46 protein-coding genes, 3 tRNA genes and 1 pseudogene (1 of these 50 only partly in view) are annotated in these 57,671 nt (G+C 40.4%); 27 read left to right on the forward strand and 23 right to left on the reverse strand.

All coding sequences use genetic code 11. The annotated features are described in order from the left end of the window. The 7 genes and pseudogenes from FN961_RS06855 to ttcA form a co-directional block, all read left to right on the forward strand. A protein-coding gene (locus tag FN961_RS06855; protein WP_143563813.1) for a FixH family protein crosses the window boundary here: on the forward strand, nt 1–269 show its 3' portion. Its footprint begins 211 nt before the window's first position; 269 of the gene's 480 nt are visible here — the last part of the coding sequence; its start codon lies beyond the left edge, outside the window; it ends in the stop codon at nt 267–269. 70 nt (nt 270–339) lie between these two features. Next, complete coding sequence (locus FN961_RS06860; RefSeq protein ID WP_143563814.1) at nt 340–2,718, forward strand: heavy metal translocating P-type ATPase; 2,379 nt, start codon at nt 340–342, stop codon at nt 2,716–2,718. Then, on the forward strand, nt 2,715–2,912 hold the full coding sequence (gene ccoS, locus FN961_RS06865; protein WP_143563815.1) for a cbb3-type cytochrome oxidase assembly protein CcoS: 198 nt from the start codon (nt 2,715–2,717) through the stop codon (nt 2,910–2,912). Before FN961_RS06860 ends, ccoS begins: the two co-directional genes overlap by 4 nt. Next, nucleotides 2,905–3,597 (forward strand): sulfite exporter TauE/SafE family protein, encoded by a 693-nt coding sequence (locus FN961_RS06870; protein ID WP_143563924.1) that lies wholly within the window; start codon nt 2,905–2,907, stop codon nt 3,595–3,597. Before ccoS ends, FN961_RS06870 begins: the two co-directional genes overlap by 8 nt. Nucleotides 3,598–3,651: 54 nt before the next feature. Next, nucleotides 3,652–4,401 (forward strand): electron transport transcriptional regulator EtrA, encoded by a 750-nt coding sequence (gene etrA, locus FN961_RS06875; protein WP_143563816.1) that lies wholly within the window; start codon nt 3,652–3,654, stop codon nt 4,399–4,401. Between the two features lie 237 nt (nt 4,402–4,638). Then, a pseudogene (gene uspE, locus FN961_RS06880) lies at nt 4,639–5,570 on the forward strand (universal stress protein UspE). A 70-nt stretch (nt 5,571–5,640) separates the two neighbouring features. Next, nucleotides 5,641–6,600 (forward strand): tRNA 2-thiocytidine(32) synthetase TtcA, encoded by a 960-nt coding sequence (gene ttcA / locus FN961_RS06885; protein ID WP_143563817.1) that lies wholly within the window; start codon nt 5,641–5,643, stop codon nt 6,598–6,600. A 71-nt stretch (nt 6,601–6,671) separates the two neighbouring features. Here ttcA and FN961_RS06890 read toward each other — a convergent pair whose 3' ends face one another. Next, on the reverse strand, nt 6,672–7,298 hold the full coding sequence (locus FN961_RS06890) for a DUF2987 domain-containing protein (protein ID WP_143563818.1): 627 nt from the start codon (nt 7,296–7,298) through the stop codon (nt 6,672–6,674). Further along, nucleotides 7,276–8,103 (reverse strand): glucosaminidase domain-containing protein, encoded by an 828-nt coding sequence (locus tag FN961_RS06895; protein WP_143563819.1) that lies wholly within the window; start codon nt 8,101–8,103, stop codon nt 7,276–7,278. Before FN961_RS06895 ends, FN961_RS06890 begins: the two co-directional genes overlap by 23 nt. 136 nt (nt 8,104–8,239) lie before the next feature. On the opposite strand from FN961_RS06895, the gene yvcK reads away from it, so the two are divergent. Then, nucleotides 8,240–9,139, forward strand: a complete 900-nt coding sequence (gene yvcK / locus FN961_RS06900; RefSeq protein WP_143563820.1) for a uridine diphosphate-N-acetylglucosamine-binding protein YvcK — start codon at nt 8,240–8,242, stop codon at nt 9,137–9,139. A gap of 68 nt (nt 9,140–9,207) precedes the next feature. Here yvcK and FN961_RS06905 read toward each other — a convergent pair whose 3' ends face one another. The 5 genes from FN961_RS06905 to FN961_RS06930 form a co-directional block, all read right to left on the reverse strand. After that, nucleotides 9,208–10,401 (reverse strand): amino acid aminotransferase, encoded by a 1,194-nt coding sequence (locus FN961_RS06905; protein WP_143563821.1) that lies wholly within the window; start codon nt 10,399–10,401, stop codon nt 9,208–9,210. A gap of 609 nt (nt 10,402–11,010) precedes the next feature. Continuing rightward, nucleotides 11,011–11,096 (reverse strand) — tRNA-Leu (locus tag FN961_RS06915). An 84-nt stretch (nt 11,097–11,180) separates the two neighbouring features. Further along, nucleotides 11,181–11,254, reverse strand: a tRNA-Cys gene (locus FN961_RS06920). A gap of 112 nt (nt 11,255–11,366) precedes the next feature. After that, a tRNA-Gly gene (locus FN961_RS06925) sits at nt 11,367–11,442 on the reverse strand. A gap of 276 nt (nt 11,443–11,718) precedes the next feature. After that, a complete protein-coding gene (locus FN961_RS06930) occupies nt 11,719–13,155 on the reverse strand; it encodes a glyceraldehyde-3-phosphate dehydrogenase (RefSeq protein WP_143563822.1) in 1,437 nt (478 codons plus the stop codon). A 221-nt stretch (nt 13,156–13,376) separates the two neighbouring features. On the opposite strand from FN961_RS06930, the gene FN961_RS06935 reads away from it, so the two are divergent. Together FN961_RS06935 and gap are read left to right on the forward strand one after the other, a co-directional pair. Beyond that, nucleotides 13,377–14,195, forward strand: a complete 819-nt coding sequence (locus tag FN961_RS06935; protein WP_185972741.1) for a DUF2989 domain-containing protein — start codon at nt 13,377–13,379, stop codon at nt 14,193–14,195. A gap of 238 nt (nt 14,196–14,433) precedes the next feature. After that, entirely contained in the window at nt 14,434–15,444 is a 1,011-nt protein-coding gene (gap, locus tag FN961_RS06940; RefSeq protein WP_143563824.1) for a type I glyceraldehyde-3-phosphate dehydrogenase, read from the forward strand. A gap of 154 nt (nt 15,445–15,598) precedes the next feature. On the opposite strand, the gene FN961_RS06945 is transcribed toward gap, so the two are convergent. Continuing rightward, nucleotides 15,599–15,874 carry a hypothetical protein gene (locus FN961_RS06945; protein ID WP_143563825.1) on the reverse strand — a complete coding sequence of 92 codons (276 nt, stop codon included), beginning with the start codon at nt 15,872–15,874 and terminating at the stop codon, nt 15,599–15,601. 170 nt (nt 15,875–16,044) lie between these two features. On the opposite strand from FN961_RS06945, the gene FN961_RS06950 reads away from it, so the two are divergent. Next, a complete protein-coding gene (locus tag FN961_RS06950; RefSeq protein WP_143563826.1) occupies nt 16,045–17,163 on the forward strand; it encodes an extracellular solute-binding protein in 1,119 nt (372 codons plus the stop codon). 11 nt (nt 17,164–17,174) lie between these two features. On the opposite strand, the gene FN961_RS06955 is transcribed toward FN961_RS06950, so the two are convergent. Beyond that, entirely contained in the window at nt 17,175–18,515 is a 1,341-nt protein-coding gene (locus FN961_RS06955; RefSeq protein WP_143563827.1) for an NAD(P)/FAD-dependent oxidoreductase, read from the reverse strand. A 57-nt stretch (nt 18,516–18,572) separates the two neighbouring features. Continuing rightward, nucleotides 18,573–19,127, reverse strand: a complete 555-nt coding sequence (locus FN961_RS06960; RefSeq protein ID WP_143563828.1) for a GNAT family N-acetyltransferase — start codon at nt 19,125–19,127, stop codon at nt 18,573–18,575. Between the two features lie 143 nt (nt 19,128–19,270). Between FN961_RS06960 and FN961_RS06965 the strand changes: the two genes are divergently transcribed. Both FN961_RS06965 and FN961_RS06970 read left to right on the forward strand, forming a co-directional pair. Next, nucleotides 19,271–19,729, forward strand: coding sequence for a hypothetical protein (locus tag FN961_RS06965; RefSeq protein WP_143563829.1), 459 nt, complete (start codon nt 19,271–19,273; stop codon nt 19,727–19,729). A 159-nt stretch (nt 19,730–19,888) separates the two neighbouring features. Further along, a complete protein-coding gene (locus FN961_RS06970) occupies nt 19,889–20,911 on the forward strand; it encodes a hypothetical protein (protein ID WP_143563830.1) in 1,023 nt (340 codons plus the stop codon). 31 nt (nt 20,912–20,942) lie between these two features. Here FN961_RS06970 and FN961_RS06975 read toward each other — a convergent pair whose 3' ends face one another. Next, complete coding sequence (locus tag FN961_RS06975; protein WP_143563831.1) at nt 20,943–21,629, reverse strand: SDR family oxidoreductase; 687 nt, start codon at nt 21,627–21,629, stop codon at nt 20,943–20,945. Nucleotides 21,630–21,693: 64 nt separating this feature from the next. Beyond that, nucleotides 21,694–22,035, reverse strand: a complete 342-nt coding sequence (locus FN961_RS06980; RefSeq protein ID WP_143563832.1) for a hypothetical protein — start codon at nt 22,033–22,035, stop codon at nt 21,694–21,696. A gap of 130 nt (nt 22,036–22,165) precedes the next feature. Here FN961_RS06980 and FN961_RS06985 point away from each other — a divergent pair, with 130 nt between their 5' ends. Next, nucleotides 22,166–23,179, forward strand: coding sequence for an oxidoreductase family protein (locus FN961_RS06985; RefSeq protein WP_143563833.1), 1,014 nt, complete (start codon nt 22,166–22,168; stop codon nt 23,177–23,179). A 262-nt stretch (nt 23,180–23,441) separates the two neighbouring features. Here FN961_RS06985 and FN961_RS06990 read toward each other — a convergent pair whose 3' ends face one another. Beyond that, complete coding sequence (locus FN961_RS06990; RefSeq protein ID WP_143563834.1) at nt 23,442–23,945, reverse strand: hypothetical protein; 504 nt, start codon at nt 23,943–23,945, stop codon at nt 23,442–23,444. A gap of 778 nt (nt 23,946–24,723) precedes the next feature. Here FN961_RS06990 and FN961_RS06995 point away from each other — a divergent pair. After that, nucleotides 24,724–25,809 (forward strand): tyrosine-type recombinase/integrase, encoded by a 1,086-nt coding sequence (locus FN961_RS06995; RefSeq protein WP_143563835.1) that lies wholly within the window; start codon nt 24,724–24,726, stop codon nt 25,807–25,809. A 199-nt stretch (nt 25,810–26,008) separates the two neighbouring features. On the opposite strand, the gene FN961_RS07000 is transcribed toward FN961_RS06995, so the two are convergent. Together FN961_RS07000 and FN961_RS07005 are read right to left on the reverse strand one after the other, a co-directional pair. Continuing rightward, complete coding sequence (locus FN961_RS07000) at nt 26,009–28,588, reverse strand: M1 family metallopeptidase (RefSeq protein ID WP_143563836.1); 2,580 nt, start codon at nt 28,586–28,588, stop codon at nt 26,009–26,011. A 282-nt stretch (nt 28,589–28,870) separates the two neighbouring features. Continuing rightward, on the reverse strand, nt 28,871–29,587 hold the full coding sequence (locus tag FN961_RS07005) for an RluA family pseudouridine synthase (RefSeq protein ID WP_143563837.1): 717 nt from the start codon (nt 29,585–29,587) through the stop codon (nt 28,871–28,873). A 263-nt stretch (nt 29,588–29,850) separates the two neighbouring features. Here FN961_RS07005 and FN961_RS07010 point away from each other — a divergent pair, with 263 nt between their 5' ends. From FN961_RS07010 to FN961_RS07030, 5 genes are all read left to right on the forward strand, one after another. Next, entirely contained in the window at nt 29,851–30,786 is a 936-nt protein-coding gene (locus FN961_RS07010; RefSeq protein ID WP_143563838.1) for a hypothetical protein, read from the forward strand. A 173-nt stretch (nt 30,787–30,959) separates the two neighbouring features. After that, nucleotides 30,960–32,000 (forward strand): cytochrome-c peroxidase, encoded by a 1,041-nt coding sequence (locus tag FN961_RS07015; protein ID WP_143563839.1) that lies wholly within the window; start codon nt 30,960–30,962, stop codon nt 31,998–32,000. 12 nt (nt 32,001–32,012) lie between these two features. Further along, on the forward strand, nt 32,013–32,342 hold the full coding sequence (locus FN961_RS07020; protein WP_143563840.1) for a cupredoxin domain-containing protein: 330 nt from the start codon (nt 32,013–32,015) through the stop codon (nt 32,340–32,342). Beyond that, on the forward strand, nt 32,233–33,006 hold the full coding sequence (locus tag FN961_RS25925) for a c-type cytochrome (RefSeq protein ID WP_143563841.1): 774 nt from the start codon (nt 32,233–32,235) through the stop codon (nt 33,004–33,006). Before FN961_RS07020 ends, FN961_RS25925 begins: the two co-directional genes overlap by 110 nt. Nucleotides 33,007–33,009: 3 nt before the next feature. After that, nucleotides 33,010–34,524 carry an ATP-binding protein gene (locus tag FN961_RS07030; RefSeq protein WP_143563842.1) on the forward strand — a complete coding sequence of 505 codons (1,515 nt, stop codon included), beginning with the start codon at nt 33,010–33,012 and terminating at the stop codon, nt 34,522–34,524. An 11-nt stretch (nt 34,525–34,535) separates the two neighbouring features. Here FN961_RS07030 and FN961_RS07035 read toward each other — a convergent pair whose 3' ends face one another. The 3 genes from FN961_RS07035 to FN961_RS07045 all read right to left on the reverse strand — a co-directional run bounded on the left by FN961_RS07035 (nt 34,536) and on the right by FN961_RS07045 (nt 38,395). Beyond that, a complete protein-coding gene (locus tag FN961_RS07035; RefSeq protein ID WP_143563843.1) occupies nt 34,536–35,084 on the reverse strand; it encodes a GNAT family N-acetyltransferase in 549 nt (182 codons plus the stop codon). Nucleotides 35,085–35,413: 329 nt separating this feature from the next. Next, the gene (locus FN961_RS07040; protein ID WP_143563844.1) at nt 35,414–37,303 is read right to left on the reverse strand and encodes a S8 family peptidase; all 1,890 of its coding nucleotides are present in this window, start codon (nt 37,301–37,303) and stop codon (nt 35,414–35,416) included. Between the two features lie 609 nt (nt 37,304–37,912). Next, nucleotides 37,913–38,395 carry a VF530 family protein gene (locus FN961_RS07045; protein WP_143563845.1) on the reverse strand — a complete coding sequence of 161 codons (483 nt, stop codon included), beginning with the start codon at nt 38,393–38,395 and terminating at the stop codon, nt 37,913–37,915. A 280-nt stretch (nt 38,396–38,675) separates the two neighbouring features. Between FN961_RS07045 and FN961_RS07050 the strand changes: the two genes are divergently transcribed. The 4 genes from FN961_RS07050 (at nt 38,676) to FN961_RS07065 (ending at nt 42,005) form a co-directional block, all read left to right on the forward strand. Beyond that, nucleotides 38,676–40,280 carry an ABC-F family ATPase gene (locus tag FN961_RS07050; protein WP_143563846.1) on the forward strand — a complete coding sequence of 535 codons (1,605 nt, stop codon included), beginning with the start codon at nt 38,676–38,678 and terminating at the stop codon, nt 40,278–40,280. A gap of 273 nt (nt 40,281–40,553) precedes the next feature. Continuing rightward, nucleotides 40,554–40,772, forward strand: a complete 219-nt coding sequence (locus FN961_RS07055) for an EF-hand domain-containing protein (RefSeq protein ID WP_143563847.1) — start codon at nt 40,554–40,556, stop codon at nt 40,770–40,772. Nucleotides 40,773–40,908: 136 nt separating this feature from the next. Continuing rightward, entirely contained in the window at nt 40,909–41,139 is a 231-nt protein-coding gene (locus FN961_RS25930; protein WP_221936108.1) for a hypothetical protein, read from the forward strand. Next, a complete protein-coding gene (locus FN961_RS07065) occupies nt 41,088–42,005 on the forward strand; it encodes a putative bifunctional diguanylate cyclase/phosphodiesterase (RefSeq protein WP_185972742.1) in 918 nt (305 codons plus the stop codon). The genes FN961_RS25930 and FN961_RS07065 overlap by 52 nt, the downstream gene beginning before the upstream one ends. Before the next feature lie 29 nt (nt 42,006–42,034). On the opposite strand, the gene FN961_RS07070 is transcribed toward FN961_RS07065, so the two are convergent. Both FN961_RS07070 and FN961_RS07075 read right to left on the reverse strand, forming a co-directional pair. Continuing rightward, nucleotides 42,035–43,276: an HD-GYP domain-containing protein gene (locus FN961_RS07070; protein ID WP_143563848.1), complete on the reverse strand. Its 1,242-nt coding sequence runs from the start codon at nt 43,274–43,276 to the stop codon at nt 42,035–42,037. 149 nt (nt 43,277–43,425) lie between these two features. Continuing rightward, nucleotides 43,426–46,419 carry a UvrD-helicase domain-containing protein gene (locus tag FN961_RS07075; protein ID WP_143563849.1) on the reverse strand — a complete coding sequence of 998 codons (2,994 nt, stop codon included), beginning with the start codon at nt 46,417–46,419 and terminating at the stop codon, nt 43,426–43,428. Between the two features lie 264 nt (nt 46,420–46,683). Between FN961_RS07075 and FN961_RS07080 the strand changes: the two genes are divergently transcribed. Then, the gene (locus tag FN961_RS07080; RefSeq protein WP_143563850.1) at nt 46,684–48,018 is read left to right on the forward strand and encodes a permease; all 1,335 of its coding nucleotides are present in this window, start codon (nt 46,684–46,686) and stop codon (nt 48,016–48,018) included. 511 nt (nt 48,019–48,529) lie between these two features. Here FN961_RS07080 and FN961_RS07085 read toward each other — a convergent pair. Further along, entirely contained in the window at nt 48,530–49,420 is an 891-nt protein-coding gene (locus FN961_RS07085) for a LysR family transcriptional regulator (protein WP_143563851.1), read from the reverse strand. Nucleotides 49,421–49,555: 135 nt separating this feature from the next. Between FN961_RS07085 and FN961_RS07090 the strand changes: the two genes are divergently transcribed. Continuing rightward, entirely contained in the window at nt 49,556–50,812 is a 1,257-nt protein-coding gene (locus FN961_RS07090) for an adenylosuccinate synthetase (protein WP_143563852.1), read from the forward strand. A gap of 58 nt (nt 50,813–50,870) precedes the next feature. Here FN961_RS07090 and FN961_RS07095 read toward each other — a convergent pair whose 3' ends face one another. Next, nucleotides 50,871–53,975 carry a DUF3857 domain-containing transglutaminase family protein gene (locus FN961_RS07095; RefSeq protein ID WP_143563853.1) on the reverse strand — a complete coding sequence of 1,035 codons (3,105 nt, stop codon included), beginning with the start codon at nt 53,973–53,975 and terminating at the stop codon, nt 50,871–50,873. Nucleotides 53,976–54,407: 432 nt separating this feature from the next. Next, complete coding sequence (locus FN961_RS07100; RefSeq protein WP_143563854.1) at nt 54,408–55,475, reverse strand: PepSY-associated TM helix domain-containing protein; 1,068 nt, start codon at nt 55,473–55,475, stop codon at nt 54,408–54,410. A gap of 256 nt (nt 55,476–55,731) precedes the next feature. Here FN961_RS07100 and FN961_RS07105 point away from each other — a divergent pair, with 256 nt between their 5' ends. Beyond that, a complete protein-coding gene (locus FN961_RS07105; RefSeq protein ID WP_143563855.1) occupies nt 55,732–57,048 on the forward strand; it encodes a linear amide C-N hydrolase in 1,317 nt (438 codons plus the stop codon). Nucleotides 57,049–57,671 lie beyond the last annotated feature (623 nt).

Consider the following 57,671-nt stretch of genomic DNA (forward strand, 5'->3'; position numbering starts at 1 on the left):
AGGTTCAGGTCGATGATAATGAATTAACCATTATCCAACACGGTGGAGAAGCGTATTTAGCCGCTCTGAATGTGGAGTTTTTTCACCCTACAATAGAGAGTAGAGATTTTAAGCAGGTTGTGACAGCAGACGGTGATAAAGCTTACCGTATCTCACTTGAGAAACCGATCACCGGTGCTTGGGAAGTCAGACTCGAAGGTTATGATAACAGCTGGCGTATTCAAAAACGTCTACAGATAACCGATGATACTGAATATTGGTTAAACTAGTTATTTCATTAGAGCGGGCCCTGCCCGCTCTATTCGAGCGTTAAAGCACACAGGTATATCTAGATCTAATATGAAGCATTGTGATTGTTTTCATTGTGGCGAGCCCGTTTCAACTGGGTCTCAATTTACGACACGTATCAATAGTCGCGATGAATTGATGTGTTGCCTCGGCTGCCAAGCAGTTTCTCAAGCAATTATCGATGCTGGATTAAGCAACTATTATAAATTCCGCACAGAAAATGGCAGTAAACAAACTTCACTCGTGCCTGATGAGTTAAACTCATTTTCTGCTTTTGACCTTCCAGAGATCCAACAAGACTTTGTTTATAGTAAAAGTGACATCGCATCAGTGTCTTTATCCATCGATGGGATCACTTGTGCCGCTTGTGCTTGGCTGATTGAACATAAACTAAAACATGTCGCTGGGATCACATCAATACAGGTAAATACGACGACAGAACGTGCACAAGTCAGTTGGGTTACAAGTGAGATTAAGCTGAGTGACATTCTCAATCAGATAAGCCAAATTGGCTATCAAGCAGCACCTTATCAAGTCGATGAACAAGAGAAACAGAGTAAAGACAATAGTCGTAAATTCCTACTCAGGTTAGGCCTTGCAGGTTTTGCGACCATGCAGGTGATGATGTTCGCTCTTGCCCTTTATGCTGATTTCTTTTCCGATCTCGATGTCGAATACCGTGATTACTTTCGATGGGTTAGCATGATTTTTGCCGCCCCAGTTGTGTTCTATTCCGCACAACCATTCTATTTTAGTGCGATTCGCTCCATGTTCAGCGGGCGATTAAACATGGATGTCTCTGTCTCTATCGCCATATTGGGCGCTTATGTCGCCAGTTGTATTGCAACAGTCAATGGCAATGGTGAAGTCTATTTCGAATCCGTTAGTATGTTTACCTTCTTTCTTCTGCTTGGGCGCTATTTCGAGCAAAATGCCAGACAAAAGGCCTCTGTAAGTTCCAGTAACTTGCATAAATTGATCCCGGTTATTGCACAGCTTGTACTGCCAACAGGTAATAAAGAGGTCGCAGCAAAAGGGCTTAAGGTCGGCGACATCATCTTGGTTAAACCCGGTGAAGTGATTGCTGCTGACGGGGTGATCATAGAAGGCTACAGCTGCATTAATGAAGCGATGCTGACTGGTGAGCAGATGCCTGTAATGAAATTGCTTACGCATGAGGTGTTCGCAGGGACAATCAATGTTGACCACCCTATTAAGATTGAGGTGTCGGCAATTGGCCAAGATCAACTCGTTGCCGAAATTATTCGTTTGCAGGAAGCTGCATCAAACAACAAGCCGAAAGTGGCGCTTTATGTCGATACCATCTCGAACTATTTCACTTGGACTATCCTGATTATAGCCCTGCTGACCTACATTGTTTGGCGCATCTATTGGCCTGAAGATGCTTTTTGGGTCACGTTAGCGGTGTTAGTGGCTACCTGCCCTTGTGCATTAGCGTTAGCCACGCCAACAGCGGTAACGTGTGCAACAGGCATTTTTACTCGCATTGGGGTTATTGTTCGTAAGCCAGGTGTGTTTGAAAAACTCACTAAGATTGATCATGTGGTGTTTGATAAAACTGGCACTCTGACTTGTGGCACGCTAACGATTGATGATATTGCGCTGTATAACGATAGTTGTAGGGAAGATGTCTTATCACTCGCCGCAGCGCTGGAGAGTGCATCGTTACATCCTATTGCTAAAGCATTTGAGCCTTATCGTAATCATGCCATTCAAGTGTGTGAGCAACAGAGTGTTGTGGGAGCTGGATTAGTCGGTTCAATCAATGGTGTACAATATCGGATCGGTAGTGCTGAATTTATTGGGATGGAGAACGATCTGACCTTAGCCGTCTATTTAGTTAAAGATACGGAGCTTATGGCTAAATTCACATTGGTGGATGCCATTAGAGAAGATGCCGTCGCAACGATTAAGCTCCTCAAAGACAATGGCTGCATGGTCAGCATTGCCAGTGGTGATAGCTCCTCCCATGTTGATGATATTGCACGAAGAGTGGCAATTAGTAATGTGCATAAAGGGCTCAAGCCGCAAGATAAGCTCAGCCTTGTTCAATCATTACAGTCAACGCATTCGATTGCGATGTTTGGTGACGGTATAAATGATGCGCCTGTACTTGCAGGAGCTAACTTGTCAGTTGCAATGGGCAGCGGTTCTGCTATAACCAAAAACAGTGCCGATCTCATTCTGCTTGGGGATCAATTATCACGCTTTAATGATGCGGTACATGTCGCAAAATTAACCGATAAAATAATTAAGCAAAATTTGTATTGGGCGCTCGGATATAACCTGTTTATAATCCCCTTGGCGGTTACAGGCCATGTATTACCTTACATTGCTGCCTTAGGAATGTCGGTCAGTTCACTCATTGTTGTCGCTAACAGTCTACGACTTCTAAAGGTTCGTTTATGAGTATTATTTATGTATTAATTCCCATCGCGATGTTATTCGTGATCATTGCCATTGGCATCTTCTTTTGGGCTGTAAAATCAGAGCAATTTGACGATCTAGATAGACAAAGTGTCTCAATTCTCTTTGATGAAGATGAATCGAAAGCGAAGCCTCAAAGCCAATCCACCGACACAAAGTCAAAGCATCTTGATTGATTACAGTGTCACTGGCGCATTTCTGGTTGGCTTAATGGGCGCTGGTCATTGCATTGGCATGTGCGGAGGATTGATAGGCGCTTTTTCATCAAAACTCTCCGCTAAACCCGGTCAAAACCAACTGGCGACTAAATTAACTTTCTTGCTTACCTACAATGCTGGTCGAATTCTCAGTTATGGTTTGGCTGGTGCATTAGTTGGTGGCTCTGCTAGCGCATTAGGTATGTTATTTGATGTGGATACATACTTGCTTGCATTACGAACACTTGCTGGTTTGATGATGATTGTAACAGGCCTTTATATCGCGCAGATATGGTCAGGTGTGGTGCAGATTGAACGTTTAGGGAAGTTCATATGGCGATTTATCTCCCCTCTCGCCAATAAGGTTGTCCCCATTAAAACCATGAAAAATGCTTTTCTTGGCGGTATGTTATGGGGCTGGCTTCCCTGTGGTTTGGTGTATAGCACCCTTACATGGGCGGTAGCCGCTAACTCGGCACAGCAAGGCGGATTAATCATGCTGGCATTTGGACTAGGTACTCTGCCTGCACTATTAAGTGCTGGCGTTGCAGCAAATTTATTGAGTCAGTGGGTTCAAACAAAAGCTGTTAGATTACTCAGCGGGTTAGTATTAATCTTGTTTGGTTTACAGACTTTGTACATTGCAATTGCACAGCTTAACTAGCTCAGCATATTAAATTAGTTTAACATAAGGCAATTGAGAAATTTGAGAGAGACTATGACAGACACCAGTAAAAGTCGTCGTTCTGCCGTTCCTGGATGTGCCATTCATTGTCATGATTGCAGCATGGGAACCTTGTGTATTCCGTTTACACTCAATAGTACTGAACTCGACCGTCTTGACGACATTATTGAGAGAAAAAAGCCCATTCAAAAAGGCGAACAGATTTTTAAGTCTGGCGACCCACTTAAGTCTCTATTTGCGATACGCTCAGGTACGATTAAAAGCTTTACCATTACTGAGCAAGGCGATGAGCAGATCACGGGCTTTCATTTAGCTGGTGATGTGATCGGGTTTGATGGTATTCATTCTCAGATGCACCAAAGTTTTGCTCAAGCACTAGAAACCTCAATGATTTGTGAAATTCCTTTCTCAACACTCGATGAACTAAGTGGTTCGATGCCTAAGCTTAGGCAGCAAATAATGCGCCTAATGAGTAATGAGATCCAAAGTGATCAAGAGATGATATTATTATTGAGTAAGAAAAATGCAGAAGAAAGATTAGCTGCATTTATCAGTAATTTAGCGACACGATTCGGCAGTCGAGGCTTCTCACCTAAGGAGTTCAGATTAACAATGACTCGTGGTGATATCGGTAATTATTTAGGCTTGACGGTTGAAACCATTAGCCGGTTACTTGGCCGCTTTCAAAAAGCAGAGTTAATTGAAGTGAAAGGCAAATACATCACAATTATCAATTTCGATGTGCTTAATAAGCTTGCTGGCAACAGTGCTATCGGTCGATAGAAACCATCAATTCGCTCGATTAAAAGCGTCGGTACTGTCAGTACCGACGCTTTTTTTATGCTTTTTGTTTATCTAACCAGACTTTTATCTCATTTTAAATTAATATCAGATAGATAAATAACTTAGCGTATAAAAATGGTATAACGAGTGTTGGTAACGTGCGTTTATTTGATCTAAAACAATGTCTTTTACGCTATGTAGCACATTATTAAAGTACCGAATGAAAAGGGGAAAAATATGAAGGAATATAAAAAGCTATTAGTTGTTGTGGACCCAACCAGTGACTCCCAGCCAGCGCTTGCTAGGGCCGTTGAACTCGCAACCCGAAATCAAGCCAGTATCACAGTATTTCTTTCTATTTTTGATTTTTCCTATGAAATGACCTCAATCTGTCAGGACAAGAGCGCGAAGCGATGAGACAAGGTGTGATTGCCCAACGCCAAGCTTGGATTGATGAATTAGTCGAGCGTTATTCAACTGCTGATATTCAGATTGAAAGTGAAGTCATTTGGCACAACCGCCCTTACGAAAGTATTATTCAACATGTTATTTCCGAAAACTTCGATCTCATCGTTAAAGGCACTCATGAGCATGACAAGCTTAAGTCAGTGATTTTCACGCCAACTGATTGGCATCTGATGCGAAAATCACCTGTTCCTGTTTTGTTAGTAAAAGCCCATGATTGGCCTGTTGCAGGCAAAATTTTATGTGCCGTTAATGTTGGGTCTGAAGACGAGGATCACATTAGCCTTAACAGTAAAATCATTGAATATGGTAAAGACTTGGCAGAGATATTTAATGCCGAAGTCCATCTTGTTAACGGTTATCCTGGTACCCCTGTTAATCTTGCGATTGAACTACCTGACTTTGATGCGCATACATACAGCGAAACAATTCGCATGCAACATGAAGAAAGAGTTAGCGAATTGGCCTTAACCTTAGGGGTTGATGTTGATAACTGTCACGTGAAAGAAGGATTACCTGAAGATGTGATCCCTGATATCGCGAAAAGCTTAGATGCTGAGTTGGTGATCTTAGGTACTGTTGGTCGAACCGGATTTTCAGCTGCTCTGATTGGTAATACCGCTGAGCATGTTATCGACAGTATTAATTGTGATCTACTGGCCATAAAGCCCGACGGTTATAAATCGCCTCTAGACGAGAGTTAGGCATTTTTAACAGCAAGATTTTGATATATACTACGCGCCCACAATTCAAGTGTTATTAGGCGCGTTTTTTATGTCTGTCGATCTATCAACTCAACAAACCTCCCGATTGAAAAAGCTTCATAAAAAGCTTAGAAGCGAAGTCGGTAAAGCTATCTCCGATTACAATATGGTTGAGGAAGGTGATCGGATAATGTGTTGTCTTTCTGGAGGCAAAGATAGTTATGCGATGCTTGATATCTTACTCGACCTACAACAACGTGCGCCGATTAAGTTTGAAATCGTTGCGGTTAACTTAGATCAAAAGCAACCAGGCTTCCCTGAACACATCCTTCCTGCTTATCTAGATACGTTAGGTGTGGCATATCACATCTTAGAGAAAGACACTTACTCTATCGTGAAAGATAAAATACCCGAAGGACAAAAGACCTGCTCTTTATGTTCGCGTTTGCGCCGTGGAACGCTCTATGGCTTCGCGCAGAAGATTGGCGCAACCAAAATAGCCTTAGGTCACCACCGTGATGACATTATCGAGACGCTGTTCTTGAACATGTTTTTCGCTGGTAAACAAAAAGCCATGCCGCCTAAACTGCTCTCTGATGATGGTGCCAATATGGTGATCCGTCCGTTGGCGTACTCTCGTGAAAAAGAGATTGCGGAATATGCGGAGTTAAAATCTTTTCCTATCATTCCATGTAACTTATGCGGCTCTCAGGAAAACTTGAAACGAGCATCAGTCAAAGAGATGCTCAATCAGTGGGATGTTGAACATCCTGGGCGTATCGAGTCTATTTTCACGGCGATGCAGAATACCTCTCCTTCTCAGGGCGTAGACAGAACACAGTTTGATTTTGTGTCATTAACTCGAAATGCTGATGCACCGCTAAAGGGCGAAGTTGCTGAATCTGATCTACCCGCGTTCGATTTTGTCGATGTTTCAAATAATGGTCACATCGACCTTGATGCTGCAAGTCAGACACAACGTATTAAAGCTGAGCACAAAATCGATATCGTCAGTACGTATACTCCGTAACTGATGCACGACTAAAAGCCAGTCATAAAAAAACCAGCAAATGCTGGTTTTTTTGTCTCACTTATAGCGTATTAGCCATTTGTCCATGGGCTCAGAACTTTAGGTTTAACTGATAGCTGCAGTGTCTTCAATTCAGAGATTTGCGCTCGACTCAGTCTAAGCTTACCTGTCACAAACTGTTCAGCGCCATCAATCTTAATGGATACTGTACTGTCAGGTTCAAATTCGAAATTAATGCCTGCGATATCCTCGGTGAAGTAACGCATTGGGAACCCCTGCATTTCACTTAACAGGGCATCCATTTCCGTTTGGATCTGCACAATTTCACTCTGTTGATAATCTTGTTTTGTTTGCTTTGCTCTTACCTGCATTGCAATATTACAATGCTCAATCTCACCTGTAACATCTAAGTTGATTAACGCTCTATCGGATTTCAATCGACCATCATAAGGTAAAAAAATGCGTTGATCTTTGGTTACGGTTAAAGGGAATGACTCTTTTTCTGTTGTTATCGAACCACTATTTATTTGGCATAGTTTTTTGTTCGGTACCGAAAAAGTGAGTTCAACAAGAGGATAATGCCCCTTATTAACCTGTTTTAATCTTTGATAAAACCCCTGATACTCTAATGATATAGGAGTGGCTTGTGCTGATGCACAGACAGCGATTAAACAACTAAACAGAAGGCTTTTCTTCATTATTTCCTACTAAGTACTGCTTGTTATGACGTAACATCTCTAAAAGCTCATCAATATAAGCTTCCTGACGTTCAGAATAGTTCACTAACCCATAGACAAGTTCATCGGCTGTGGGTTCTTTATTTTGTGCTCGCATGTCGGCACGGATAGAGCGTAATAAAGCGTAAGCACCATTTGAATTCAAATTGCGCATATACGAAGCCACCGAGTCTTCAACGGTTTTATACACCGCCACTTCGTGTGACATGCCTGATGTGCGTGACTGAGGGACTAAGCCACAGCCTTTTCTAAAGCACCATTGACCAAAGAAGTTAAGTCCCTCTCTGGCAAATCGTGAACTTCCCCAGCCAGTTTCATTGGCCGCTTGAATAAGCACCATAGATTCTGGAATGATATCCGCCCTTACCAATAACTTTTGCAGTGTTTCAGCGTTAATGGCTCGCGGAGAATACTGGTATTTATTTGAGATCTCTTCGATACGAAAATATTCAGCATCTGTCAGCGTTAAACCGTCATTGATGTGCTGAAGAGATCGCTGTAGAAAAAGGCGTTCATCACTGATGATCCCATTTTGAAGCCTAACCCAAGGACGTAAGTAGTCGAAGAAAGCTTGTTTTTTATCACTCACAAGGGGAATTGATGCAAAATCAGGGATTAAACTTAGGTGTTGTTTATTCTCAATTAACGCGCCTAACTCATGCTCTTTCTTATCTTTCGTTTCTATAAAGTTAAGTTTTACTAAAATAAAAGCGAGTATCACAACACTTAACGATACTGTTAATTTACCAATTCTTCCTGTTTTCATTCGTTTCTCTAGTATGAATTCTCGGTTGAGATTATATGTCAAATGATAGAGATAATAAAACAACAGTTTGGATGGTTATTCTAATGTATAATCACAATTGAAAAATTCTCAGGGTATTCAGGAAGGAAAAACCCGAATGCAATATAATGCGCTAAACAGATTCGATAATGTAGTTGCAATCGGCGGAGGTCATGGATTAGGCAGAGTTTTATCTACACTCTCTTTCCTTGGACCTAAACTCACAGGTATCGTTGCTACAACAGACAATGGTGGTTCTACAGGTAGGCTACGTGAACACCAAGAGTGCATCGCTTGGGGAGATCTTCGTAATTGTTTATCACAGCTAGCCAGTGATCCCTCTATTGGTACTTTATTATTTGAGTATCGCTTTGCGGGTGAAAGTGATTTGTCAGGCCATAATTTAGGAAACTTAATTCTGCTTGCACTGGATCAGCTGTGTGTCAGGCCACTTGAAGCCGTCAATGTGATTCGTCAGTTTCTGAATATTGAAACTCGCGTCATTCCTATGTCAGAAGAACCAACGCACTTAGTGGCCATAGAAGCTTGCGGTAATAAGATATTTGGTGAAACCAATGTCGATGGGATGGTGAGTCACCCTATGGCTTTGTCACTAGAGCCTATGGTGACAGCAACATGTGAGGCCTGTGATGCGGTCCGTGAAGCTGATCTTGTGATCTTAGGCCCAGGTAGTTTCTTAACTAGCATCATGCCTCCCCTTTTGCTACCTAAGTTTGCAGCGGCGTTGGCAGAGTCTCGCGCTGAGGTTATTTTAATCGATAACCTGACTAGAGAGCCCTCCTCTTCTGCTGATTTTTCGCTAGAACAGAGAATAGACTGGTGCCATCAAGTGCTTGGTGTAAAGGTTATTGACAGAGTGTTGAGCCATTCAGATGAAAGTTATCAGACTGGAAACATCGTTTATCGTCCTTTGGTGAGTCAACATCACAAAGGCTTACACGATAAAAGGGCATTAGCTGAGGCGTTGGCCAGTATTGTGTCACCACAAACGAGCTAAGTAATCCCCAAATTTAAAAAAGGACAGCATTGCTGTCCTTTTTGTCATCAATACTTATCACAAGACTGTTAAAGTACGCTAGCTATGGCCTTGCAGATCACTGGCATATTGTTCTTGGTCATACCTGCAACACTAATGCGACCTGAGCCTACAATGTACACACCGTGTTCATCTTTTAGCTTCGCGACCTGTTCTTTAGACAGACCAGAGAAGCTAAACATGCCATTTTGTCTTGAGATAAAGCTGAAATCTTGAGTGACACCTTCTTGCTTTAATGTTTCAACAAACAAGGTGCGCATTTTAGCGATACGTTCACGCATCTCTTTTAGCTCAGCTTCCCATAGGATTTTCAGTTCAGTATCCGCTAAGATTGTGCTGACGATTAATGCACCATGTGCAGGCGGGTTTGAATAATTACCACGAATCGTGCTCTTGACCTGGCTGAATGCCTTTTTCACATCCGCTTCATTCTCTGCAACGATGGTTACTGCGCCAATACGTTCATTGTACAGCCCAAAGTTCTTAGAAAATGAATTGGCGATTAACAGTTCAGGTACCGCATTAGCAAGAATTCTTAAACCGTTTGCATCTTCATCAACTCCATCACCAAAGCCTTGATATGCAAAATCAAAAAGTGGGACTAACTCCTGCTTCAAACAGATATCAGCGACGGTATGCCACTGGGATTCGGTTAAATCGATGCCCGTAGGGTTATGGCAACATCCGTGCAGTAGTACAAGATCGCCAGCTTTTGCTGAACTAAGATCCTCAACCATGGCATCAAAATCTTTATCATGAGTCTCTGCTTTGTAGTAGCGGTACTCTTTGATAGTAAGAGAAGCTGACTGGAATATATTTTTATGGTTAGCCCAAGTTGGATTGCTTACCCAAATTGTTTTAGCCTCGGTATTGCGAACTAAGAACTCAGCGGCAACACGAAGCGAGCCTGTACCACCAGGTGCTTGAGCTGTCAGCGCTCTTTTATTTTTAACCACTTGGTGGTCATCACCAAACAATAGTGCTTGCACTGCACTGTTATAAGCTTGAACACCTTCAATCCCGAGGTAGTTCTTACTTTCTTCGGTTTTAAGAAGTCTCTGTTCAGCTAATTTAACTGACTCTAAGATGGGGGTTAACCCAGCTTCATTTTTATAGATCCCCACGCCGAGGTTTACTTTGTTCGTTCTCGTGTCAGCTTTAAATTCGTCCGTTAGACCTAAAATGGGATCTGCTGGAGCAAGTTCAACCTGGGTAAATATCATGACTGCTTCCTAAAGTATTTGAATGTAGGGGATTTCAGAGCTCTTTATACCATTGCAAGAGGCCCATAGGTAGTGCGTTTTTATACTAGTAGAAAAAATAGTTCTTAACTGGGATTACACTCATTATATTGGGATTTTTTTACATATACAGGATTGGATAAGGGGACTTTTTGAGAATAGTTAAACAGGCATAACGTTAATACCAATTAGTATAAAGATTTGATCGCTCAGCGAGAGTTTAGCGCTCCTGAGTCAAGGTCATTAATTGCTCCTGCATTAATGACATTCACCACATCCATGTGGCTTGCAGCGAGTGAAGAGCATAGTTATTCTATGATCAAGCTCGTTAACACAGCATTAGAACCGCTAAAACTCGCCTGTAAGGAGTGTTTTTGACTGACTACTTCTGTGTTGAATAAACTCATAAGGGAACAACCATTATGTCATTCATTCGCCTTGAATTAGCTTGCCAAAAATCACTCTGAGTAGATCAACTTCTTATACTGATTGGTATAAGAAGTTCTTTCATAAAACTTGAGTGACTTGAAGGATATTTCAACATACAAAAAAGCCCCAACTTTCGTTGAGGCTTTTTTGTCATCTTAATGATGGTACCCGAGGCCGGACTTGAACCGGCACGCTTATTCAGCGAGGGATTTTAAATCCCTTGTGTCTACCGATTCCACCACTCGGGCAAACTCGTTGACTTTGATGATACGTATTATCGGTAGTTAATACTGTATGGTTTAAGTTAAACCAAACTCATCACAATCTAAATCTGGAGGCGCGACCCGGAGTCGAACCGAGATCGGCGGATTTGCAATCCGCAGCATAGCCATTCTGCCATCGCGCCTTGGAGCGACATATCGAGTTCGATACAAATAACCGATATGCTATAACTAGGTATCGCACAATTGATTTAAATAAAGAGTCAACTGAGCTAATGTCGCATACCTTAGTAAAATTGGAGCGACATATCGGGTTCGAACCGATGACCTATACCTTGGCAAGGTATCGCTCTACCAACTGAGCTAATGTCGCGTCTATAAAGTGTATTTAAAGACTTTGCAATCAGTGTTACTTAACAAGCTTTCCCCTGACTGCGGAATGGCATTCTACCGATTTGTACCGTAGAGTCAATCATGAAAAACACTAAAAAAGCAGATTTAATACTGACTGGTGCTAAATTAGCCCGATGAGGGTTTTATTGTACAATCCTGAGCTGATTCAGTGCGTTTGAGCGCTATTTTAATGCAGAAAAGAAAAAGCCTCAGACGTCATTAATAAGTCTGAGGCTTTAAACTGCCTGAAAGCAGATTAACCCAGAGGTAGAGATTGGTAGTTAAGTCCAAGCATTTTCTGCATGACACCTACAACCTGGCAGCTATAACCAAACTCATTGTCATACCAAACATACAAAATAGCACGCTTACCTTCTGCTATCGTTGCTTGAGAGTCCACGACACCAGCATGACGAGAGCCAACTAAATCAGAAGAAACGATCTCAGTAGATTCAGTGAAATCAATTTGATTTCTAAGATCAGAATTAAGTGCCATATTGCGCAAATAATCATTGATATCTTCTTTATTAGTTTCAGCATTCAAATTTAAGTTGATAATAGCCATAGAAACATTGGGAGTTGGAACCCTGATAGCATTACCTGTTAACTTACCTTCTAACACTGGGAGTGCTTTAGCCACAGCTCGCGCAGCGCCGGTTTCAGTGATGACCATATTTAATGGTGCACTTCGACCACGACGATCAGCTTTGTGGTAGTTATCAATCAAATTTTGATCATTGGTGTACGAGTGAATTGTTTCTACGTGTCCATTCTCAATGCCGTACTTATCATTAATTGCTTTAAGTACTGGTGTGATAGCATTTGTAGTACAGCTAGCTGCAGAAATAATCGTGTCAGATTCTAAAATATCTGATTCATTCACTCCATATACAATGTTTTTAATACTGCCTTTTGCAGGAGCTGTTAGCAGTACCTTAGTCACACCCTTAGATTTAAGATGCTGACCAAGACCTTCTTCATCACTCCAAATACCCGTGTTATCAACCACGAGTGCATCACTGATGTCATAGCTTGTGTAATCAATTTCATCAGGTGAATTTGCATAAATAACTTGAATATAAGTGCCGTTTGCAATAATGGCATTATTTTCTTCATCGACTTCAACTGAACCGTTGAATGGGCCGTGAACAGAATCTCTTCTTAGCAAACTTGCACGCTTTTCAAGGTCACCTTTGCGTCCACCACGTAATACAATGGCACGTAGACGCAACTTGTTGCTTACTCCAGTTCTTTCAATTAGCAGGCGAGCAAGAAGACGACCTATTCGACCAAAACCATACAGAACAACGTCTCTTGGCTTTTCGTGGTCATCATGATCAATGGCTGCGGCGAGTTCTTGACTCATATAGGCTTCAATACCGTCAGCGTTGTCATTTTCGCGCCAGTAGTTGATAGCTAACTTACCGATATCTACTTTACATTGTTTAACCGCTAATTTGCTTAGGGCTTCAACAAAAGGAAAGCTTTCACGTAATCTTAGTTTGTAACCAATATGCTTACGTACTAAACGGTGGGATTTAATGATCTCTATGGTAGAAGCATTAAGTAGTGGCTTACCGTATAAAACGACTTCGACACCCTGGTTGCGATATAATTTTCCAAGTAAAGGCTGCATAGCCTCTGCCATTTCGAAACGTTCTTGCCAGCTTTGTAGGTGTTTATCAGCGCTCATTTACAGATCCTTTATCTCTCTTTTCCGGTTTATTTCGCAGAAATGATTGAGTAACAAAAAAAAAAGACCAATACTCTAATTATTAATCGGGTAAATCCCATTATGGTCGGCGCTATTGTAATGAAAAGTGGGCTTTCAAGCCAGTAAGATATCGAATGTAACATTGTAATTTTATTAGCATAAAAACCGTTTTGGAGTCTATTTTGACGCGAAGTGTCGTAATGTTTAAAACATTTTTTACTATTTGGGTATTTTCAGGCCTTTTAGGCTGTGATGGTGCAGTGAATAACAGCACTATTTGTAAAAATAATCCTGAAGTTTGTGCCGATTTACACAAAGATAGTTGGTGTCGATACGAAAAATCCGATCTAATCAAAAATAGATTGCGGTTAAAACATGAACAAACACCCTCAGGTAAGGAACTTTATCTGCATTTAACGTATTTAGAAAAATACAATAAATGCGTTGAACTGGCCTCAGGTGTTAAACACATCCTTCACCCAGAAAGAAGTAATGACAGAGCTCGTGCCTTCGGGTTGAGTGCACAAAGTTTGGCAGAATTACAAGCGAGCACTAAAGACAGTAATGATATCCACCTCGCCTTTTATCACTGGACCCGTTTTAATAATTCAGCTGCACTTGAAAAAGTATTACGTGCGCAAAAGCTAAACCTGATTGATGACATAGATATACTTGCCCGTGTTGCGTCCTATTTCCAAAAGTTTAATCCGTCTAAGGCCAAGACCATCTATTTAGAGGTGTTAAATCGAAGTGAAGCAAGCAATGTTAACCCTGATTGGTTACTCGGCTTAGCGAATACTTATCAAAAAACCAATGAATTTGAATTAACTTACCTCCTTTCAAGGGCAAACATTCTAATGAGCGATCATGATGTTTCGGAAAAGAGTATGTCAGCCCTTGTGAATGGTGATAATGCGGTGCAATCTCGACTTGATGAGCAAGCAGAAGCACTCGTCGATGCTTTAGAATCAGGCAATTACCCATCCAGTAACATCAAGCTTATTTTAGAGAAAAACTAAGCGTTACGCTTAATTCCCCTACCTTATTCGTGTAATAAAGTAGCCTGGCAATAAGTCTGCCAAAAGGGCTAAATTTACTGAATTCTCGCCTCTTTTTGTAAAAAATATGATCTTTGTAAAGAAAATGCCGAATTGTTACCGAAAAACGGCCTAAAAAGCCGATAATACTTGACGGTAGCTGTCAGTTTGGTAATTTTACTACCATAAATTACTTTTACACTTAACTGAGGGATATGAGATGTCTATCCGCGTTGCTATTAACGGTTACGGCCGTATTGGACGAAATGTTTTACGTGCACTTTATGAAAGTGAAAAAGATTACCCGATCCAGATTGTTGCGATTAATGATCTAGGTGATGCCTCTATCAATGCTCATTTAACTAAGTATGATTCTGTTCATGGTCGTTTTAACGCTAAAGTTGAACACGATGAAGAAGCTATCTATGTGAACCAAGATAAAATCCTGACTTTCTCTCAACGTGATCCTTCAAAACTGCCATGGGCTGAGTTGAACGTTGACGTTGTTTTTGAATGTACTGGTATGTTCACGTCTAAAGAATCTGTACAACCGCATTTAGATGCTGGTGCCAAGAAAGTACTTATTTCTGCACCTGGTAAGAATGTTGATGCTACCGTGGTATACGGCGTAAACAACGATGTTATCACCTCTGACATGACTGTTGTTTCAAATGCTTCTTGTACCACTAACTGTTTAGCACCTATTGCTAAGCCGTTAAATGATTCTATTGGTATTGAGTCTGGTCTTATGACTACGATTCACGCATATACCAATGATCAACGTCTTTCAGATGTGTACCATACTGATCTACGTCGTGCTCGTGCTGCTGCAATGTCTATGATCCCGACTCAAACTGGTGCTGCGGCAGCTGTGGGTCTAGTGGTTCCTGAACTTGCTGGTAAATTTGATGGTTTGGCAGTACGTGTTCCTACAGTAAACGTATCACTTGTCGATCTTTCTTTTATCGCTTCACGTGACACCACGGTTGAAGAAGTTAACGCTATCATTCAAAACGCAGCTGCTGTTGCGCCAATGAGCGAAGTGCTTTGTGTTAACGAAGAGCCACTCGTGTCTATCGACTTTAACCACAATCCGTTCTCATCAAACTTTGATGCGACTCAAACGCGTGTTAAAGGTCGTTTAGTGAAAGTAATGTCTTGGTATGATAACGAGTGGGGTTTCAGTAACCGCATGTTAGATAATGCCGTAGCACTAATGACAGCGAAGTAATCTTCAGATTTAGCGTCATTTGTTGCATTAAAAAGCCAACCTTATAGGTTGGCTTTTTATTTTATAATATAAGGTGTTATTAGAATAATTTTTGAAGTTTTACCAGCACTTTAATATCGCTAATCATAATTAGCTTGCTCTATCGATAGAGTATTTAAAAACGCTTTATTCTGACCACTTTCATCACTTCTATTTCAAATCCAGCCACTTTTTCTTGTTCGGCATAATAGGTCATGTTGACTCTATTACCTTTAAGGCATTTGAATTTTTTTGGACGCCTAAACTTAAAAGGCACATCACATCCTTCAATCATCACTGTATGTTGAACCCACTCTTCAACTTCTCTCTGGGTATGAGAAATGATCTTGACCCCTTCTGAATGAACGAGTTTGTTGTGATTAACAAGCATTTTATCGAGATTAGACTTCATTAGTTCCCCCTTTTTAGCAGCTGTTAAGAATAGCAAGGGAATGAAGATTTAGCACGTCCTCTATCACAAAGACAAATTGCGAAGCCATAAGCTAAACTAAATAGGCAGTCTTACTATTTCAATGGTGATATCCCCTCACCTTCAAAAAGAAAATACAGGTATAACAGCCCATGAAAAAATACACGTCTTTACGCTCAATGGCTCTATTTACCTTCCTTGTTATGTTCAATTCGGTGGCGGTATCTGCTGAACATCATGTTGAGCCACTAAGAGTGCTTACTTGGGAGGGATATGTCACTGAGGAAGACATGATTAATGTTGATAAGTTGCTATTAGATCAAGGTTATCACTTTAAGGTCGAAGTGCTTTCTCCCTATGCTGAAGGTGCTGAACAGATGTATAACCTGATCAGAGCTAAAGAGTGTGATATCACATTTTTAACCCTTTTCTTTATCAAGATGAAAAGTGAACAAACTGCTAAGTTATTGCAACCAATTAATGTTAACTCGTCCCGATTAAATAATTACCAATATCTGTATCCTAATCTTACAAAATTGAATATGGGATTAGATCACAATGGCAATCCACTCTATATCCCCTGGGGCGGTGGAATTTATGGGTTTTATGCTGATCACGATAGAATTTATCCTGACACGCTGCCTCACTCTGTTAAGGCTTTATGGCAACCAGAATGGAGAAATAAGTTTTCACTGAATAAAGCACAAGAGTGGTACAACATCGGTCTAACTTTGATGAGTCAAGGTGAGTCTCCTTTCTACCTGTATGAAGAGTTTATGAAAGAGAACCGTACTGGTGTACTAAACAAATCAGCAGCCGACGGTGCTTTTCAAGCTCAATTGACCGCGCTCTATGATGCCGCTGGCAGTTTTTGGGCCGATGCACCTGCTTTTGATGAAGAGCTATTGATAGTAAGCAGTTGGGGACCGGGAATACATGCCGAAAATGCTAAAGGGGGAAATTGGCATTTAATTGATTTCGATGAAGGCCATATGGCTTGGCTTGATACGATAAACTTTGTAAAAAGTCTGTCTGGCAGGAAGTTAGAAGCCGCTGAAATTTTCGCTAATTACTTTATTGGTAAAGAGGTGCAGGCACGTATATCAAATCAGCTTTCCATGGTGCCAGTATCCACACATGTACCTGTCAATGCGATCCTAGGAGACCCAAATAAAATCTTAAATGAAAATATGTTTGTTCCTCCCTACGATAAGAGAAGTTATGGTCTAATGAGAAAGATGCTAGAGCGTGCTAAAAAACACAATCCTTAATCTGAATAATATTAACCGTACTTATCTTTCAACCAGCCATAATGGTAGTAACCCCATTGACCCACACGCCGGAGTCTTGCAAATGGAAATGTTGGTAACGGTTGACGATAAAGCGGTAAATCAGGCGTTTTTTGCCCGACTAATGATTGTGCTAAACGATAACCAGCCTGAGCACTGAATGCGACACCAGAACCACAATATCCCAAACTGTAACCAACCCCATCCTTTTCATATACGTGGGGGATATCATCCATTGCTGCAGCAATCCAACCTGTCCAGTTATATGTGATGGATTTGTTGGATAATGAAGGAAAACACTGGCCTAACGCATACTTGAGCCTATTTGCATAAATGGGATTATGCGCATCCTTGCCGGTTATTGCCCCGCGCCCACCTAACAGAAGTCGATTATCGGGCAACAGTCGATAATAATATTTCAGTACGCGAGTATCCATAGTGACTTGATGTGTTTGCAGCCCAGATTCTGCAAGCTCGGAGGTTGAAAGTGGCTCAGTGACGATAATGTTGCTTAGAATAGGCAGGTATTTTTCATCGGTACGGTAGTTAAAGGTTTTTGGTGTATAGGCATTACCGGCGCAAACGACTTTATTTGCAGTGATCTCTCCGTGGCTTGTTATAAGTCTGTGTTTATCTCCCTCTTCCAGCCACTGGAGAATACAACTGTTCTCGAATATTTTAACCTTCGCATTTTCAAGCATCTGTTTATAACCCAAAACTAGCTTTAATGGATTGATGCCAAAGCCATCATCGAGCCTTAAGGCACCATAGGCCTGCTTATGGTCCATATAGTTAAGCTTAAGTTGTTCTAGAGTCAGGAACTCAGCCCGCCCTCCTAAATGCTGTGTAATAAAACTGGAAGCTGTTTTTAGTTGCTCCATCGCTTGTTTATTATGGGCAATTTTTAAGTAGCCTTTCTCTTGAGGATCACATTGTATATTGTTTGAGCTAATCAGAGCGTCAACGCGTTCAACTGCCTGACTAAACTCATGGTAGATCCCCTTAGCAGTATCGAGATCCCAACGTTTCGCCATTTGACTATAACCTAACCGGCCCGATCCTTTTAATACAAAACCAGCATTGCGCCCACTTGCCCCAAAACCTACGGTATTGGCTTCAATCACACATACATCAACATTGAACTCAGTAGCAAGGTAATACGCTGTGAGTAGCCCGGTGTACCCTCCACCAATAACGACCACATCAGTTTGAATATGGCCTTGCAGTAAGGGATTTGCAGGCGGCTGATTGACTGTACTGGCCCAATAAGATTGTGGCCAATCTTGATTAGCAGGATCTGGTGAGATTAAAGGATCAAACTGTTTTTCGGTCATCTATGAAGGTACTTTTTATTAGCGTTATCATGAAATTTCAGTCTCTTAGGCTATAAATTACTTAAAGATCAATATCATTTCGCAAGCTGTACACTGACAATCTGGGCCACATAGAATGCAAATATAATTAGGGTGCTCTTTGGCATCATTCCATCTGTTGGGATATTCTTTAATTAAGATCCCCCCCGCCTTGGTGAAGTAGTTAACAGCTGAGTTTTTGGGACTTTGTTTCCATAGGTGACTGATCCCCGCTTTAGCACCTTGGTATTTAGTTGCCGCAATTGATGCTTGCAGTAATTTGCCACCAATACCAAATCCTCTGTGCTTCTCTGCAACGGTATTACACTTGAAATAGCAGACCTTGTCGGGCTCAACTCCCCACGCATCAGGTAAACACCATTCATCCGGTTGCCAATTCCCAGGGGCATAAGTTAATCTAAATCCAACCAGCTCACCTTCAATAATCGCCACAAAGTTGGCGTTGATATCATCTTTAATACCTTTAAGGTAAAGGCTTTCAAGCGATTTGATATCGAGATATCCCTCACCATGAACCTTATTACCAAGGGCTACCACATCATCAAAATGTTCCGGTGCTAATCCATGTAGCATCTTTTTTCTCCTTTCTTTTAAGTTAAACATAAACACCAAGGGTGGGTAGGTCAATGCTGCTTTTCATCTGCAGCCTTTATCATTGTCGTTTTTACCTGTAACTTAACCGACGAAAATCATAATAATAACGGGGAACATTATTCATGAAACCAACACTCGTTTCACTGGCTTTAGTGGCTGCATTATCTGCTTGTACACAACCTGCTGATCAAAAAATAGAACAAAAGCAAGTTGAAGTAAAAGCAATAGAAGCCGCTGATAGCCTAGTGACGCAGACCAATCAATACCAAGCTATGCTGGATAAGTTCATGCCGGTTGATATGACCACTGACTTATCAAATTTAAGTGAAATCGATAGAAAAGTGCTGCAGAAGTTAATTGAAGTTGCAGACATCTTAGATGACGTGTATTTACGTCAAACCTACGAAAACAATGCGCTTATTCGCGCTGAGATTGAAAACTCAAGCTTAGAGAATAAAGCCACTATCCTATCACTCTATGATCTTCACTATGGTCCTTGGGATACGTTAGAGGGTGACAAGTTAAACAGTAAAATAGCATCTATTCCAACGGATATTAAGCCAAATTACCCACAAATTTAATCTAAGATAATAGCCAGAGAAAGTTCTCTGGCTATAGCTAATATACGGTTTATCACAGTATATTCAGTTTAATCATGCTCAAAACCATACAATGGGCTAGCGAGCTCGTTGCAAAAAGGTTAACATTAAGTGCTTATTTGGTTACCCTGATTCGTGTGAATGAAAAAACTTGAAAAAGAAGAACTTAGTCAAAAATATACAGAACTAACTCAAGGTAAAGCATCTCCCCTTTTATATTTATACGGTTTGATTATAAAGGGATTTTCCGCGTCAGAAAAAATTCTTACCAAACTTACACTTCCTCAAAAATTATACTTAGTCGCGAGCTTTTTGATTCTGTCCGATAGTAGCCTTGGTTTAGCCGCTATCATCACTGTTATCGCGCTCACGCTAGAATTTTGGCCACTCTTTGATAGAGTATGGAATTCGCTAGCTGGCAAAACTGTTTTATTACTTTTTTATGCGATCATTGCAAACTTTGCTATTGCTGGCGCTGCATCAGTTGTTAATGAAGTCGTTGGCGTTTCCTCATTACATCTCTCCTATACACATAACTTTGCTATCTTGCTCTACCTTCCAGCTTGGGGAATTGCAGTAAGTGCAACTGCCTTATTGATACTGCAAGTGATAGTACCGGTGTATCTGATTTTTCTGTTGTTATTGAAACCTTTTGGTGTCAAAGGTATTCAACTGCTGAACCACACCCACTACAAATTTACGACCATGTTTCTTCGTTTAATACTGGCAATGGTAGTCTTGTATCACCTTGCATTAATCGTGAATGTGGATAAGTTTCTCACTGAAGATTTAGCTATCCCTGAGTCGGCAGACATTAACAAACTTAAAGAAGATCAAAGTGTGATAATGAAAGATCTTGATAGCGAAGATATCAAGATTGCTAACGCGAATATTAATTTCTCATTGGATGATACCCAACAAGATATAGAAGAAGATACATCCTACGATGACGTTCGAGAAAACTATGAGTTTTTTGTGCGAGAGTTGATTGCAGAATTTGCTTATAGTCTAGAATCAGACAGTCGGTCTCGATGTTATATCACTCCTGGCTCAAATGTGATTGAATTAAATGACTATGAGATTTTGGAAATAGCACCCGATGACAATCAAGCTTATGGTTTTAGTTTCATCGTCAAAAAATGCATTTCACCCGCTTTCAAATGATTGTTAAACTATTAATGATTACAATAGCAGATCACCAAGCTACCTCTTTTCCTTGAAAATCAAGGAAACTACCATTCTGTAATGGGGTTAATTGGTCTAAGACTTGTTTCATACCCGATGCAGATTCTTGTACATCGATTAATCCATTTGGCCCCCCCATCTCAGTACGAACCCAACCTGGATGTAGAGCAATAACATTGATTTTATAGGGGATTAAATCTATCGAAAGGCTTTTTATTACGCTGTTTAATGCCGCTTTTGAAGAGCGATAAAGGTAAGAACCACCGCTGTTATTGTCGGACATACTGCCCATTTTTGATGAAATTGCTGCATAAACTGCGTTTTGAGATTGTGCTAAATTCGGTAAAAAAGCTTCAATAATTTTCAAAGGTGCAATGGCGTTAACCTCCAAAACATGACGCCATTCATCGACATTAGTATCACCTAAATCAGTTTCCTTCGGTCCATAATAGCCAGCATTATTGAGCAAAAGGTCAATATTTTTCCCTGCTAATTTGTTGGCAATCTTATTTACCGCTGCATAATCGGTAACATCTAGCGTACAAATAGTGAGAGATGGGTAGACATCAAGTAACGTAATTAATTCTTTCGGTTCTCTGCAGCAGGCCGTGACAGCCCAATTATCATCGAGATACAATTTTACTAACGCTAATCCAATTCCACGATTAGCACCAGTGATCAAAAGATGAGGTTGCATATTAGCATCCTTAAAACAACAATTTATGACGAATCAGAGCTAATCGTTAGAACAAAAAAACAGTTTAACTCTTTTTGTTCGCCAAAAACTCGTTAATAAGAATCGACACTTTATCATGAAAATGTTCTTCAAATTCATCAAGTTCACATTTAAAATAGGCTAAATACTGGGATGCCTTATCACGAGATAGTAATTTACTGTCTACCGAGTATTCCATCTCAGCAAGAGATTTATCATAGCGAGGAAGCGGCAGCCATTGAATAAAGTCGGAATCGACTTTTTTTAATTCTTGATGGGAATAACGGCAGAAAGATTCAATGTGATCAATGCCATCTGGTCCTAAGCAACCTGGCTCTATTCTGCACATTACGGTGAGTTTTTTCTCTCTTGGTAACTCCGTAGACATTATATTATGTTAACTCTATAAACAGGTTTAAACATAATTATAACCTGTTTTGCAAAATAAAGTTTAAAAGCAAAGTTTAGTGTTATAACATTTTCTTTTAAAACAGACGACAAACAGGAAATCATTACATTTGAATACCCAATCAAATACTGAACAATATATACAAGAAGTATTTTCCTGTGAAAAAGTCACTAAAATTGAAACGATACAGAAGCTATGGAGTGACTATGGAGAAATCGCTAGATACCAGATTAAACAAGAAAATTGTTCAAAATATATTATCGCAAAAACCATTATTCCGTCAGCTCAAAAAGTTCATCCTAGAGGTTGGCAGAGTGATGCATCTCACCAGAGAAAAATAATTTCATATGAAATTGAAGCACATTGGTATCGAGAATATGCGCAGTCATGTACAGAATCGCACTATGTTCCACACTGCTATGGTGTACGTACTTTCTCTACCTTACTTCCACAATGTGAATCAATTATTTTGCTAAGTGATCTTGATGAATCTGGTTTCACATCAAGAAAACAACGGTTATCAGTGGAGGAAAGTAAATCGTGTATTAAGTGGCTAGCCTGTTTTCATGCTCATTTTATGCAAGACACTCCTGTAAATTCTTGGCCTCAAGGATTATGGCCTATTGGGTCATACTGGCATTTAGCAACACGTATGGATGAATATCAAGCTATGGCCGATTCGCCTATTAAGCGTGCTGCTCATCAACTGGATAGTATGCTCAACAATTGCCGTTACAAATCCTTGATTCACGGAGATGCAAAAGTCGCAAATTTTTGTTTCAGTTCCAGTGGAGAAAGAGTTGCCGGTGTTGATTTTCAATATGTTGGTGGTGGATGTGGTATGAAAGATCTTGTCTATTTCTTAGGGAGTTGCCTAACTGAATACGATTGTCTGATGAGCTATCAAGAATTAGTCGAATACTACTTTGCAGAGTTGAATACGGCTATGCAAGTTTCAACCGTCTTGATTGACCCAATAGAAGTGGAAAATGAATGGCGTCCTCTCTTCTATGTTGCTTGGGCTGACTTTCAACGCTTTCTACTTGGATGGTCACCGAGCCACCATAAGATAAATAATTTTTCGTCTGAAATAACTGAAAAAGGTATCGCTATAGCTTCTTAGCTTCAAGTCTATGATAGAACAGAACAAGATCTATCATACCTTGCTAGCTAGTAAAGGGCTGTAGAGTATTCATAATTTAAATTTATTCATTCCTGGCTAGAATTTATAACATTCTGAACTAAACTGAAATTAGAAGAGAGTTATTCGATAAACGTAAATAGGCAATGCGCCGCGAGTGTTATCTAACACTGTTTTTACGGGATCATGACTCTCTTTTTTTATGCCTGTAGCAACTAAATTTTATCGCTGTGTTTGTTTTTCCTTAAGTGACAACTTCATCATTTTTGAACTTTGCTTCAGTAATTAAATTATCAATTGCTTGATCGAAGCTCTCAAACTTTTCCTCTTCCATGTATAACTTCAACTTTGAAATAATGTCTTTACTCAATTCTATGTGCGACTTTTTTTGTCGCTTCTTTTTTTGAGAAAGCTCTTTACGCACCATACGCCATCCATAATCACTGAAGTATTGATTTAAGCTTTCATTGAGAATGTGCAGCAAAGGTTTGACCGAAGCCGACTCTTTTCTCAATTGAGTCACTTTTTGGAGTTGAGGGACTAAGTCTATGTACTTTGAATTATGATTCACATCGACTTTGGATAACTCAGCTAAAAACCAATTCGGTCTTTTTATTATTTCATCCGGATGAATTAATCGGAATATAAGTGGTAGTGCGATAATGAGTTCATCAAGTTCTAAAAGAAGTAGTTTCCTGCCCGCCTTCGGTGTTTCGCCTTGATATACCCAAGCTTGTTTATAGTCCATCAGTGCTCACTCATATTTTCTATCTATTAATACAATATCGATAAGCACGGCTTAAGTTAGTGAATCATTCATTACCGATAACAAATGGTAATAATATCGTTATCAATAGTATGGTGCAACCACTTATTAGTGAATTAGAATGACGTGTAATCATGTACTGTTAAATCTAAACTGACACTGTGTTTAAATTGATCAAACTGGCTTGATAATCAACAATATAAGTAATAATTGATTAAATTAAGGCTATGCGGCTAACAATTACGCGTGCTCAAAGACTGCATTTCATTAAATATACGCACAAAGTGTATATCAATTTATGCTGTAAACAATGGAAAGGATACATTAGGCTTAGAGGTATCTGTGTTGATAGATTCGTAAAGAGTAGCAATCTTGGGATTCTCTGTTATTACCGACAATAAAATGGTTAAACATTTTATTGTCGTCTTCAGTGTATTCGATAATATTCCTCCTTATTAAACAACATTATTTTCGTACAGTAAATATAACGATACCCGGTCACAATTAAGTGTGTCCGGGTATCGTTAATGTGTAAACATGCATAAATCCAAGTTTGTTCAAAACAGTCTCTTAATTGTTGTCGAATAGAAAATGTACCGTATTTAGATTCGAGCACCACTCTTTGATTGTTATCTAGACTGAATTCATCCCTACCAGTGATAATGACGATTATCACTGGTAGAGATGATGTCCTTAAGGTTATAATTTGAGGTCTTAGCCTTAGTGATTGAACCTTGTTTAGGGAGAATGTGTATCAAGAATGAATAAAATGAGCCCTTTTAAAGCAAGTGAACAATTAAGTCACTCAGTCAATTCAGGTGAAAAACGATTTTTTGAAGAAACTGAACTGCCCATTTCAATATTGGATGACTATAAAAGTGCAGCCAGTGAAACGGAATACGAGATCTCAGAAAATACTCGTAGAGTATATAGATCGAGTTTTTCTATTTTTACTTATTATTGTAATGAGCATGGACTCAATTCTTTACCTGCAGATCCAAGGTCGGTGATCTCATTTATTGGTCATCAAAAAGAGACAATTCAAGCTCGCACTGGTGTTCAGCTTTCACGACAAACATTGACCACTCGTTTAGCTGCAATTCGTTACTTTCATATTCAAGCAGGTTTTCACTCGCCAACGGAGCACCCGCTTGTTATCCGTGTCATGCGAGGGTTAAGTCGCAACAAATATCGAACAGTATCTGATTATGATCAACAGCCAATAATGTATGATGAATTGGAAATGCTACTTAATGTCATTGATCAGCATCCACAAGAGATCACTCGTGCTCGTGATAAAGCGATAATTCAATTAGGGTTTCAAGGCGGTTTTCGTCGTTCTGAACTGGCAGAGATCCAAGTCAGCCATTTGAGTTTTCTCAGAAATAAGTTAAAAGTTAGACTGCCCTACTCTAAGAGTAATCAACAGGGCCAAAGGGAATGGAAAGATTTACCACAAACAGAACCCTTTTCGGCTTTTGATGCAGTAAAACATTGGTTAGCTATTTCAAAAATTCAGCAAGGACACTTATTTAGATCCCTTAGTCGTGATGGGCGACAAGTGAGAACTTACTCCGTAGCCAAAATGAAAACATCAAGCTCAGCTGATTTTGTAACTACGGAGAGTAGAAATTCAGGTTTTCTTCGCGGTGATGATATTTATCAAATGATCAGAAAGTATTGCAGCAAAGCGGGATTGAGTCATGAATTTTACGGTGCACACAGTTTACGAAGTGGTTGCGTTACTCAGCTTCACGAAAATGATAAAGATCATCTGTATATTATGGCAAGAACTGGGCATACCGATCCTCGCTCACTCAAACACTATTTAAAACCTAAAGATTAGCCATGGTGGATTAGTAAACTTCGCCACCAATAAAATGGTTACACCATACTAATGTAATTAAACTTTCTCCTATTCCTGTATGCTATTGAATTATTATGACAAACAAATCCTGTTCATAAATGATACTAATCAATATAAAAAATCGAAGCGATTCTATCGCTTCGATTTCAGTTAGTCACATCTAATCAGTTTTTAGCTGTTATCGCTTTTGCAAATACTGATCGACACTTATTTTCTCTCTATTTTTAAGTTTGATACAGTTATTAACTTCTTCATTTAACTTGGCTAAAGTACGAGTGAACTCCGGTGAAGCATTAAGCTTCGGTTCAAAGAATAAGTTAGTTGCTTCCAGTGCCTCTATTTCACATCCACTGCCTGTGTAATAAGGCAATTCAGCAACATTAAAAGGGGGTAACTTTGCTTTTACTGCTGAAAAGTTAGTGTATAACCAATGTATAAAGAACGCTTTTCTTGTCTGAGTGTAACTCTGGCCAGACATAATATACTTAAGATCTGGTGAGTTTAACTTGTCAGTCAAGCTGTAATCCAATATGCTTTTTTGTTGCTTCGGATCAGCTACATAACTCAGCGCATACATCAGTTTTGTGCGTTTTTGTGGATTATTAGTGGTTTCAAAAGTGCTGATAAACTGTTGAATTAATTGGTTATCACCATAGAAAACTGCTATTTTTAGTTGAGTGCCAATCAGATAAGCATCAAAAGTCTTATTCCCATTAAGATAATCAACACTGGCTTTTTTTGCCTCTGCAATCACCATTTTATCCTTACCTTCGAACGCCAATATAGAGATCAGATCTGGACGTAGTTTACTGACGGCCACACTTTCTCCTTCTTTTGCGGTTACGCCATATTTATCAATAGCGCTTCTTGCCTTACTCGTCATAAACCTTGCCCAGTCGTCTTCATTTGACTCATCAATGAAGGTCTTTTTTTGAACTTGTAAGTAGCTCAAGGCTGAAGAGACTATCTGTGGATGAGCATCATCAACAAACTCCCCTAAAATTTCAAGTAATTCACCAGCGGTGATAAAACCAGCTTCCAGTAAGGCATCGGCAGAAGATAACAGCGCTTTACGTTCTCTATCCGTTAAATTTAATTTGGCATTTGCTAATAGATTAGCTAACTGATCATTATCCAATAACCAACGATAATAACCCATTGCATCTGCATCTGGATAAATCCAATCAGGCGCAAACTTCAATTTGAACAGTTTGGTTTCCTTATCTAATAACACGGTTTCAGTGACTTGTTTATCTCCCTTTCCGTATTTGATTGATACTGGGACGACCCATTGTTGTGTTGGGGCGTTGCTACCAGCAAAAACAAATCGCGATTGTGACAACTCTAAGGTATTACCGCTCAGATTCACTTCAATGAGTGGGTAGGATGATTGCTCAATAAAAGTGCTGAGCACTTTGCCAACATCTTTCCCTGATGCGACAGATAATGCATTCCAAAGGTCATCGGCAGTCGTGTTTTTATATGCATTTTCTTTTATGTATTGACGGATCCCCTGCTTAAAACTCTCTTCACCGATCCAGTTTTCAATCATAGATAATACTGCAGAGCCTTTGCTGTATGCCAAGCCCAAGCCATCCATAATATCTGCTTCAGTATTAATCGGTTTACGGATCGGTTTGGTTGAAACCCGTGCATCCATACTCATCACACGGTTTTTGGATAAATTCAAATGGGATTCAAATTCTGGGTGTAACTGATGGGTTACTTTAGCTCCCATCCAACTAGCAAATGCTTCATTTAACCATAAATCATTCCACCACTGCATGGTGACTAAATTACCATACCATTGGTGAGCTAATTCATGGGCAACGACCGAAACCGATGACCGCTTGGTGTTTTGGTTTGCTGTCTTCTCATCAAGAAGTAAAATATCTTCTCTATATGTCACCAGGCCAGCATTTTCCATTGCACCAAATGGAAATTCTGGTAAGGCCATAGAATCTAATTTCTGATAAGGATAATCGACACCAAAGTATGCTTCTAAACGATCCAAGATAGCTGGCATCTCTTTAGCTGCATAGTTGGCAAGTTCAATTTTACCCTGAGTGGTGATGATATTACCTGGGATCTTCATTCCTTTTACTGGAATGGATTCAAAATTTCCGACTGCGTAGGCAACTAAATATGAAGGTAATGGTTTGGTTTCTGCAAAAACATGGGTCGTCAGCCCTCCTTCAACTCTGCTGCTAACTAGTGGAGTATTGCTGTATACCAATTCATCTGATGGTGCGGTTATCGTTAACTGAAACGGGATCTTATATTCAGGCTCATCGAAAACAGGAAAACTTCTACGCGCGTCACTCATCTCAAATTGGGTAAACAAATATGCTTGCCCAGCATCTATCGTTTTATACAGACCCACTGATTGACGATTATACGGCGCTGTAAAATCTAAATGTAATTGGTAGCTACCTGGATTAATTTCACTTTCGCAGACTAAGTTTACAATACCAGTTTGAAGCATCTGAACTGTCATGTCGCAAGACTGCTCACCCTTTAACTGTACATTCGTCGCTGAATAATCAACGCCATTAATTTGAATGACCTTTGTTTTTTCCGTGACATTGATATGTATATCCGTACTACCGGAGAAGTTATCTTTTTTAGGATCTAACACTAACTTAATAGCTTGAGACAAAGGTATGGCACTTTTATCAAGTACAAACTCATTGGCATAAACACTTGTGGTACTTAAAAGCGAGACTGCCACTAATCCTGTGGTCATGATGTGATACATATTTTTTCCTTTTAGTATTCTTTTTCATGATGATCTTAAAGGCGTTATCCATCACCAAACTAAAGGCTTGGTTTAATCACAGTGATAAAGGTTTTAGACAGATAACCAAATGTCGAAAAACAGCAGTTAATGTTAACAAATTTAGCTAAATTAAAGCTATAGATGAACTGAGGCATAAGCAGGCTGAAGTACATGAAATTTTCCGCCTGATTATAATTAAATGATTGAAATCAGGTTGATACATAAAGTTATCAGCTAAGTGTAGGTAACTTATCTGTCTGCTTAAAATGGACTGTTACATTTTATTGTTAATCGCTCACCACTAATAGGGTGATTGAAGCAAAGCTCTGAGGCGTGTAGCATTAAACGCGATGTCATAAAGTAGGCTTCATCACTCGCATAAAGGTCACACCCTAAAATCGAGTGACCAAAAAATTGTGAGTGAACTCTTAACTGGTGAGTTCTTCCTGTCACAGGTTCAAACTCGATACGAGTCACATTACGCTCAACTAGCCCTTCTCCTGCTTGGTAAAAACTGTCATTCTCATTTTGAACAAAGCGCTCAAGAACCTTAAATTTCGATTTAGCCGACTTGCCTGTTTGTTCACATTGCTTCATTAAAGGAAAATTATCAGCATCTTTTGCAATCGAGCACTCGATTGCACCCGAATTACTATTGACGGTACCATGAAGTAAAGCGGTATAGCGCTTACTGACGGTTCTGTCACTAAACTGTTTACACAGCAACGCATTCACTTGCTTATTTAACGCCAGTAACAAAATACCAGATGTACCAAAATCTAATCTGTGGATCATAGTACAGGTAGGAAAACCCTTTATTAGACGATAGTGAACGGAATCCTTATTTAGTGGGTGCTTGCCTGAAAGGCTTAACAAGCCACTAGGTTTGTTAATCACCAAGATATGCTCATCCTGATACAGGATTTTAATGGCATCATCGCATTTAGGAACAATAAAGGGATCGGCTTGAGGCTGCATAGTATGGCTAATAAAATAACGAGATTGGCAATATTACATAAAAGTGGCCATAGACAAAAGGCAATTGTATTTGGAACTAAGATAAATTGTCTTTAAGGCTAGATAAATGACCTCTTTTAAACGTAATCACGGTAAACGTTTAACTGAATTGAGGTTAAGGATCTCTTTCGTGAGTAAATCAGCTGCTTACTTACTCCTGTACTATAATTATTTAAATAGGGATATTCGACTAGTTTCATAAGCTTAATCAGAGGATTTTGACTGTGATAAAAATATTACTGGGATTGTTATTGCTGCTAACCACTCACTTTTCATATGCCGTTGTTCAACAGTACATGACCTTTAGTACCGATGAAATTAACCCTGGTGATGTTTTTACTAAGGCTAGATTGATAGAAGAAGAACTCTTAACATTTGATAAAAGTGGGGAGTTATTTACTAAACCAATGATAACTGTTGCCTACAAAGTTGAAAGGGCAAGTTCTAAAGATGTTTTTTTCCTTGCTAAATCATTGAATTTTAGTGCTAAACGACTAAGTTTAAATCACACAAATGAAGTTGTCGGTCGAGAGTTTGCTGTTCATGTATACCGTAATCAGCCTCTTCATGTTTATCGTGTACTAAACGAAGCATTAAAATCAATCCAAGCTGCTCAACGTTCACTTTCTATCCAAGGTTTCAACAGTGAATTGACACCTGTTTCAGCAACGCCTACTCAAGTCTATAATAAAATATTGATGAATAATCGTTTAGTATCAATACTTAACCAAGACAAAGTTGATCCAAGAGATGTGATTAAAATCATCGACCATTGTTACGAGTTAAGCTTACGACTGTTTCATACCCAGCAAGGTGATCGCAATATACGCCCTTTTGTCCCTTCCAAAAATACTCAAACAGATAAAACACCAACTGATGTTTTCTATCATCTAATCAGTACGTTTCAATCTTTAAACCAATATGCAGAGTCAAATTTGAATCTAACAGCTATGCAGATCTCTGCGACAAATACACAGAGAGAGATACTGCCATCAGATGTGATGGATATTGCAATGGCACTCAATGCTGAGCTGACCTACCTTGCTTATCAAGCCAAGGTTAAAATTCCATTTGATACAAGTATAACAAGGCAAGAAGTCACATCGAATATGGTGTTTGATATGGTAAGTAGAATTCAACATGTGTTTAAACAGCCATAATCAACAAGCATATTGTTGAAATACTCAGGTAATTTTATTGATTTCAGCCCTATAAGTTGCAGATATTTTTGGTACATAAAAAGCTTTTAACCTGAAGCCTACTCACCTTCTTCATCTGTCCTATACTCAAATATATCTAATTATCACAAGTATGTGAAAATGAGGGTTCGATTTTGAAAACGTTACTATTTTATTTCACTCTACTGGTATCTCAATTAAGTTATGCCGCTGAGACTGAGCCTACAGATTATACCTTTATTGCGGGCCACCCAAGCCTACAACAATGGCTCCTTCCGACCCCAATACCAACGCCTAAAGATAATCCATTGACGGCTGAAAAAGTTAGCCTTGGCAAGATGTTATTTTTCGATCCAAGACTCAGTGGTGATAATAATATGTCCTGTGCCACTTGCCATAACCCAATGTTAGGTTGGTCAGACAATTTGACAGTTGCTCGTGGATATAAAAGCAAGGCGCTAACGAGGGCGACGCCTTTAATTATTAATCTGGCATACAACAACCTACAGATGTGGGATGGTCGAATAAAAACACTCGAAGAGCAAGCTTTGGCTCCAATGGAAGCAGAATTGGAGATGCATGCAGATCTTAGTCAGAAAATTGCACTGTTGAGTGGTATAGATGGCTATGTCACTGCGTTTGATAATGCATTTCCAGATCAAGGAGTTAATACTAAAACAATGGCGATGGCCATCGCAAGCTTCGAAAGAACGCTGATCAGTAACAACTCAAGATTTGATACTTGGGTTAAGGGTGATAAGTCTGCCTTAACAGCGGATGAAATCAGCGGTTTTAAACTTTTTGTTGATCCTGTTAAGGGAAATTGTGCTGTGTGTCATAGTCCACCAAATTTTACCGATGATGGATTTCATAATATTGGTCTTGCATCGTTTGGTCACGATAATCCCGACTTAGGACGATACAATCAAAGACGATTAAATCTAATGAAAGGCGCTTTTAAAACACCGACCTTAAGAGATATTGCTTTATCAGCTCCCTTCTTTCATGACGGTTCTGCACAAACATTATCTGACGTCGTTGAACACTATAGTGAAGGAGGAAAGGTTAAGACCAATTTATCGCCAAATTTTACGGCTAATACATTAACTCCAGAAGAAATAGCGTCAATAGTCTCTTTTTTAAATGCATTAACCAGTCCGCATAAACCCTTCACGTTACCTACATTGCCTCAATAATCGGAGACTGTAATGAGATTAATTACCCTACCTATCCTTATGTTAAGTATGTTTTCTGTCAGCACCTTTGCTGAGGAACATGTTGTGTCACAGAAAAACAAATCTTTTAGCGAAAATAAGATATCAATCAATGTAGGAGACACAGTTCATTTTCTAAATAAAGATCCCTTCTTCCATAATATCTTTAGCCTATCAGATGAGCAGTATTTCGATCTAGGTTCATATCCAAAAGATGAAAGTCGCTCAGTTGTATTCGACACGCCGGGGGAGATTGAGGTTGAATGTGCTATTCACTCTAAAATGTTTTTACTCATCGAGGTTAAGAAAAGTGAAGATAATTAATCGAATATTTATAACCCTTAGCAGTCTTTGTATCCTTATTCTTCCCTCTGTGTATGCAGAAAACCTCGATAATGGTGCAGAAATATACTCACACAGATGTGTTATTTGCCATGGTAACAAGGGGATGGGAGATGGCTATATACCAATGAAGCTGAAGGGGTACCCGCAAACTAATCTATTTGATGAGCAAAAAGCAAAAGATAAGGCCAGATTAATTAAGGTTATCGCTAAGGGGTTGCTAACCAACGACATTAATAAATTTATGCCTCCCTGGGAAAACGAATTATCGACTCAGGATATATCTGATTTAGCTGATTTTATTCTCTATCTACGAGAGGACACTGTAGGAGCGATTAACCGCCTCTACTCACATACCAGTAAAATTAACAGAACGCTGAAGGATGGAAAAATCATCTTTGATACTCGTTGCGTTTTATGCCATGGCAATGAAGGCAAAGGTGATGGACGTATGGCTAGAATTATAAAGTCACCGCCACCAGCTAACTTAACAAAATCCGTATTGACTGCAGATCAGATGAGCCAAATCATTAATCTTGGTGGTTTAGGGGTCAACCGTTCAGCGCAAATGCCTCCTTGGGGTGATTTTTTGACTGAAAATGAAGTTGATGCCGTCATTCATTTTATCAATACATTAAAAGATTAGTGTATGCCGTTAAATAAAGAGATTGTTCTATCGACACTTAAGAATAAATTTGTCTTTATTTCATCAATAGCACTATTAGCATTTATTATCTTCGGGGTCTTTACCACTTACTCATTAGTGCAGTTAAACATGGAAGTTGAGAAATTATTTAATCTCTCAGAACTGCGGACTAGGGCGATATTCCAAGCACATGACTCAATTTCGAATATGGAGTCTGAATTAATAAAATTAATTATTGCGGATGATAAGGAGAGCATAAGATCATCCTCAGTAGCCTCTATACGGGCAACCGCTTTTCTTGATGAATCACTGCAACAGTTAGAGTTACAGATCCCTGATAATTCAAATGTTGCCGCCTTATCCAAAAACCTAAGCCTAATTAAACCTCATCGTATGAATATTATCGGTTTAGCAAGGTCTAACCAAGATCTAAAAGCGCTCAATATCGTGAATGAAATATCTCCAATCACAGATGTTATTAGCAAAAATCTTGATAAGATTATCTTGAGTGACAGAAGAAATTTGAATGGATTATTTAAAGAGTATAAGCGTTCAGAAATAAAAATCTTAATTCTTTTTGTTAGCATTATAACTTTATCACTTTTACTTTTAGTCTTTGTTAATATCAGTCTGCAAAAAGCTAAAACGGCACTTAGTAAGTTAAATCATGAGCTGGAAAAGAAAGTGAGAAGCCGAACTGAAGCACTTGAAACGTCTTATAATGAGATAGAGTTGACTCTAGATAAACTACAACAAACTCAAGGAAAGTTAATTGAATCTGAAAAAATGGCCTCTCTAGGAGGACTTGTTTCTGGAATGGCACATGAGTTGAACACACCTATTGGAGTGTGCATTACCTCAGGGAGCTATTTATTCGATTCTACAACACTATTTGAAAAAAAATATAGTGAAGGCAACTTAGATGAAACGGACTGTGAAGCGTTAATAAACTCTAATAAAGATAGCATGAAGTTGATTATCTCAAATCTAAACAAATGTTCACACCTCATTCAATACTTTAAGAAAATCTCCGTTCAGCATTCATCAGATAAACCCGAATTGTTGATGATGAAGAAATGTGTTGAAGAGACTGTCATGAACACCAGAACACAGTTTAAAGAGATTAAGAGCCGAGCTAGCATTCATTGTCCAAAGGACCTTCAAGTACTACACGTAAAGAGTGCGTTGCACGAAATCATCATGAATCTAGTGATGAACTCTCTGCAGCATGGTAATGATAAAGGAGCTCATCGAGAGATAGAGATCAACATCGACATCAGTCAATCAGAGGGAATGATTAAGCTCATCTATTGTGATTCAGGAAAAGGAATCGGCACTGAAAATATGGATAAGATATTTGAACCTTTCTTCACCACTAAAAGGTGTGAAGGCCAAAATGGGCTCGGGCTCACCATAGTGTATAACCTCATTATGCATTCACTGAAAGGTCATATTAAGTGTCGAAGTAACCAAGATAGAAAAGCTATTTTTGAATTAGAATTTCCGGATAATTTATAGTCCTGCCCGTATTATCTTAACGATTTTTGATAGTAGACCACATCAGCCTCAACCAAAGGCTCGTCAACGTACTCTTTCTTAAGAAATGTCATCCCTAGCTTCTTCATAATATTAATCGACCCTAAATTATCTTCAAGGGCGATAGCAGAGATACTGATCAATTTAGGATTTTGGGTAACAACAGCCATTACAGCTTGTGCTGCTTCTGTTGCATAGCCTTTGCCCCACGCCAGTTGTTTAAGTCGCCAACCAATTTCTAAGTTATCCCATTGAGGTGTCTCGGTAAAAAAATCCATTGGTCTGACTAAAATCCAACCTAGGAAAAGATCACATTGCTGCTCCATCCTTAAACTCACCTTCCACATACCCCACCCTTTACTTTGGTCAGCATAACTTTCCAACCTTGGGATAGAAACAGCAATGATATCCTCCATACTCGTTATCTTGCCGCCATTAATGTAGCGCATCACTTCACTGTCTTGATCAAGTTCAAAAAACAATTCGGCATCGTTACGGGTCATGAATTGATAAGAGAGCCTGCTAGAGTCCGGTATATTCATTCGCTATCCCTAGTATGAAAAGTGATTAAATAATAGCTGAATCCAAATTACAACACGAGAGGAATGGACACTTTTAAAGGAAGTAGCACGTTTAAGGCATTTATGGATGATAATGGCTCGAGGTAACCGTATATGTCTATATTCATGTTTTATGCGTAATTTATTCAATTATGAAAATATAATCCCGAGTATTTTTTAACTGATATGAATATTATTGAATTATTATTCAAAAAATAACAGTGTATATCTATAAATCCATTATCTTTATTACATAGATGGTCAAATAAAAAGCAGAGCCAACAACGGCTCTGCTTTGTGACAATGACGCTTTAGTAGCTTGCAGTGATCTGCAGTCCACTATAGGCAGAGTAACCTCTTAACATCACGTGATAAGTTCCAGCCTGCGTAACATGTAAAGAGCAGGTTTCGTTATTACCATTTCTATAAGGGCGGCAATCGTAACTACTTGTTGTCGGAGCGCTCCCTGCTTTCACATACAGATCAGCATCACCACTTCCACCACTGGTAGTTATAGTCAGTTGAGAATTAGCAGGCACATCTATTGTATAGAATGTTTCAGAGCTTCTTGAGCCACTCACATTCGTTACAGGTACACCATTCTCTAAACAAGCACCGCTAGTACACCCACCAGAACCGGTAGTGTAGCTGGCTGTGAGTGTTGCATTGCTATAGTTTGAATAGCCACGAACCATGACATACCATTTCCCTGCTGCAGGTGCAGTAAAATCACATGATTCAGTGTTACCACTTTTATATGGTCGACATTGATATTGAGTTTGGGTTGGTTTGGTTCCTTGTTGAACATAAATGTCCGCATCCCCCGAACCACCAGCTAAATTGACTGACAAAGCAGTTGCGCCGGCTGGCACATCAATAAAGAACATGGTTTCTGAGCCAGTCGCACCATTAATCGTTACACCTTGATTATTAGTCAGCTCTGTATCGCCACTTGGTGGACAATCAGTACCACAACCACCGCCATCTCCATTAAGAGAATAAAGTAGTTTATTTGGCGAACCAGATCTCGCGTCTGTCACTTTACCGCTTGATGCGCGGGACGATAGAAACGACTCGATTTGTGTGGGGGAAGAACTTGGCGTTTCATCTAAGTACAGAGCAGCAACACCAGCAACGTGTGGCGCAGCCATTGAAGTACCACTAATGGTGTTCGTTGCTGAATTAGAATTATACCAAGCAGAAGTAATACTAGAACCAGGTGCGTAGATATCTAAACAAGTACCAAAATTTGAAAAACTAGAACGCGAATCACTACTTGTTGTAGAACCAACGGTAATTGCATCAGCAGCGCGAGCGGGTGAGTAATTACACGCATTGCTGTTGTCATTACCAGCGGCAACAACAAAGGTGATCCCCGCAGCAACGGCTGAGTTCACTGCATCATCGGTAGCTTGTGACGCACCGCCACCTAAGCTCATATTGGCCACTGAAGGTCCCTGAGCATTATTCTTAACCCAGTTAATTCCTGCAATGACACCAGAGTTACTACCAGAACCCGTACAACCGAGTACACGAACTCCGACGACATTCACGTTCTTTGCGACACCATAAGTAGAACCACCTATCGTGCCGGCAACGTGAGTGCCATGACCATTACAGTCTGTAGCATCGTTATCATTATCGACAAAATCGTAGCCGCTAGATGCACGGCCACCAAACTCATTGTGGCTATTTAATACGCCAGTATCGACAACATAGGCGGTCACACCACTACCATCAAAATCGTAGTGATAATTACTGTTTAGCGGGAGATCACGTTGATCTACTCGATCAAGACCCCAAGTTGCACTGCCTTGATCACCGGCAGTATTCACCATGGGGTTAATAGACATGATCTGATCTTGCTCTATGTATTTCACGTTAGGGTCTTTTTGCAAAGCTTTTAACTGCTCTTTAGTTGCTTGCACTAAAACACCGTTAAGTGAATTACCAAAGTTTCTTTTTACATTAACATTGTACCGATTAGCCAGTGAATTACCTTGCTGAATAGCGAAACTCTCCACTGCCATATTATCGGATATATTTAAAACACTTGGGGTATTGAATACGACGATATAGTTATCTTTAATAGCTCTTGATTGTTCGACCTCAATCATTTGAGCTTGATAAACATCAGCGTGTACAGCACTAGATGAAATTACTGCAGCAATCGCTACTGCTATCAATTGTTTCTTATGCATGTGTTACTCCATTTATTATAATTTTGCCAAGAGGCTCAATTAACCTAGAGTATTTTTTATCCATTGTGAATAACGATTTTAAAAGTCAACATGGTGATGTTATCAAAGTGTAAAACTACATTTACGGGTAATGCTCAAGCAGTACGATATGATAATTATATTTGAACACTAAATAATTACCTTAACGACATACTAAAAGTCATTAGACTAAGAATTGGAATGCAAGAGATAATTGTTTATTATTGTTTTTTATCATGCAATTAAGTTAGCGCTAAATTTTTGTGATATCGTTTGATATAAAATATGTAATTCCATATTAAAACAAATATTGTATTCGCTTCCGTGTAAGCTAAAAGTATAATGTTTATAAAAACTGATTGGACAGTATCTGACTTAATTGTTTTGTTATATCTATATTCAGTTAAAGAATAAATATCTAGTAATACTATTATCTTCAAATGAGATTTTATCTACTCATAAACAGAATAAGGGGAGTTATAAGTATTTAATGCTGCAATAGTGTACGAATTGTAAAATATAAAACTAAAGCCTGCACTTAAATAAGTCGATACAGGCTTTAATGAGTCGAAAGTCTATAATCAGGGCTCGTTATTTACCCCAAGGGTTATTTGGATCTTGTGAGGGCTTAGCACGATTTTCATTCGTACGTGTTTTATAAGCGCCTTCATGCACTTTTTTACTGTAACCCTTACTGTTATTTGCTTTCATAGCTTCATAATCAGCAGTGGCTTTAGTGCGCATCTGTTCAATCAATTCAATCGTCAACGGCTCTGGCTTACGCGGCACAATACCATTAGCAAAACCACGTTCACGAGGTTTAAGTTCAAATTGTGCAGAGCTTCCCTTAGGCATACGCTTGAAGCGGTAAAGATAAAAGCTTTCTACTCGCTCTCTGGCCCATTCAGTTTTCTTTAAAAACTTAAGGCTACCTTCATGAGAAGGGTTAAGATTAAAGCACTCTAAACGCAATGCAGCATAGAGAATCTTCCAATCATAAAATTTAACCAACTCAGTAAGCATTATTTCGAGTCCAAGGCCATGCAGTGGGTTGTTTTGTTGCTCTTCAATCATGGGGTGTTCCATATGCTAATGTGTTTCTTTGCGCAGTATAATATCAAAAAATTTAAGTAACACACATGCATATTATCGATTGAAACAATGAAAGTGGCATTAAAGTCAGGTTTCTATAGCAATACTTGGCCAATGTGCTCGACATACTGTGGGCATAATCTGTATAATCCGCGACCTAATAAATTTATTACGCTAATACGCACGTCTTATTTTGGCCTCAGTTTCATCATCCGAGCTTAGTCAATAATTAACCTGCTTAACAAAATCTGGGAATACTTCTTTGATCTCTACCGCGAATATCACAATGCAGTTCGGCGCTGAGCCTCTGTTTGAAAACATTTCAGCCAAATTCGGTCATGGCAACCGTTATGGTTTAATCGGCGCAAACGGTTGTGGCAAGTCCACATTCATGAAGATCCTAAGCGGCGCACTCGCACCAAGTTCAGGTAACGTATCTATTACTCCAGGTTTAAAACTTGGTACGCTTAGTCAAGATCAGTTTGCTTTTGAGCAATACAGTGTTGTCGATACTGTGATCATGGGCGACGCTAAGCTGTGGGAAATTAAGCAAGAGCGTGAGCGCATCTACTCTCTACCAGAGATGAGTGATGAAGATGGCATGAGAGTTGGCGATCTTGAAAGTGAATTTGCCGAAATGGATGGATACAGTGCTGAAAGTCGTGCTGGTGAAATCTTACTTGAAGCCGGTATTGAAGAGAATTTTCACTTCGGTTTAATGAGTCAAGTTGCTCCAGGTTGGAAATTGCGTGTGTTACTTGCACAAGCCCTATTTTCAAACCCAGACATCCTGTTACTCGATGAGCCTACCAACAACTTGGACATTCATACCATTAGTTGGTTAGCCGCTGAATTGAACAAACGTAAATGCACCATGATCATCATCTCTCACGATAGACACTTTTTAAACTCAGTGTGTACGCATATGGCTGATATCGATTACGGCGAGCTACGTATCTATCCTGGTAACTATGAGTATTTCCTTGCGCAATCTGGCCTAATTCAGGAACAGTTACTCGCTGGTAATGCGAAGAAAAGCGCAGAGATGGCAGAGTTACAAGACTTCGTCAATCGTTTCGGTGCTAACGCATCTAAAGCGAAACAAGCAAGTTCTCGTGCTAAGAAGCTAGATAAAATCAGTCTTGATGATGTTAAATCATCGAGCCGTATGACTCCATCATTGCGTTTTGATGAAAGTAAAAAAATGCACCGCCAAGCACTTGTGATTGAAGAGCTTGGTCATGGATTTGATGAAGGTTTCCTATTCCAAGGTGGCAACCTAATCCTTGAAGCTGGCGCTAAACTCGCGGTAATCGGTGAGAATGGTGTGGGTAAAACTACCCTACTTCGCTGCTTAGTCAATGAGCTTACAAATGTTGAAGGCGTAGTTAAGTGGTCTGAAAATGCAGCCATTGGTTACTGCCCGCAAGATAGCAGCAAAGATTTTGATAACGACCTGACATTGTTCGATTGGATGTCTCAGTGGCGCACACCTAAGCATAACGACCTAATGGTTCGTGGCATGCTTGGTCGTTTATTGTTTACTGAAGATGATGCCAACAAGAAAGCCCGTAACTGTTCAGGTGGTGAAAAGAACCGTTTGTTATTTGGTAAGTTAATGATGCAAGACATCAACGTGCTCATCATGGATGAGCCGACTAACCACATGGACATGGAAGCAATTGAAGCACTAAACAATGCATTGAAACTGTTTGAAGGTACGTTAATATTTGTCAGTCACGATCGTGAGTTTGTCTCTTCACTTGCTACACACATCATCGATGTGAAAGATAAAAAGCTTGTGAATTTCCACGGCACGTTCGATGAGTACTTAGCGAGCCAAGCTGAAAACGAAGCAAGAAAATAGCCGTTTAATACCGAGCTGATAAGCTAGAAAACTCCTATTTAGGCTGAGATAATTAACTTCTACAACACCGTTAATTATCTCAGCCTTTTTTGTGCCCAACACTCTCTACAAGCCCTTATCCATACAGGCTTATTCTTCTATCGCATTACTTTCTAATCTAAATTTTTACTGTAAAGCCTTGAAACGACTCTGATGAATCACCATTAATATGGTATGAGGGCAGTAAGCTATCCTCCTGTCCATAACCAATACCAATGAGTACAAGGAAGATTTATGACATTGATGAGCATTGAAGAACTAGAAGACAACTTTAACCATTTCGACATTGATAGTGACGGCACCATAGAGCTTTCTGAGTTTAATCACTTGTTGGTTGCCCTTGAAGCGATTGAGCCAGGAGAAAGCGATTCCATTGGTTTTGAAGCTATAGACACTGATAGTAATGGTCGAATCGATTTTAAAGAGTTTTCTGATTGGTTTAACAATCGGTAGCGATTAATATTTCCTCTTACTTTCCGGGCTAACACGTCCGGATACTTTGCATTTTTATTCTCTATAGCTCACCAGCTTTAAGCAACCATGCCTCACTCAAAAGTTACGCCATTTCGTTCAATGTTAAGACTCTGGTGTGTGCTGCGCGACGACAGGAGCTAGGGATCACAGCATTCAAGCAGCGATATCTGCCGCTGCGGGTGGATCTACTTTTGCCTCCTGTTTGATGGAGGCACTTGCTGTAGGTGCAGGTCAACTCAATGGCGGGCAGGAGATCTTCCATGGCGTGATAAAGCGGTTCGTGCACCCGTCAGTGTGGGGATCTCTGTTTACCCATCAGATGGTCAAGATATCAATACCCTCATGAAACAGGCCGATACCGCAATGTACCGTGCTAAATCCCACGGCGGCAGTCAATTCCAGTTCTATGAATACGGAATGGAGGCTGAACTGGTTCGCAGAGTAGAACTTGAGCGTGACCTACGTAAAGCCATAGATAAAGGGGAACTGGTACTGCATTACCAGCCACAAATTAATCTTAAAACGGGCAAGTTGATGGGCGCTGAAGCGCTAGTCAGATGGAATCATCCCGAACGCGGATTTATGTCGCCTGAGGAATTTATTCCACTGGCAGAAGAATCAGGTTTAATCATTCCCTTAGGTGAATGGGTGTTAAACCAGAGTTGCCAGCAAATTAAACTCTGGATAAACAAAGGGCTAGATTTAGACTTCGTTGCCGTCAATTTATCAGGACACCAAATGAAACAAGCTTATTTACTTGAATTGATAAAAAACTATCTCGATAGCCACCAATTAGATGCCAAACACATACAATTGGAGATGACAGAAAGTGTGATGGCGACAGAGTCTGAATCATGTCTAAATTTGCTTAATGACTTAAAAGAGATGGGAATATCTGTAGCCATCGATGACTTTGGCACCGGTTACTCCTCCTCCTTAAGTTATTTGACTAAATTTCCTGTGGACACCCTTAAAATTGATCACTCATTTATCACCAATCTGCCTGATGATAAAGACAGTGCTACCGTGACCTCAGGTATTATTGCTCTAGCCCATAAATTAGGAATGCAAGTCATTGCCGAGGGAGTAGAGTCAGAAGTTCAGCGAGATTTTTTGCTACAAGAACAATGTGATTGGATTCAAGGTTATCTTACCAGTCGACCGCCCCGCCTGAAGAGTTTGAAGCCTGGCTCAATACTTATCATCCAGTGAACACCATTAAACCTTAACACGATACTGATTCAGGCTTCATCGCCTCGTACAACTTGATTAAATATATCAACCCAGAAAGGATCAAACTGAGTACCTGAAAAATTATTCACCTCAATCATGGTACGAACCAAAGGACGTTTTAACAAGGTGTGATGGGCTCGCTCATGTGATCTCGCATCAAATGTATCTGCAATGGCTAATATTTTTGCACCATCACAAATCTTATCCTCGGTTAAATGATTCGGATAGCCAGAGCCATCAACTTGCTCGTGATGCTGTAACACTATCTGAGCCGCATCGCTCCACTTTTCTGATTGATTCAATAACAAGCTACCAGCACCTGGATGTCGCTGTAATGCGATAATTTCGGTTTCATTAAGCGCACCAGTGTTCATCAATAGAGAGCGGGGAAGAAAGGACATACCAAGGTCATGCATTAATACTGCAACAGTGAGTTGTGTTGCATCAACTCGTTGACCTGATTTTTCATTCATTGCCAATGACAGAATTAATAAACGCAGCGTCCGCCCCTTCCAGTAAAAAGAACGACTTTCTAACGGCACGATTAAGCCAATAAAAAATAAAATATCTTCATCAATTTCAACATCATACTCTAAAAGCACATCACTAACATCTTTATGGCTTATTGACTTGTCACTCACTAAATAATTGGTATTAACCTGTAACTCTCTATTGAGTGTTGTGCTCGTTTCGTTATCGCTACTTTTAATGACAGCTTCATCTATTGAAGTCTCTAGCGTATCAAGTGGTGTATTTAAATGCGTGTCAGGGTCTAAGATGAACAGACAGGTTCTTACATATTGAATTCTATCTTTTGGTTCAACATCAACCATACAACTGATGTTGACACATAAAGTGTCGATATCAACCTCAGACAATATGAGAGGGGTTCCACCTACTATTGCCTTAACCATGTTTTCTGTTCTGTCTAAAGTCAGTAAAATGACATCACAGAGAAGGCTGTCATAGGCGATAGAGTTCTTACGAATGGCATCAAGAAGATCTTCTAAGCTCTGTATTAATGGGGTCAGCTCTTTCAAGCCCACAAAAACCAGATTACCTTTGATGGTATGAATGGCTCTGAACAAAGAGTTTAAAAGTTCGCTGTTTTCAGGGTCGTGTTCCAGTTGAATTAATACCGTGTCACACGTTTGGTGTGCACTCAAAAAGTCATCGAAAAATTCTCCCATTGCTTCACTATCGATTTGATGGTCACTACTCCCTACAAAAGAGTTGTTCAGATCGGCCATGACACGTTCCCCAATTTCAGATCACTGGATATCAGATGCTTTAAGTATATACCCTGCTTCAGATATATCCCCAAAGCATCTCAATATGCATAATTTTATTGGATCACAGGCCATGAATAGCAATCCCGACAGCCGGATCTATTACAACATTATGTCAGCGCTTCATCTTTAATAGGTAAATTAGCAGTGTATTTACAACTATTAGCATGATTAACTCGATGCTGATTACAAGCTAGAAAGGCTTTACCACTCTTGCTGTTCGTGCGCTTAATCAATTTACCCGTGATACATTCAGGGCAAACTGGGACTTGATGCAAACATTGACCAGAGGCACAAAAATGGTGAGTCTCGTTACGCAACATAGGCGCACTTTGACAAGATGGGCAGCTCTCCAACTTAGTGTCACAGTAATGCCTGCCTAATGAGCAAGCATAATACACACCGTATGGTCCTTCAGTAGGAATGAGCTTGCCCTCATTGCATTCAGGACAATTGATATCGTCAATATAAAGGGCTGCAAGCTCGCTAAGGTGACAGTTCACATCCTCTTTGAACTGCATAAGCTCTTTGACAAAAATGGACTCTCTACCTAATTCAGCTTGAACAAAAACCCTTTTCTTGGCGCGGGACAAGGCTACATAAAACAGACGGCGCTCTTCGGTATAGGCATAAACATCAAGTTGTGGCAGTAACATTTCTAAAATGGGATCGCTGGCAATCTTGCTCGGAAAGCCATACTTATCATCATTCACATCCAGCACAATAACAAAGTCAGCTTGTTTGCCTTTTGATGCGTGGGCAGAAACGCCCCTGATCTTAAGTTGTGGGTGACGTTTCTGCCAACTGGCCAGATCGTTGAGAGAGCTTTTAAAACGACTAATCACCATCACAGTTACTGCACGAGTAGCCGAGTTAGAGCCTGTGTCAGCAGAAGCATTAGAAGATATATGAGTAAGAATATTCTCAAACGCCAACGCTAAACTTGCCTCTTTCGAGTCAATCAATAAACACACTTCAGGATTATCACTCACCGTATGCGTTGTGAGGCTCTTTTTCAGTTGAGCCTCGTTCGCCATAATAAATCGTGAAGCGACTTTTTCAATTCGATTGTTAAACCTGAAGGTTTTATCGAGTGTTACCGCTTTAGTCGCGCCAAAACGATTGCTAAAGTCCGTCGTTAGTCTTAAATCGCTGCCAGTAAATCGGTATATCGCCTGCCAATCATCACCGACACAAAATAGCGCACAATCTGGACTTGAATCTCGCAGCTGAGTCACCAACTTGGCGCGCTCAGCCGAGATATCCTGGAACTCATCTACCATGATATATTTAAAGCGAAACCGCCCCGCCGTCTTTTGATGAAAATCACGGGCACCAGACATCTTCACCGCTTGGGAGATCATATCTGAGAAGTCTATGGTATTGAGCGAAGTAAGGTGCTGCTCATAACGTGTGATCACCCACCTAAACAGGTGCAGAAAAGCCCGCCACCTAAGCTGATTATAAGCAGAGGCTTTATCATTACTTTGGCTGGCTCGACTCACCTTGAAAGACTCGAGATCACTCAAGGGGAACCTTGATGATTTAAACAGAGACACAAAGCTCGACATTAATCGACTCACATTGCGATAAACACCTAAGGCTTTGACCTGAATAAAGACCTCTTCAGGGGAAATCGGTTTAAACAACTCATTTTCAGCTAATCCTATCTGCTCACATCGCTGACAGAGTAAGCTTTCTAAACACTTTTCCAGTTCACCCCTGTCAGCTTGCCAGCTAAAGGTTTGCAGTAAACAGGTTTGATGATGTTCATGGAGCGCAATTTTCCATTCACGGCTTAGTTTATAGGCGGTTTTATCGATATCGGGACGCGTGTTACCCGCTTTATCAATGCCAAAATGCTCTAAATAAGCATCAAGGGCAGGAATATAAAAATCCGGTTGATAGACACTTTTCCCCGGCTCACTGACACCTCCCCCATTTTTTGCTTTGTAGCGCGGCTCATACTCAAAATCGATGCCGTGAGTATAGAGATAGTTACAGATCATCAGCTCTTGGAAGCTCTTTACCAAATCTCCCGACAGGGCTCTTATCTCATTATCCTTAATGTATGTTCGATACTGGCCTTGGGTATCAAAATCAAGCTCGTTCACTTGCGGATACAAGTAACGACCAAAATAATCGGCCACGGGATCGGCCATCTTAGGATCCGCCACAATTTCATCAATCTGCTGATCGATAAATTGCGTAAAACGCTTATCATCGGTCGCCAAGACGGAAACTTGGGTTGAGCGGCTTTCATAAAACTGAATAATCTCTTTACCTAAACCATGAAAGGTACTCACTTTCACCGCTTTTAGCTCCCCACTTGTGTAGACCCGCTCCTTAAGCTCCTTCATGGCATCGTTACCATAGGCCAACATCAAGATCTCATGAGGCTTAGCTAAACCTTCTTTAACCAAATAGGCCGCTTTCGCCGCCATGGTACTGGTCTTGCCTGTTCCAGCACCGGCAATGACTAAGGTATTATTCTCATCGATGACACAAGCTTCACGCTGCAGTGGCGTTAATGGATTATCCTCCAAAGAATCAAACAGCTGTTGATGCTTAACTAACTGCTTCTCCTGCCACCATTGATTGTATTTCGCTGTATAAGATTTTGGCTCCCCAATAAAGTTAGCCAAACGGCAATCAAGTTGGGTGACATCAAACTTAAATTTTTTGAAATGATCAAGCTGTTTAAATGATGCAAAAGCATTTGAGTAGGACTTTAGAAACTCGACTCGGTCTGAATCTCGCAGATAACGGCGATGCAATCTCCACTCACTATCAAACTTGGCAATATCGACAAGTAAGCCTTCGTATGTTTGCAATAAAGCAGGTCGACAAAACACAAGTCTGTTGTGTTTAGCGAGTTTGAATAATGGTTTTCTCGGCGTAAACCGGAAGAAAGTAAACTTGTTGCGGCCCCAAACTAATGTCTGCGTAAACCAACCTTCCCTCACCTCTACCGTTTCATCAATATTCGGATAGGAGAATAATTTACCGTCAATGGTTAAGCCTTGCTCACATAAACTGGCTTTTTGTGCAAAAAACAATCCCTGCAGAAAACCAAATTCAACCGCATGTCGCCTAAGCTCCATTTACCACCTCAGAGATACAAAATACCTGAGCATATTAACAATTAAATACAGGCGAAAATACAATAAACACCGCAAGACAATGAAAATAAAGGGAGATTAATACGCCATTAAAAAATAGCGATTGTTGTGTTGTTTAGCGCCAATAACAGGACTATTATGCTAAAGTATCTCAAAAAGCTCGCATTATGTGTGCTCCTAGCACGCCGCCGAGCTCCTTTTCTCTGTTCTTCATTTTAGTCTTTAACTTATTTAAAAGGGATCGTTATGGAACACAGTGCAATGCAAGTGATCATGCATGTCATTGATACGTTGAGTGGCATGGTATGGCAAATTTATTGGCCGTTAGCTTTTGGCTTGATGCTCTCATCTTTACTCAGGCATATTCTGCCTGTAGATCAAGTCATTAAGCATCTTGGACACACCAACATCAAAAGCTTAACCCTAGTAACCCTTCTCGGGATGGTATCTTCATCCTGCTCCTATGCCGCCGCGTCACTTTCAAAAACCTTACTAACAAAGAAAGCCAGTTTGCCCAATGCTATGGCCTTTCTGGTCGCCAGCACCAACTTAATTCTTGAGATGTTTATCGTACTGGTGTCGTTACTCGGATGGTATTTTCTTTGGGGTGAAATCATCGGCGGGATCATTCTTATTATTATCGTTGCCGTCGTTTTCCATTTTTACCCAAAAACACAACTCGATGCTTTAGAAGATAAGCTTGGTAATAGCCCTGCCATGTCAGACTGTGGTATGGACATGTCGAGCATGAAGAAACAGAGTACTGATGATTCGATGTCTGGCTCTGAGATGGACATGTCTAGTATGAAAAAAGACAGTGCTGATGATGATTCGATGTCGGATTGCGGTATGGATATGTCCAGTATGAAGAAAGAAAGTCCTGATGATTCAATGTCAGACTGCGGCATGGACATGAGTAAGGGCTCTATGGGTACCATGGATATGGGCAAGATGGACCATAAAGCTCAACCTGCCAACGATGCCTCATTCAATTCAAAGCTCAAGCACAGTGCTGGTTTTTTCCAAATGGACATCAGCATGATTGGTAGAGAGATCCTCATCGGTGTGGTGATTTCATCGCTACTCATTGCGTTAGTTCCGCAGGACTGGTGGAGAGAACTCTTCATTAACAATCAAACCATCTTGCCATCTTGGTTGCATTCATTGCTTGATGTGGTGATAGGTATTCTGGTTGCCGTGATAGCGTATGTCTGTTCAGTGGGTAACTTGCTGTTGGCTGCTGCACTTTGGCACGGCGGGATATCTTTTGGCGGCGTAATGGGCTTTATTCTTGCTGATGTGATCACGATTCCCATGACGCAGGTTTACAAGAACTACTACGGTGTCGCCCCAGCTCGCTGGATTGTTGGCTTACTGTTCCTCAGTATTCTTGCTACCGGGTTAATCTTAGATGTCCTCTTTAGCCAAGTTGATTGGTCAGCCTCCAAAGAGGCACTACGAACCTTACATCAATCAGGCTTTGGGCTTAACTTCACCACAGTAATGAACTTGATCTTTATGCCTTTATCTATCTGGTATTATCGATTAGGTCGCAAGACTAACGCCGCAAACGGAATGTAAAGTACGTGCTTTATCCTGCTAGGACTAAAGCTAAGAAGGACGGGCTTCGCCCTGCTAGGACGGCACTTCGTGCCTGCGAGAGCGTTCGCAAACTCACTTCTAGGGCGCTTCGCTTCGAGGTTAAGAGCTGGGATTAACGTCAAAAGCGACTTGTACTAGGATAGCGGAACGCTTCGCTGACGGTAAGAGCACGAGTAAAACGGGTCATTTGCCACTGCCGTCATCCCGGGCTTGTCCCGGGATCCATTCTTTGTTCTATATTAAGACAAAAGAACGTCTCACCACGGTGAATATGGCATAGCCATGAGCTAATGAACGAGAAACATGGATGTTGAACTGGCACTTAAACAAGGACGTTGTTGCGCTTCGCTGCACAGAGTTTACGGAGAAGAGCTGGAGACAATCATTATTTCTTTTGATTTACTCCGTGACCCTCTGTGTCCTCTGTGGTGAATGGCTTTTGCTTGGTGTTTAAGAATAGTTAAGAACAGAAGCGAGTTTCGGGCTGAGGTTAGTGCTGCGAGCGAATAATCTCCTCATCAACCCATTTCAAAAGCTGTTTAATGGCTTTAGACAGGATCTGATTCTGGCGCACAATGTAACCCAAACTGGTCGTCGGAAATTGCGGTAATGGTGTCACAGTGGTCTTAAGGTTTCGTTTCGTATGAATTGAAAATTCAGGCACTATCGCCACACCAAAGCCAGCTTCGGCCCAATCTATTTGCGCATCCACACTGCCAACCTCCATGATCCTATAGGTTGGTAAATTCAGCGATGGCAAGGCTGAATCAAGCAGGTCGCGAGTTCGGGTATCGTGGCCTAATAAAATCAACGTCGGCTCACTCTCTAATACTCGTTCTGGCTGCAACATAGCCTGCTGCCATTGCGCTAAATTATCCCCTAGTGCACACCAACGTATCTGTTGTAATTCAGTAAAATGCAGTGGCTGACTCTCTTTTTGAGCGATCACAAAACCCAAATCGGCTTGTGCGCTTTTTACCAATTCTGATGCTTGTGATGAGGTGGTATTTAACAGCGAAAAATCGATCCCCGGAAATTGCGCTTTGAACAACTGAAATGGCGAGATCAGCAACAAGCGAGAGATAATGTCACTGGCCGCTATGGTCAGTGTCCCTTGACTGAGATCGTTAATCGCATTTAAATCAGCTTGGCAAACCTGTAATTCCATCAAGGTTTTATGGCTGCTCTGCAACAAACGAACGCCTGCTTCAGTTAAATGAAAAGGATTACGCTCAATCAATTTCACCCGAGTGGTACTTTCTAACTGCTTGATGTGCAAACTAACATTCGGCTGTGTCATGTGCAGCACCGCAGCCGCTTTACCAAAATGTTGCTGCTCCGCTAAGGTGACAAATGTTTTTAACCAATTGAGCTCAAGCATGCCCTTCTACCTCGTTGTTTAACTGAACCGCCACTATGATATATGAAATCCTTATCAATCCGATAATAATTATTAATTTCTCATATCTAGACAGTTCAATTAGCATAGCCTCTTAATTATTTAGGAGTGTGAGTTATGCCGTCTATTGTTGTTGTGGGTGCTAATTGGGGCGATGAAGGCAAAGGCCGTATCGTTGATTTTCTTGCGTCAGACGCTGCCGCAAGCATTCGTTTTCAAGGTGGAAATAATGCGGGCCATACTGTCGTCAATGACTTTGGTACCTTCAAATTACACCAACTTCCTAGTGGCATATTCAACCCTGATTGTACCGCAATCCTCGGTCCTGGCATGGTCATCAGCCCTGCAGCCTTGACTGAAGAGATTGCAGAAGTTAAAGCTGCTGGTGTGAATGTAAAAATGCACATCTCTGATCGCGCAACTTTATGTCTGCCGCTACACGCACTTGAAGATACATTAGAAGAGCAACGTTTAGGCGATGCTGCTTACGGTTCAACAAGGCAAGGTATTGCACCAGCCTATGGCGATCGTGTCATGAAAAAAGGGATTTTAGTCGGTTGGTTAATGCAGCCTGAAGTTCTACTTGAGCGTATTCGATTTATGCTTGATTGGAAAATGCCGCAATTAAAAGCCCTCTACCCAAGCTGTGACTTTAGCCAAAGCGCTGAAGAGATGACTGCATGGTTACTCGATGTGTCTGCTCCTTGGCGTGAGTTTATCTGCAACGTGACTGAGCCATTAAAAGTAATGCAAAGCAACAATGCTAACTTACTGTTTGAAGCTCAATTAGGTGCAGGTCGTGATTTAGTCTACGGCGAATACCCATGGACGACCTCATCAAACGTGACAGCAGCTTATGCCGGTATTGGTAGTGGTCTGCCAGCATTGCGTCCAGAGCGTATCATTGCCGTGGCGAAGTCATTTAGCTCATCTGTCGGTACTGGTACCTTGGTGACAGCAATGGAAGAGCAAGACAACTTCCGTGAATCAGCCAATGAATATGGCGCTACAACCGGTCGTCCACGTGATATGGGTTATTTTGATGCGGTAGCAACCCGAAATGGTGTTGAGCTACAAGCGGCAACTGAAATCGCACTGACTAAGATTGACTGTTTAACGGGCATGAGCGACCTTAAAATCTGTGTCGCATACACTGGCGAGCATACTGAAAACCCAATCTGGCCACAAACCGCTGCACTGACGCCTATCTATGAAGATATGCAGCCTTGGAGCGAAGACATTACCACATGTCGTACGTTTGAAAGCTTACCAGAAGCAGCGCAAGCTTATGTATTGCGTATCGAAGCGTTAATGGGTGTCGCTATCAGCATGGTATCAGTCGGTCCAGAACGTGACCAAATGATCCTGCGCTAAAAGCCTGTAAAAGATATATATAAATGGAACTCAGTTTTACCTGAGTTCCATTTTTTACTTAACCAGCTTCATTCCCTGCCCGCTTGTTGGCCTGATACCAGTTTTTTCTTAAACTTTGATAGAAAGTTAAATCAAGTTTGTCTTCGGTAGAGATTATCAACAAAAAATCACTGTCATCATTTAACTGCACCGTGATAACCGTTTGCGGATCTGAGTCGTCGCCATACTCTACCTTCAGATCTTTAACGTCGACAAAGTCAGCTGCCATGACATTAAGCTCGTCATCTTCTTTCCAGTAGGAAAATACCGATGACTCAGTAAAGCCATTACCATCTTCTTCATAGCTAATGAGTCCGTCACTATAGAACATCACGATGTCTTCATTGTCCTTGAGGATCTCATTGTGATTCATAAAGTCGATGTTACGCTGCCACACCTGCTCCCCTGTCATTATCTTACTTGACGGGAAAATGGTTAAGTCGGTTCCAACAGCAAACAATACCAAAGGAATGAAGAGAATTGACATCACGCTATGGCGCGCTTTCCAGGCTGAGTTATCAATATAGGCTGGGGATGTTTTACCATTAAGCTTAATGATGTAGTTGAGAAGCGGAAACAGCAACATTGGCGTTGCCAACATACCAACAATATACCAATTATCTGAATCATAAGTGTAATTTGCAATAAAAAACAAAATAGCACCAACAACACCAAAGCTCATTGGCATAATGGTGTTCCTCGCAAACCGCTCCTTACTATCTTCAACTAAATGGGCAAATAACGGGTAATACCAAAAGAGACTAAAAAATCCTCGAGCAATAGGCATAATGCCTAACTGCTCAGACTCTTTGACATATTTCCAGTTTCTATACATCCAATAGCTGGTGTAAATCCCCCCAGTAGACAGCGACAAAAATAACAGTTTACGCCGTGATACCGGATAATACTCCTCATCTTCATAAACAGGTCGGCTACTTGAATCTATGCGCCACGTTGCAATCGCGTAAATTAGCGCCAAGAAATAGAGCAGTACTCCCAAAATGATTAATTGATCTTTAATCTCCACATCATCATTTGCAGATGAAATTGCATCACCGATATCATTGACAGCTGCCGTGCTTCCTTCACCATACGTCATCACCGTGTAATAAAGTGACTCTTCAACTTTGTCGACGGCATCAATGTAATCAGCAACTTTATCTGCTTCAATAAACCCGACTTTAGCTTGATAATTAAATGTTAACGTTAATGTTTTCGCTGCATCATCAAAATTCGATGTGAATTCATAGGAAAAATACGCATTATTCTCGACAGTTGTCTCACTAGGAAACTCCCAGTCTCCGTTTGATACCTTTATCTCAATCCTGTGGTCTATCTTATTTGGAAAGCTAATCAAATACGGTGTAGTACGGCTAGCTTTACTCGGTTTATCCAAGGCATTTCTGATGAAATAACTGGCAAAATCAACATCAAAGTTGTCACCATCTGGCTGCCAAGCATTATCAATCACATAATCTTGCTGAGTCGACAGAACACCGGTTTGCTTATCGTCTTCAATGAGTATTTTATCGGTTAATTCGATATCAGAAAAAATCTCACGATAATAATCTTCATAAAGTGTTTGCAGCGCCTTAAAGCCAATATCTTCAACTTGATAACGAAAATTCTGCGCTCGATCCCCAAGATACAAGCTCTTAACAGAAAGTGTCGACTTACCACCTTCACCAGCGCTTAAATCGTAATATTGAGTAACGGTTAGCATTGACTGAGGATCATCAATCACCATCTCAGCTAACTCTTTAACACCGGGCTTTATCACTAAACCATATTGGTAATTAGCTTGATAAATACTCTGCAAAGGCCCTTTTTGATAGTTCATGGTCGGATCTAACCAGTAAGTCATATCCGACATTTCTACTTTGGCAATCACATGGTTGAAGGCATTTATCGAAGCGGGTTGCAAAGGCAAATCTAGGCCGTCAGCAGTATCGACAAGCACTGGGTATGCATCAATGTCCATTCCCTTGAGTAGTGCGATAAACAGCACCACTTTGTCTTTACAGTCTCCGTAGCGTCGAACCAGAGTGTCTTCGGCTAATGACGGTTGATGAGAATTAACGCCCATTTCAAGGCCTAAATAGCGGATCTGATCTTGAACATAGTTCAGTGCTGACATCACCCGCTCATTTGGCTCAGAAATCTTAAGCTTGATCTCGTCAATAACACTTTGAACACTACTATCTTCAACACTCGTCCCCGCTATGCCAGCCTTGTTATACAAAGGCTGCGCCCAATCAACCACCTTGCCCCAACTATCTATTTCTGAAAAATACACAGTCGCAAAAGGGTTGTACCAAGATGGCGTATTGCTTTCAATGAGCAATACAGGGCTATCTGAACGTGAAATGGTGTATTCGACATAAGGAGTGCTATCGATTAAAAATGCAGACTCTTTAACCTTATCTTCTGTATTTCTGATCTTTACATGCAGTGGCTTGTCTTTTCCCCACAACACTCTTACATGCTGAGAGTGCAATGGCACAGACCATTGTAAGCTTCGCCTATAAGCAAAAATATCCTGATAAATCGGGTTAGCACCAGAAACCGAAAAGCTATAATCGATTATGTCGCCGATACGTAAATCGGCCAAAATAATATTAGCCGTTAATCGCCCGTCATAAAGGCCTTGTTCGATACGCCCTTCTTGCTTTAACAAAGAGATGTCGCTACTTGGCAACATATCTATGGTTCGATCATCACGAAGAATAGCAATTGAATGAAACGTCAGAGATTCGTATAAAGGGTCAAAATCCACTTCTATCTGAGAGTTATGCTCCAATCCTCTTTGATTAACCACCAACTGTTGTAAACGCGTAAAACGAACCTGAGGACTGGTTTCATCGACCTTGACTTGGTTATCCACCAATAAATAATAATTACCTGAGTCAATGTCATCAACTGGAATCGTGTCCGGCTTCGATGTCTTTACTGATTGGACCCAAACTGGAGTCGGTTGAATATCAACACTGTGCTCCGCAGCAGCGAATGTCACTTGAGGAATTAGCACAAGTAATAACAGAGCTTGAAGATGGCAAAACACTCGACAAGCTTTAGCCATACTGCTTTTGAAGCAAGTAATATTAATCAATATTGAAATAGACAAGATTTGAACCCTTTACAGTTAAGAACAATACAGCTCGCTTACTGTTATACCCATCAGTATTTGGCTAGTACATTCGGCATTGATTCAACAGTCTACCCGAAAACCACCGTTACATTAAAGAAACCAATAATCAACAAGATTGCATCTTGTTGATTTGAGTATTCACACTGCCTAGGTATATGAGACAGACCAACAATAGGATTCACGGCATGGGATATTCACCCTCGATGATTATCAAGGATTAAGAAGAGGTAAGATTCAAAAGAGTGTATTTGAAACAAAGAAAGCAGGCTTACAGTTACATAATATGCACAAAGCCTGTCTTCCACTGTATGTGTCGTTATCCCATCATTCCGGTAACACCAGAATCCAGCACTGTAGAGCTGGATTCTGGAACAGATTCGGAAAGACTAAACCGTTCAGATAGACCGATTAAACATCTGCCTTGCGTAAACGTACTGCTGTTCTGGTTTTCATCCGACCCAATATCTCCTTGCGTGCGAACGTCACTATCACAAAGCTAACCATGAATGTGCCGACAATCGAGCTGATGATGAGTATAAGCAGATACCAGGTTGGCATTCTTGCGCCATCATGCAGAAAACGTGCAGCGTATTTTAACTGGTACATAAAGCCTTTATCACTGAAGGTTTGAGCCGAATCTAACTTACCGGTTAATAGGTCGATTTTAATGGTGTCAGTTTGCTGTAAACCTAATACATTTTCGCCGTTAAAACCGAGCGAGTAGAGATAACTCCCTACCTCTTCTTTGCGAGGTTTTGAGACTGACACAAGCTCTGACTCAGGCCATATTTTTTGTGCAGCCACAATCTGCGCTTCCCAATCACCTGCTTGCGCTAAAACTGGCTTTTCTCGACTATCGACTAACGTAGAGCTGCCGCGAACTCCGTAAGTAATGTAGGCACCGCTTATCGCCATAATCAAAAGCGGAACAGAGAAAATCAAACCGAGCTGAATATGACTCTTAATCAGCGCAGTGTTTTTGGTATTTTTAGGCAGCGTGTTTTTCCAGCGAAAGCCTTTACGCACTAACCACCATAAATAGAGACCGATAAACATGATCACCGTGGCCAAAATGGCGCTGATGGCATTAACGTGTTTTCCAGGATCGCTTAATTGAAAATTACGGTGGAAAAAGAAGATAAAGCGCCACACTTCATTGTCAGCCCTTGCCACAGAGCTTATCTTTTCAAGTTCTGTACTCAGGTAAGTAGACTCCTCTCTTGAATAGGCTTCAACATAAGGAGCTTGTTCAGTGGGTAACTTCACTCCAGAGGCGTCTGGGTAAAGCGCTAATGCCTGTGCCACAACCTCAGCTTTGTCTTCATGAGTAAGCTCAGCGTAAGTCTGACCTTTATCATCCAAACGTTTTAGTAAATCAACGCCACCTAAATATATTCCTGTTGTTAACACAACCAGCATGATCAAACTGATAATGAAGCCAATCCAGTTGTGCAATGTTTTTAATAGTTTTGTCATTTCGCTTTTTTATTATTAAACCACAATTGCGCTAAGGTTATCAGTACTTAACGCGAATGCAATACACGAAATAGAATTTACAAAGTAAGGTCTGATGTGAGTGGTTTTTTGTATATTTAGCGAGCTAAAACAGACCAACTATTCATCTTCCGGTTTGTAATACAGCGTAATAACTTATCGACCTCACAGCACATATATTCATTCTACAGGTTAGCAAAGTGGCTTGCCGCCACACCTTACAATAGAGGGAACGAATATGTGTACAAACTTTCTTATCGATCTATCAAGCCCGAAAGCTAAAGCGTTATCTATACCAGCACCACTCATCTCGTCGGAGTCATTTAAGAATAAGGTTGCAAAGGAATCACTTGGTGTTATCGAGGGACGCACCCTTGAGTTTGCGCTTCGCCTCAATACAGAATTGATGTTTAGACCTAAAGATTATCAGTTCAATCAAAATACAAAGGATGAAGATAGAGAAACACTGCTTAGCAAGTTACCCAGCATGCATGCAGATGCCTTCGAACACATCAAGTATCAAGATAACCTTAACCTTACTTCTTGGAACGGAAAATATAGCTTTGTTGGCATGGCGCCAATAGGAACAGGGTTAGCATCACATGGCATGAATCAGCATGGGCTCTCAATCGGTGATATGACATTGAATGCAACTGAGTATCAAAGCCATACCGATGAAGATTTAGTAAAATGTAATACTAAAATTATCCTCTACGTTAACTTAGTTAATTACGTGCTCAGTAACTTTAAAAATTGTGAAGAAGTTTGCCACGCATTCACCACTAAAAAAGATGAGTATCGGATCATCAACCCCTTCTATTCCGACGATGAAAAAGAGCATCCATTTCCAACCGCATTTTTGTTTCACTTTCCGGTACATGACAGCTACGGAAACAGCTTAGTTCTCGAATTTATAAAAGGTCAGGTGAATGTTTACGATAATACTCAAGTCGGTGTGTTAACCAACGATCCGCAACTGCCTTGGCAAATAGAAAACTTAACCTGTTATATCGGCGTCACACCGACGAATGCAATGCCATTCAAAGGAAATCAGTTTGTGATAAACAACAAATCTCAAGGAACGGGTTACTCTTCAATGCCTGGAAGCTCAACACCGCCGGACCGCTTTATCCGTGCAGCCTTGATGAACAACCATATTTTCAAACCTAAGGTAAATTGCGCTAAAGCACTGACAACACAAGATGACAGCGATAAAATGTCAGATGAGTTGACCAACATGGCCTATCACCTGTTAAACACCGTCGATATTCCAAATGGAACCAGTAGAGAACATTCAGATACTATCAGTCCAGAACAAGAAAATAGTGATTATACCTTGTGGGGTGTTGCAGCCAATCTAACATCGCGCATATATAACGTTAGGATGTATCACTCACTCCAGGTATTTTCCATTGATCTAAGAAAACTTATCGAGGCGAATACTGAAGCTTTTGAACAGCAGCTGCCTCAAGATATTTATACGCATTCACTCACGGAAGAACATATTGTTAATGTACAAAATGAATCCGCTGACAATATTGAAAAAATAGCATAGGTATACAAACCATGATTTAATAACCTGAATTCTAGGTAAACTGATGATTTTAAAAGAGGCTTCAGAACATCTGGACACTCATTATCTCGAGTTCAGGTTAAATAAAAAAAGAAGAGACCGGAGGAAGGGTCTCTTCAAAAGGGTGTGTGGCATACTGAGAAATTAAATATTCACTATCTAGTGACGCATTCAAATCCATGACACACGGTTTAGACGACAATGAACGTCAAAACCGATAGTGACATTACGACCTGTATTTAAACATGGATCACTTGAAGTTAAATAATATTAAAATAGAGGTGCAAATTTCATATTCACCAGCCCTTCTACCACCCTAGCTTTTGATAATGATTAACCACACATATGCGAAACGCCTCTTTCCCCTGACAAACCCCTTTTATAAAAACACCTCTCGATGTTAACCGTGATTAATAGAGTAAAGTATCATATCTACTGTTATTACTTACACTCAAAAATATTTCGACAAATTTAAATAACCCATGCTATGACACATTGCTTTAACTTAGATGTTAATTGTAAACAACTACATTATTAGTTTGATATTTAACTGATTATCAATATCAAAGTTAGAGAAATCCACTACCATAGTACATTTCGTACTA

Origin of the sequence: Shewanella hanedai (assembly GCF_007197645.1) — a bacterium.
Classification (GTDB): domain Bacteria; phylum Pseudomonadota; class Gammaproteobacteria; order Enterobacterales; family Shewanellaceae; genus Shewanella; species Shewanella hanedai.

Bases quoted from the DNA above. Each gene is read 5' to 3' on its own strand.
- FN961_RS06860 (WP_143563814.1), top strand. From the start codon at position 340: ATGAAGCATTGTGATTGTTTTCATTGTGGCGAGCCCGTTTCAACTGGG.
- ccoS (WP_143563815.1), top strand. From the start codon at position 2,715: ATGAGTATTATTTATGTATTAATTCCCATCGCGATGTTATTCGTGATC.
- etrA (WP_143563816.1), top strand. From the start codon at position 3,652: ATGACAGACACCAGTAAAAGTCGTCGTTCTGCCGTTCCTGGATGTGCC.
- ttcA (WP_143563817.1), top strand. From the start codon at position 5,641: ATGTCTGTCGATCTATCAACTCAACAAACCTCCCGATTGAAAAAGCTT.
- FN961_RS06890 (WP_143563818.1), bottom strand. From the start codon at position 7,298: ATGAAGAAAAGCCTTCTGTTTAGTTGTTTAATCGCTGTCTGTGCATCA.
- FN961_RS06895 (WP_143563819.1), bottom strand. From the start codon at position 8,103: ATGAAAACAGGAAGAATTGGTAAATTAACAGTATCGTTAAGTGTTGTG.
- yvcK (WP_143563820.1), top strand. From the start codon at position 8,240: ATGCAATATAATGCGCTAAACAGATTCGATAATGTAGTTGCAATCGGC.
- FN961_RS06905 (WP_143563821.1), bottom strand. From the start codon at position 10,401: ATGATATTTACCCAGGTTGAACTTGCTCCAGCAGATCCCATTTTAGGT.
- FN961_RS06930 (WP_143563822.1), bottom strand. From the start codon at position 13,155: ATGAGCGCTGATAAACACCTACAAAGCTGGCAAGAACGTTTCGAAATG.
- FN961_RS06935 (WP_185972741.1), top strand. From the start codon at position 13,377: ATGTTTAAAACATTTTTTACTATTTGGGTATTTTCAGGCCTTTTAGGC.
- gap (WP_143563824.1), top strand. From the start codon at position 14,434: ATGTCTATCCGCGTTGCTATTAACGGTTACGGCCGTATTGGACGAAAT.
- FN961_RS06945 (WP_143563825.1), bottom strand. From the start codon at position 15,874: ATGAAGTCTAATCTCGATAAAATGCTTGTTAATCACAACAAACTCGTT.
- FN961_RS06950 (WP_143563826.1), top strand. From the start codon at position 16,045: ATGAAAAAATACACGTCTTTACGCTCAATGGCTCTATTTACCTTCCTT.
- FN961_RS06955 (WP_143563827.1), bottom strand. From the start codon at position 18,515: ATGACCGAAAAACAGTTTGATCCTTTAATCTCACCAGATCCTGCTAAT.
- FN961_RS06960 (WP_143563828.1), bottom strand. From the start codon at position 19,127: ATGCTACATGGATTAGCACCGGAACATTTTGATGATGTGGTAGCCCTT.
- FN961_RS06965 (WP_143563829.1), top strand. From the start codon at position 19,271: ATGAAACCAACACTCGTTTCACTGGCTTTAGTGGCTGCATTATCTGCT.
- FN961_RS06970 (WP_143563830.1), top strand. From the start codon at position 19,889: ATGAAAAAACTTGAAAAAGAAGAACTTAGTCAAAAATATACAGAACTA.
- FN961_RS06975 (WP_143563831.1), bottom strand. From the start codon at position 21,629: ATGCAACCTCATCTTTTGATCACTGGTGCTAATCGTGGAATTGGATTA.
- FN961_RS06980 (WP_143563832.1), bottom strand. From the start codon at position 22,035: ATGTCTACGGAGTTACCAAGAGAGAAAAAACTCACCGTAATGTGCAGA.
- FN961_RS06990 (WP_143563834.1), bottom strand. From the start codon at position 23,945: ATGGACTATAAACAAGCTTGGGTATATCAAGGCGAAACACCGAAGGCG.
- FN961_RS06995 (WP_143563835.1), top strand. From the start codon at position 24,724: ATGAATAAAATGAGCCCTTTTAAAGCAAGTGAACAATTAAGTCACTCA.
- FN961_RS07000 (WP_143563836.1), bottom strand. From the start codon at position 28,588: ATGTATCACATCATGACCACAGGATTAGTGGCAGTCTCGCTTTTAAGT.
- FN961_RS07005 (WP_143563837.1), bottom strand. From the start codon at position 29,587: ATGCAGCCTCAAGCCGATCCCTTTATTGTTCCTAAATGCGATGATGCC.
- FN961_RS07020 (WP_143563840.1), top strand. From the start codon at position 32,013: ATGAGATTAATTACCCTACCTATCCTTATGTTAAGTATGTTTTCTGTC.
- FN961_RS25925 (WP_143563841.1), top strand. From the start codon at position 32,233: ATGAAAGTCGCTCAGTTGTATTCGACACGCCGGGGGAGATTGAGGTTG.
- FN961_RS07030 (WP_143563842.1), top strand. From the start codon at position 33,010: ATGCCGTTAAATAAAGAGATTGTTCTATCGACACTTAAGAATAAATTT.
- FN961_RS07035 (WP_143563843.1), bottom strand. From the start codon at position 35,084: ATGAATATACCGGACTCTAGCAGGCTCTCTTATCAATTCATGACCCGT.
- FN961_RS07040 (WP_143563844.1), bottom strand. From the start codon at position 37,303: ATGCATAAGAAACAATTGATAGCAGTAGCGATTGCTGCAGTAATTTCA.
- FN961_RS07045 (WP_143563845.1), bottom strand. From the start codon at position 38,395: ATGATTGAAGAGCAACAAAACAACCCACTGCATGGCCTTGGACTCGAA.
- FN961_RS07055 (WP_143563847.1), top strand. From the start codon at position 40,554: ATGACATTGATGAGCATTGAAGAACTAGAAGACAACTTTAACCATTTC.
- FN961_RS07070 (WP_143563848.1), bottom strand. From the start codon at position 43,276: ATGGCCGATCTGAACAACTCTTTTGTAGGGAGTAGTGACCATCAAATC.
- FN961_RS07075 (WP_143563849.1), bottom strand. From the start codon at position 46,419: ATGGAGCTTAGGCGACATGCGGTTGAATTTGGTTTTCTGCAGGGATTG.
- FN961_RS07080 (WP_143563850.1), top strand. From the start codon at position 46,684: ATGGAACACAGTGCAATGCAAGTGATCATGCATGTCATTGATACGTTG.
- FN961_RS07085 (WP_143563851.1), bottom strand. From the start codon at position 49,420: ATGCTTGAGCTCAATTGGTTAAAAACATTTGTCACCTTAGCGGAGCAG.
- FN961_RS07090 (WP_143563852.1), top strand. From the start codon at position 49,556: ATGCCGTCTATTGTTGTTGTGGGTGCTAATTGGGGCGATGAAGGCAAA.
- FN961_RS07100 (WP_143563854.1), bottom strand. From the start codon at position 55,475: ATGACAAAACTATTAAAAACATTGCACAACTGGATTGGCTTCATTATC.
- FN961_RS07105 (WP_143563855.1), top strand. From the start codon at position 55,732: ATGTGTACAAACTTTCTTATCGATCTATCAAGCCCGAAAGCTAAAGCG.